This window comes from Streptomyces flavovariabilis (genome assembly GCF_000725785.1).
In the GTDB taxonomy this organism is placed as follows: Bacteria; Actinomycetota; Actinomycetes; order Streptomycetales; family Streptomycetaceae; genus Streptomyces; species Streptomyces hawaiiensis.
Genome location: NZ_JNXD01000034.1, coordinates 1 through 45252, shown reverse-complemented (window position 1 = coordinate 45252; position 45252 = coordinate 1). Strand labels below are relative to the sequence as shown.

Sequence of the window (45252 nt, the reverse complement as noted above, 5' to 3'; positions counted from 1 at the left end):
TCAAGGGCAACGGCGTTCACCAGGCCATGCTCGGCATCGCCCGGCTACACAACCTGGCCCTCGCCCGATAACCCACGCCCCATACGGGACAACCTCTAGCTAGGTGTGGTGTCTCGGGACCTCGGCACGGTCGCAGCGGCCGTTGCACTCTCCGGGAGAAGCTCCTCAAAGCCTCCGCTCACCGGCCGGAGTGTCTCGCATCGGCAGCCTCCTCGGCGACCTCGGACGAGACCGCAGGTCAGGCTCCCGCCGCCGCATCTGTCCGCTGCCCCGTCGACTCAGACGGCCGGCAGCGCGTACAGCCGCTCGGCGTGCATCACGGCCAGCCGCTTGCCCGCCGCGACCACGTACCACTTCTCGCTGTCACCGGTGTTGTCGTTGTACGTCCAGCGCAGCTTCCCGGTTGCCGTGTCGAAGGCGTGCACGCCGCCCTTCTTGTCGTGCTCGGTCGCGCCGTACAACGTGCCGCCCACCTTGGCGAACTGCCACGCCTCCGCAGCCGAACCCACCAGATCCTTGTTGTGCCAGATCTGCTTGCCCGTACCGGGGTCCACCGCCCACATGCCGTACGCGCCGTCGGAGGCGTAGAGCACCCCGTCCAGGACCTGCGGATCGTTGAACCAGGTGAACTCTTCATTCGCCAGCGACCAGCGCTCCGTGCCCGCGGCCAGGGCGAACGCCCGCAGCCGCTCCCCGTCCGGCACGATCACCAGGTCCTCGTGCATGGCGAAGCGGTAGTAGTTGGACCTGCCGATCTTCTTCGTCCAGAGCTGCCGGCCCGTCGCCGCGTCGCGTACGGTCACGTTCTTCCGGTAGTCGGTGTACGCGAGACGCCCGCCGACGACCGCGGCGGTGATGCCGAACTCCTCGGTCCCCTTGTCACGCTGCTCACGCCAGGAGATCTTGCCGGAGGTGGTGTCGATCGCGGCGATCACGTTGGTCGGCGACGAGAGGTCCTCCTCCAGGATCCCGGCGAGGACGTAGACGTGTCGGTCGTCGGCCGCGATGGGGCGCGGCTGCTCGTACTCCTTGCCCAGGCGGCTGCGCCAGGTCTCCTTGCCCGTGGCCGGATCCAGGCCCACGACGTCGCCGTCGTACTCGGCGCTGGCGAGATAGAGCGTCCCGCCGCCGGTGATCAGCTTGGCGCCGGGAATGGTGATGCCAGGCCGTGACCACTTCTCCTTGCCGCTGACGACGTCACGCCCCACCAGCGGGTCACCCGACACCACGACCGTGTCCCCGATGACCGCGAGCGCGTGGATCCCGGCCAGGTTGTCGTTGCCTGTCTCCTGCTGCCACAGCGGCTTGGGCGCGGTACCCGGGGGCGGCGTGCTGAACGTGCCACCACCCTTGTCGGTGTCACCGCCCTGGCCTCCACCGGCAGTTGTGCCGCCGCCCGACGCGCCCGTTTCCTCCGCGGGGCTGCACCCCCATGCCCCTGCCCCCAGTACGGCCAGCCCGATCCCCGTCCCGGCCAGCCTGAGCGCCTGCCTGCGTGACACCGCGTGCTCGTCACGTCTGCCCATGTATGTTCCCCGTTTCCCCATTTTGGCCCGGATGTCGCCGACGCCCGCTCGGACGTCTCGAGCCCGGTCAGGCTAGCTGTCGGATTTCGGCCAGTCGTCGGGCGGTACCCAACCGGGACGCGTCCGTGAAACTCCTGTCACACAAGATCAGCAGCTCCTGGAACTGAGAAGGCGTCATGTTGAGCCCGTCTCACCCTGGGCGGCAAGTCCGTGGAGGTGGCGGACGCGTTTCCCGGCGTCGTGCCCATCCGTGAGAGGAAGGTCCCGCACGGACCTGCCGTGACCTTCAAGGCCGGCTAACACTGGTGGCGTGCTTCCATGCCTGGGCCAGGGCTGCCTCCTGCACCAGCAGCTCGTGGGCCAGGCAGTTCGGGAGTCGTCCAAGTACGGATCGGTTCTCGAACGCCGGCAGTCGGCTGACCTTGACAGCGCTGGGGGGTGTTCAGGAACGGAGTCCAACAACGACCGGCCGACCGCGCGGAGCCGTGGCGGCCATGTTCGGGCGAGTCGTTCGGCCATGAAGTCTCCGCCCCGGCGACTGAGGCCATGAGTGGATCAGGGGCCGAGAGGGCGTACTTCGCGGTTCAGTTGCTAGTAGTGCTTCGTTACGTCGGGTGATCTCGCCTGGTGGTGGGCACCTTCTCTGGTATGAGGCTGGGGGAAGTGGAACGGGTAACTTCCTTCCCGTTCAGGGCCAGGACGTAGGACAGCCCTCGCTCCTCGAGACCGAGCCGGAACGGGGTGCTGACGCCGGCTGTCGTATCCGGTGCGACTCCGACGGGATAATCCACCGCCGGTAGCCGACCAGGTCGGCGAGCTGCGGCATGACCGTGCGGATGCCCCGTCAGCGCAGATGGCGCTCAACGCCGCTTGAACTCCACCGGCCCCGCGTTCATCTCGACGGTGCCGTCCGGGTGGAGGACTGGGCGGCGCTCGGTCATACGGGCGCTGTAGGCCTCGATGTGGTGGATCGCCGCTCCGTCGCCGTCGGTGAAGTCGACGAGGGCGATGGCCACCCAGTAGCGGGTCTTGGTGTTCTCGTAGAGCGGGACGGTGACGGTCGAGCCGCGGCCGTCGGTGACCACGACCTTCGCGCCGAAGCTGCGGAAGGAGCCGAAGCCGTTGCTGACCGCGGAGTAGGCGCACAGGAGGACGTAGCCCTGCTGGTCAGGGCGGGCGATACGGAGTGTCTCCCGGCCGGGGACCCGAGCGTCGCCGTCGAGGCGGATGAAGGGACGGTTCTTCAGGGAGCCGAGACGCTTGTAGTAGACGACGTCGGCACCCTTGCCCTTCTTCGCGGTGTCCGAGTCGGATGCAGGGCGCGACCTCTTGTTAGCGGTGATGAGGGTGCCGGGCGGCCTCTCGCCGCGTAGGGCCACGGAAGCGGGAACGAACAGGGCGTAGAGGTCGAGGTCGGCGCCCTTTCTACGGCGCTGGTCGCTGCCGCCGTCCCACTCCAGGGTCACCGTGACCACCAGCTGGCGGTCCGCCTTGTCCAGGCTCATGGAGACCTGGCTGCCCTTGTCGAGGCTGATCGTGCCGAGCGGGGGTTTGCGCAGGCTCATGGGAGGCGCGGCCGGGGTCGTTTGTGCGTCGGTGGCCTGTGCGGGCTCTTCGGGCTCGCCCGGCTCCTCGGCCACGTCGATACCGAAGTCGGTGGCGAGTCCTGCCAGGCCGTCGGCGTAGCCCTGTCCGATAGCGCGCAGCTTCCAGGTCTCGCCCCTGCGGTACAGCTCCATCAGGAGCACGGCGCGTTCGCCGTCGGTGAGGGAGGGCGGGCGGAACTTGACCGAGTCTGCGCCGAGTTGGGCGGCGCAGACCAGTACGTCCTCGACGTCGCGGAAGGTGCGGCTCGCGTCGTCGGGGTCGCAGCTACCGACCAGGACGACCCTGTCCACGTCCGAGGGGAGCACGGCCGGGTTCATCTCGACGCGCTCATGCCCTGCGGCATCAGCGGCCAGGTGCCGGACCGCACCGGACTCGGCGGACGGCTGGTTGTAGAAGACCAGGTCGTCGTCGGAGCGCACCTTACCGTCCGCCGCCACCAGCAGAGCGCTGAGGTCGACCGTCCCGCCCACGGCGTGCAGTTCGGCGACGATGGTCCCGGGCCCCACCGCAATGTTCTCACCCTTGCCCAGCTCCGGCATGCCGCCCACTCCTTGAACAGTCCCCGTCAATCACGCCACCCTGTCACATCTGGCCCGAATCGGAACCCGCGTTTCCACGGGCCGGGACGGCCTCACGGGCACCGCCGCACCGCTCAAGGGCACGATCATCGCGACCGCTTCGAGGGAGGTCCTGATCAGGCGCGCCGAGCGTGTATTCATCGTGCTGCATGTGCAATGCGCTTTGAGACTGTGCAGTGGAGTCTGACCACGGCACCCGGCCCTCGGGCACACTACGACCGCCGATCCGCTACGAGGGCAAGGGCGGGCCCGAGTACAGGGTGAGGCACTGTCACGTTGGCTGACCGGTGGGATGATCTTCGGGTTGATCAACCTGGGAAGGGTCGTCTGTGGGGAGCGCGTCGCTGTCGTACAAGGGGCACCGCTACCCGGCCGAGGTCATCTCCCACTGTGTGTGGCTGTACTTCCGGTTCCCCCTCAGCTTCCGTGAGGTCGAGGAGCTGATGTTCGAGCGCGGGATCATCGTCTCCTACGAGACCATCCGCCGCTGGTGCGTGAAGTTCGCGCAGCGGTACGCCGAATCGCTGCGCCGCCGCCGGCCACGGTCTGGTGACAAGTGGCACCTGGACGAGGTCTTCATCAAGATCAACGGCGAGCGGAAGTACCTGTGGCGGGCCGTCGACCAGGACGGCATGGTGCTGGACATCCTGGTGCAGAACCGGCGGAACAAGGCCGCGGCCAGACGTTTCTTCCGCAGGCTCCTGAAGAAGACCCGCACGGTGCCCAGGGTGATCGTCACCGACAGACTCCGCTCCTACGGCGCGGCCCACCGCGAGGTCATGCCCTCCGTCGAGCACCGTTCCCACAAGGGCCTGAACAACCGGGCGGAGAACAGCCACCAGCCGACCAGGCAGCGTGAACGGGCGATGAAGGACCGGCCCACCACGGCCTAACCACAGGCCCGGCTCCCAAGCCCACCCTGCCCCGACGCGCCGTCAGGCAGTCACACACCCAACAACGTGACAACGCCCCAACGACACTTCTTGACGATCAACACCAACTCGATGGCCGTCGCCGCCTTCACCCTCCCATCCGGCAACGCCCCTCTGCCCGACCAGGTGACCCTCATCGAATGGGAAGAAGAAGGAGAAGGGGCTGGCCCCGGAGGATCCAACCCCAAGTCAGCCGGAGAACCACCAAGCATCTGAGACGTCCCACCCGTACGCTTCGAAGGCGCCGCATCGCCGACCCCGAGGCCTGCAGCCCACCACCAGCAGTTTTCGTCGACGAGGTCAGCGAGACAGTCCAGCTGGCCCGGACGTCGCGTCGTTTCTTCGATCCGCCCGACAGGGATCAGGCCGTCGAGGACGTCGACGACGAACTGGGACGCGGGGCATGGCTTCGAACTCGTCTCGTGACTCGTCGTTCAGCACCGTGTGCGTATCAGGTGACGGATGCTCAGCGATGGCTGGGCCTGCCGGTCAGTCGATGCCTTCGACGATGCGGAAGTCGCGCTCGAAGCCGTCGGGGAGGGCCACCAGCGCCTTCTGGTATGCCTCGCTCTCGTATGCCGCGACGGCCTGTTCGAAGCTGTCGAACTCGATCAGAACGACGCGTTGCGTGATTCCGGCCTCGTGGGCGACGACTCGACCGCCATGGGACGGGATCCGGGACAGGACGCGCCCGCCCCCAGCCTGGACAGCCGGACCGGCCAGCTTGTCGTAGGCAGTCAGCCCCTCAGGGTCGGAAATGGCGGGGTAGACACTGACCCAGTAGCCCTTAGCCATGGAAACCTCCTGTGTTGGGCCGGACACGTCCGACTTCGAATTGACACTCAGATCGATCGATCCCGGCGACGGGTACTGCCGTCAGTTGAATCGCCGTACGCGCAGGTTAGGGCTTGATGTGCGGTCGAGGGAAAGACCGGTACGGGATAGACTCAGAACGGATCGTTATCAATCGGCAGGGAGGCCACGTGGCGCCGGATACGGTGAGCCTGCGGTACTTCCTGGTTCTGGCCCAGGAGTTGAACTTCACCCGCGCGGCCGCACGGATCGGTATCGCACAGCCCGCACTCAGCGCCCGGATGCGCCGATTGGAGGCAGAACTCGGTACGGCCCTGCTGGTCCGCAACACGCGTAGCGTCGTATTGACCACGGCCGGTGCGGCTTTGGCGGAGTCCGCGCCGCCCGCGCTGGCGGCGCTGGACCGGGCATGGGACACCGCCCGGAGCGCGGCGGCCGGTGAACTGGGCACGCTGCGCATCGGATACAGCCTCAGCACCGGGGCCGAGACGGCACCGGCCCTGGTGGACAGGCTGATTCGCGGCAACAGCGGACTCGAGGTCGGCGCGGTCCCGATGGCGACACCGGAGATCTCCCCCGCGGTCGCCGACGGCCGCATCGATGCCGGGATCACCCGCGGTGAACAGCCGGGCCGTGGCGTGCGCCGGTTCCTGCTGCGGCGTGCGCGCATCGGGGTCCAGCTGGCGCAGCACCATCCGCTGGCCGAACACCCGGAGATCGAGATCGCCGACGCGGCCGCGTATCCGCTGCGACTCCCGGACCGTGCGGCCAACCCCGTGATCCACGATCAGCTGTCCGCACTGTTCCGAGACACCCGACCACACCCCCGATTCCACACGCCCGCAGTCTCTTTCGACATGTCTCAGCGCGACCTGCGCGACGGGGTCACCCTCGCCCCGGCCGGAGAAGCCGCGGCCACGGTACAACCGGCCGGTCTCACCTGGCGACCACTGCGAGGCGCGCCCAGCCTGACGATCCAGCTGGTCCTCCCACGCGAGCAGTCACCACTACACCGCCGCATCCGTGCCGTCGCCAAAACCCTGGCGCACGAGCTGCACTGGCTGCCGGACTGACGCGCAAGAGGACAAGCGAGACGGACGCCTGCGGTGGCGAGACCGAAGACCCTGCGCCCGGCGGACTGCGCGGTGATGACGACGACGGCGGTCTTGCTGAATGTCCGACACGACCTCGCTACGCCGGCGGATCAGCATCCGATGATGGCCCCGGGTCCGGTCCGAGTCGTACACCGCGGCGACGTCCTCGCCCAGCCCGAGATCTCGGCGGATACCGCGCCTTCGCCGACGCCGAACCGGACTAGCACGGGTAACCGGCGGAACTCCTCACCGAGGTCGACACCGGCAGCTTCACCAGGAAGCAGTAGCCGACTGAAGCCCTGCGGCCAGGAGTCCTGCCCCATCCTCGCGGGGAAACAGCCAAGGGTGTGACTCTCCTGCGGATCAGCCCGGATCGGACAGAAAATCCTCGACAGCAGCGGCGAACTGGGCCGGAGCATCGTGGTGCACGACATGACCGGCAGGCAGCTCGGCGCGACGGACCTTGCCAGCGCGACGGGTGATCATTTCGCTGGCATGGGCGGCCGCCAGCTCATCGCTGCGTGTTCCGCGGATCAGCAGAGTGGGGCAGGCCACCGCCGTCCAGTCCTGCCAGTGGTCACCATTGAGTGACTTTTGGGACGCCACCGTGTGCTCGATGTCGAACGAGAATCCCCAGCCGTCCTCCGACCGACGGAAGGAACACTCCAAATACGGAGCCGTCGAGCCCAGCGCGGCCACCAGATCCTGGCGCGACGGCGCATGGCGGGGCAGACGCAAGGTGAATGACCAGTCACTGTCCACCACTGCGCCGATATCCTCGACGATCAGCGCACGCACCCGATCGGGCTGCCGGGCAGCGTACTGGTATGCGTTCACTCCGCCGAGCGAGTGGCCCAGCACCGCCACCGGCCCGATGCCCAGATGCCGATGGAAGGCAGCGACATCAGCGACGTAGTCGTCCCGCTCGTAACGCTGAGCACGATCGGACTCGCCGTGACCGCGTTGATCGAGCGCGATCACCCTCCACTGCGGCGCCAACGCCTCAGCCAAGGGCACGAACGCCGACGCCTCGTTGTAGTGTCCATGCAGGGCGAGGAGCGGAGTACCCGGGCCACCGAAGTCCAGATACGACAGTTTCCGTCCGCCGACTACGAAGAACTCACGCATGACACGGATGCTATGCGGCAACACTGACACCCCATGGCTGACCAGCAGCCGACAGAGGCCAGAGCCGCCTTCCTCTCGGTCAGAACGAGCTACACCCAACGGACATCGCCCCACGAACCGCCCTCTGAGATCCCACACCAGGCTATGAGGGCGGCCTCAGCCGTGCACATGCGAGGGGCCGGAGCTGGGGCACTTCGTTCCGCTGGGGGACCGTCCGGGGCGCGGCCAGGGAGCCGGTGATCGCCCCTCACGGTCGGCTCAGTGGAGCCGGAGGCGTCGATACCCCGCCCGTTCAAGGAACGTCAGGGCCCGAGTCTCGCCTCAGCGACCGATGCGTTACCGGTGAATATGAAGCGGGGGCCAGCAGCGCCATGTCCTTGGCCAGTGCACCGATTGTGAACTCAGCCGTGACAGCGGTCGGCTCGTCGGCGAGGAACGTCCGTTTGCGGGCTACGAGTCCGCCGAGCTGGCCGAGTTCGAGGACGTCCAGCACTTGGGCACGGGGCAGGCCCAGGGCGTCGGCCTGCCGCAGTGAGTCGCGCAGCGCGAGGACGGCGCCGGCCAGACTGCTGTTGGCGATCAGCTTGAGCGCGGCGGCTGTGGTGGCTTCGCCGACACGCCGCACGGTGCCCAGCGTTTCCAGCACCGGCCGGGCTCGGTCGAGCGCGTCTTGGTCGGCGGCGGCGAGGATCTGCAGGGTGCCGGCGGCAGCTGGCACGGAGCCGAGCAGAGGGGCGTGGACGTAGGAGACTGGCCGAGTTGCCGGGCCAGCGTCGACGCTTCGGCGGGGGCGATGGTGCTGGTGTTCAGCACGATCGCGTCCGTTCGCAGCGAGTCACGGACGCGGTCGACAACCTGCCGGCAGGCCGGGCCGTCGAACAACGCCAGAAGAACGATGTCGGCCTTCGCCACGGCGTTGTTCGGGTCGCCGGTCGTCTCGACAGCGCCTGTTGTGTGCCCAGAGCGTGTCCAACCGACGACTTCCCCATGATGGTTGGCGAGTCGTGTCGCGATGGCGGCGCCGATGCGACCCAGGCCGAGGACGGCGATCGTGCGCGGAGCGGTCATGCGTCCCAGCGTGCGGGCACCGCGATGCCCGCGACAAGCGCAGGTCCAGCAGGGCAGCTATGCGGGCCGCGCAGACCGGCAGGCATACTTGCGCCATGGAGCTGGCCGTGCGGCGGACGTTCGTGACGGTGTGTCGGCTGGGGTCGCTGTCGGCGGCGGCCACCGAACTCGGTTACACGCAGTCGGCCGTATCCCGGCAGATCGCCGGGCTTGAGCGCCAACTCGGGGTGCCGCTGGTGCAGCGGCATGTGCGCGGAGTGCGTCCGACGGCTGCCGGCGAGGTGTTCCGTCACCACGCCCTGGTCACGCTCAACGACGCCGATCGCGCTGTGCGTGCCGCACGGGACGTTCGTGACGGGGCGTTCAGCCGGCCTCTGGCGGTCGGCGCGACGCCGTCTCTGGCTGCCGCGATCGTGCCGCGGCGATCCGCCGCCTGCTGGACGAGGCCGCACCCCTCCGGTGGAACATGGTGCCCGGGCTGAGCTCACAACTGCACGACCGCGTGATCGCCGGCGATCTCGACATCGCCGTCGTCACCGATGCACCACCGGGGGGGCTGCCCAACGACCCACGTGTCCAACGACGGTTCCTGGGGATGGACGACATGGTCGTCGTGCTGCCCGTCGACCATCGGCGGGCAGGACACGGCCCGGTGCACATCCGGACGCTGGCCGACCAGACCTGGGTCGAGGACAACGACGGCTCGGCAGCGCTGCTGCGCCAGCACGCCGCCCGCGCCGGAGTGACCGCCCGCATCGACCTCAAGGGCGGCCGATCTGCCCGGCAAGGTGGCCCTGGTCGCAACCGGCCACGCCATCGCGCTCATACCCGGTGTGCTGACGGGCGCGCTGCGGGCCGACGTCACCACAGTGGCCCTCATCGATCCCCCGACCCGGGGCGTCTACGCGATCACCCCGCGTCGCGACCCGAACCCGTCCGCAGCGTCCCTGCTCGACCAGCTCGCGACAGCCTTCGGCCCACGGTGTCCCACCCACGCCGCGCACCAGCCGACTGAGACGAACGTCGACCCCGCCGCGCCGGCACTTCACGACGGCATCACGGAAACACCCGGCTGAAAATCCCTGCCAGCAGGAGCGAATCAGGCATTGCTCGGCGTGTCCGATCCACGGCGTGCTCACCACTGGTGTACTCACCCTCGGCCCCAGGCCACCATCGACGATGTCGTTGCATCGGATGCCGTGCCATCTCGGCCCTGTCGGCAGGAGTCTGTGATGGGGACACCCCCAGCCGGTTATCCCTCATGGCTTGGTCCAGCCGGGCTCGGTTCGTCGACCAGCGAGGGGGACCGAGTCCGGTGCGTCCGGCGGTACGTCACTGGGACGGCGTACGCGGACCGGCCTCCCACGACGGACCCACCCCCGACGGACCTGCCCCCGACGGACGTCGCCGCACGGCGGCGGCCGTCAGTGTGACGAACAGTGCTAGGGCCACCGGGATGGTCAGAGCCCATGCCAGGCCGGTCAGCTCCGCTACGGCGCCGATGAGCAGCGGCCCGGTCAGGAAACCGAGGTAACCGATGCTGGCCACGCGGGCGATCGCGCGGCCGGCGTGCCTCGGGTCACGGCTGCCGGCGGCGGAGAACACCTGTGGCGCGATGCAGGACAGACCGGCGCCGAGACAGCCGAAGCCGACGATGCCTGCCAGCGGGTGGCCGACCAGCAGCGCGGCGCCGAGGCCGACCGCCGCGACGGCACCGCAGCCGCGTACCAGGGCGACCGGGCCGACTCGCGCCGTCAGGCGGTCCCCGACGAGCCGGCCGGCCACCATCATGATCGAGAACGCGGCGTACGCGGCAGCCGCGAACCCGGCTCCGCTACCCAGCGTGTCGCGCAGGTAGACACTGCTCCAGTCAGCCGCCGCGCCCTCTCCGACCAGGCAGCAGAAGACCAGGATCCCGAGGAACAGCACCCCGGCCGGAGCGGCGGCGCTCCGCTGTGGACGGTCGTCTCCGATGGTGGAGCGGTCCTGGCTCACCGGTGGGAGGTAGTCGGCGGGCAACGCCAAGTGTGCTGTCCACAAGGCGGCCGCCACGACGGCGGCGCCGACGGTGAGAAACGTGGTGGCCGCGGCCGAACCGGCATGGGCGGACAGGCCACCGGCCGCCGCCCCGACGAAACCACCGATGCTGTAGATCGCGTGGAAAGACGACATCAGCGGCCTGCCGGCGGCGCGTTCCACATCGACGGCGTTGGCGTTCATGGCGATGTTGAGGGTGCCGTGAACGGTGCCGAACGCGTAGAGGGCGGCGGCGAGGGTCACCACGTCGACCGCTAGGGCGGGCAGGATCAGGAACACTCCCTCGACGAAGACCATCGGGACCAGCACCGTACGACTGCCGTACCGGTCGAGGAGACGACCGACCACCTGCATGCCGGTGATCGCACCGGCGGCGAAGGCGAGCAGCCCGACGGCCAACTGTCCGTCGCCGAGGTCGAGCCGCTGCCTGATTGCGGGGATACGGGAGGTCCAGGCGCCCAACGCGGTCCCGAAGGCCAGGAAGGCCAGCGACGTCGCAACGCGGGCTCGGAGCAGGACTGCCTGATGGTCGCGGACACGGGGCACGAGTACCTCCAGGTGCGCCTCGGCAGCAGAGTCCGGGGCGGGGGCGGTTCGGCACGGAGCCCGAGCCGGGACAGGCGTCGGGGCCTGGTGGGACGGCGGCCCTCGCAGCGGTCAGGGAGCGGGATGTGAGTGCCGTCGGCGCAGTCCCGTCGGCGCGGTGTGTCGTCGGTGCGCGACTTGGTCAGGCGTTGTCGAGGCGGTGCCGCAGTTCGTCGTCCAGTTCCAGGTCCAGCGCGCCGAGGCACTCGTCGAGTTGGCTCACCGAGCTGACGCCGAGTACCGGCAACACCGGCGGGCTGCCGCGGAGCAACCAGGCGAGGACCACCTGGTTCTGTGTCGCACCCAACTCGTTCGCCACGTCGGCCAGCACCTCCAACCGCCGTCTGCTGTTCGCGTGGTCGTACTGCTCGGGCAGCGGCCGGTCGGAGCGGGTGTACGCGCCGGACAGCAGCACCGAGTAGCCGAGCACCGTCAGGTCGGGCTCCTCACGTGCGCAGTCGAGCAACTCGTCGCTGATATGTGGATTCGCGCCGAACTCGGCACCCGGTCGCGGTCGCAGGTAGGTGTGGCGCTGCTGAACGCAGCTGAAACCCGGCAGGCCCGCGGCCCTGGCGATCTCATGGGCTTTGGCGACGCGCCACGCGGCGTGGTTGCTGCACCCCGTGACCCGGGTCAGGCCCTCGGTCACCAGCGACGCGAAGGTGGCCACAGTGTCTTCCAACGATGTGCGACGGTCCTCGATGTGGGCGTAATAGACGTCGAGATGATCGGTGCCCAGGCGGCGCATGCTGGCCACGGCCTGAGCCCGGACCACCTTGTCGGCCAGCCCTTCCGCGTGCTGTGGCCAGGCGGCACCCGGAGGGTCGGGTAGCGCGCCCACCTTGGTGGCCAGCACGACACGGTCGCGGGCCCGCCGGGACGCCAACCACCGGCCCAGTAGTTCCTCGCTCTCCGCACCGGTTCCGCCGGGCACCCAGAACGCGTAGGTGTTGGCGGTGTCGATGAACGTGCCGCCTGCGTCGGTGAACCGGTCGAGGACGGCGAATGCCCGCCGTTCGTCGACCGTCGTACCGAAGTGCATGGTTCCCAGGCACAGCGCGCTCACGCCGAGCCCCGAACCGCCGTTGGACAGCATCCTCTGTTCCACGTCGGCCTCCTGTCGTGATCGCGGTTCACGCTAACGACGGTTGGCAAGGCCGTACGATCCAATCGCATGACCGAATCCCGGACCAATCTCGCGTGGGGCGCGCTGCTCGACCTCCCCGCCACCGGCGCGAAGCACGAGCGGCTGACCCGCGCGCTGCGGGCGGCGGTCCGCTCCGGGCGGCTGCCCACGGGCAGCGCCCTGCCGCCGAGCCGCGTCCTCGCCGCCGACCTGGGCTGTTCCCGCTGGGTCGTGACGCAGGCGTACGCGCAACTGGTTGCTGAGGGATATCTGGACGCACGGGTCGGGTCGGCCACCCGAGTGCGCTGGTCTCCCGACGCGGAGCCCATGCAACCGGACGCCGGCCGACCGCCGACGTCGCCGACGCGGTTCGACCTGACGCCGGGCCTTCCCGACCTACGCGCCTTTCCGCGGTCCCGGTGGGGTGAGGCACTCCGCGACCAGACACGGCGTGTGCCGTTTACTGATCTGGGTTTTCCCGTCCCGGGCGGACACTCGGACCTCCGCCGGGCCCTGGCAGACCACCTGCACCGCTGCCGGGGCGTCGTGGCGGACACCGACGACGTCGTGGTCTCCACGGGCGTCACGGACGGCGCCGCCCGTATGTTCCGCGCCCTGCGAGCGGAGGGGATCGCCCGCGTGGCCGTCGAGGACCCCGGTTGGACCCGCCTGCACCACGTGGCGCGCGAGGCCGGGCTGAGCGTCGTCCCTGTTCCGGTGGACGAACACGGCCTTCGGGTGGAGGAGTTGGACCGTGACCCGTCGGTCCGCGCGGTACTCAGCACTCCGGCCCACCAGTTCCCGACCGGCGTCACGCTCACGGCCGGGCGCCGCGCAGCGCTCGTGGAGTGGGCGCGGCGGGTCGACGGGGTGGTGCTGGAGGACGACTACGACTCCGAGTTCCGCTACGACCACCGGCCGCTGAGCGCGGTCCAGGGGATGTGCCCGCAGCGGGTCGTGCTGTTGGGTTCGGTCAGCAAGACCCTGTCGCCGGCCCTGGGCATCGGCTGGGTGGTCGCGCCCCCGAGGTGGTGCCAGGTGCTGCGGACCAGCGGCACCGCCCGGTCCGGCCCGCCGGTGCTGGACCAACTGGCGTTCGCCCGCCTGCTCCGGACCGGTGGCTATGAGCGGCACCTGCGATCGGTGCGACGGCGTTACCGGGCTCGGCGGGCAGCCCTGCTCGCCGCGCTTCGCAGACGGCTGCCGGCATGCCGGGTCACCGGTACGGCCGCCGGCCTGCATCTGGTGGCGCACCTCGGTGCCGACGTCGACGCGGCCGACGTCGTCACAGCCGCGGCCGCGCGCGGACTTCGGCTGGTGGACCTGCGCACCTACCAGGTGGACCGCAGGGAACCGGCGAACTACCTGGTCCTGGGCTACGGCAATCTCGCCGACGGTGCCATCGACGACGCTGTGGCCGTGCTCGCCGCGGCGGTGGCCGACCAGAGCGCGCGGGACCGTCCGGAAGTGGTCAGCGACCGGTTGTCCACATGAGAGCGAGCTTCTCTCGGACGTGTCCGGTTCGGCTGTCCCGCTTCCCGTACTACATGAACACCTTCGGGATGCACTCCATCCACGGCCGCGCCCCGGCCATCGCCGCCGGCCTGGCCGTCGCTCGTCCCGATCTGTCGGTGTGGGTGGTCACTGGTGACGGGGACGCCCTGTCGATCGGTGGGAATCACCTGATCCACACCCTGCGGCGCAACGTGAACCTCAAGATCCTGCTGTTCAACAACCGCATCTACGGACTCACCAAGGGCCAGTACTCGCCGACCTCGGAGACCGGCAAGGTCACCAAATCCACCCCCATGGGTTCGGTCGACGACCCCTTCGACCCGGTGTCGCTGGCACTGGGCGCCGGTGCCACCTTCGTCGCCCGCGTCCTCGACTCGGACCGCGCAGGACTGACCGACGTGCTCACCGCGGCCGCCGAACACCGGGGTACCGCGCTCGTGGAGATCTACCAGAACTGCCCGATCTTCAACGACGGCTTTCGCACCGGCTCGGCTGCCGAACCGTCATCGAGCGAGGCGACCCGCTCGGCTACCGCACAGTTCAAGATCTTTTGAGGGCGCCGCCGGGACCGACCGAAAGAAGGGGAACCGACGGCGTTGGCAGCGCAGCCGATGAACTCAGCGCTCGTGTACGTCACGTTCAGCTGGTCAGCCCCTGAGAGGTCGTTTTCTCCAATATTTTATCCCGGAATGAGTGTTTGATTCCCATATGTAGAGTTGTGCCAGGAGAGGGCGGCATCGCCGGGCAGGCACACCAGTCCAGGCCGCATCCTCGCTTTCCGGTCCCGGGAACGGTTCTGACTCCCGGCTCATGGCAGATTCCCTGCTGGCCGCCCATCCCTGTAATCAACTCCGTTTGTTTCATTGACATCTCACGCGGAATACCTACCGTTGGGAGCGCTCCCATGGCAGCTTTGCAACTGGAAGGAGTCCCCCCCACATGCCCAAACAGAGTCCGTTAGCCGGGCGTTTGTCGCCCCTCCGCCGGCCTCTCCAGGCGTTCGTCATGCTGTTCGCCGTGGTTGTCGGCGCACTCACCTGGTCGGCCCCCGCCCAGGCTCACGGCACCGTCGTCGGCCCCGCCACCCGCGCGTACCAGTGCTGGAAGACGTGGGGCAACAACCACACGAACCCGGCCATGCAGACCCAAGACCCCATGTGTTGGCAGGCCTTCCAGGCCAACCCCGACACCATGTGGAACTGGATGAGCGCGCTCCGCGACGGCCTCGGTGGCCAGTTCCAGGCACGGACCCCCGACGGGACGCTCTGCAGCAACAACCTCTCGAGGAACGCCAGCCTGAACAAGCCCGGACCGTGGAAGACCACCACCGTCGGCAACAACTTCTCGGTCCACCTGTACGACCAGGCGTCCCACGGTGCCGACTACTTCAAGGTCTACGTGAGCAAGCAGGGCTTCAACCCCAAGACGCAGACCCTGGGCTGGAGCAACCTCGACTTCATCACGCAGACCGGCCGCTTCGCCCCGGCGCAGAACATCACGTTCCCTGTCCAGACTTCCGGCTACACCGGACACCACATCCTGTTCGTGATCTGGCAGGCCTCGCACCTCGACCAAGCCTACATGTGGTGCAGCGACGTGAACTTCGGCTGAGCCGCAGAGCACGCACACGACACCGGCCTCTGCCGGGCGCCGGTAACCCGCCGTCCGGCCGACCGGGCCCCGTCGGGGCAGGGGCCCCATTTGGTCACCCTGCCCCGACGGGGCTTCCTGCGTTCCTCACTTGACTCTGTCGGGTCATTGGATGGTCGGACTCAACTGCCGAGGACCGCCAGGACTTCGACCGGGGAATCTCGTTCTGGTCCAGGAAGGTCTGGAAGGCGGTTGGCGGTCTCGGCGAAGAGGGTTTCTCGTCGCCGAGAGACCGTTTTTTCTCGTTGCTTCATCCCGGTATATGTTGCTGATCCGTTGATGTCGGGTCGCGCCAGGAGATGGTGGCCTCGCCGGTGAGGCGGCGGGCCATCAGGTCGGTCATGGCGAGGTGGATCATGGCTTCGGAGCGGGCGGGCAGGGTTTCGTAGTCGCGGGCCAGGCGGCGGTGGAACATCAGCCACCCGTAGGTCCGCTCCACGGTCCAGCGCTTGGGCAGCGGAGAGAATCCCTTGGTTTGTGCGGCAGTCGGTCAGTCGGTGGCCGGGGCTGGCTTGCGGGCGTCCAGCTGGAGCGGGGGCTCTTGCGGGTCAGGCGTCGGGTCATCACGGTGATGAGTGCCCGCCACAGCAGCACCGGGACGAGCGCCCCCACCCTGCCCGCCATGGACTGGGCCAGCCCTAGACCGTGCTCCTGCGAGGCGCCGTCCTGTGCGTCGTCGTGACTCACGAACGCCTCCCGTCGGCAGGGGACATGAGCGAGATCCTCTCCATTGAGGGGTGTGGGACCCGGCGCCAACTCGCATGTGCCGACGGGCCGTTGGGCCTGCCCTCTCTACCTAAGTGATTCACGGGCCCGATCACTCATGCCGCCCCGCAGAAATCACCGACCGTCCCCGCCCGGCAGCACTGTGCAACATTCAATAAACAGTGCTAGCTACGCAGAGTGGTCCCCTGACCAGGCATAACCCGACCGCACGAGTACTGCGAACACGCCTCCGCATGCCGAACATGTTCCGCGTCACACCCTGTAGTCCACCCGGCGCGCGCCAGCTCTACATCGGCGCGCCCGCAACAGCAGGCGCCCTATCGATCTCCTACGCACCGCCCCGCATGAGCGTGTCGCCGTTGCCTGTCGTGATCGACAGCGGCTCCCCGCGCAATGCGCCCGCGAAGGCCGTGCACGGCCTCACCGCCCTGGACGGCACCCCGCCGCCCGAGATCCTTCGACCGGCCGGGAGCAGGTGCGCCAGTACGGCGGACGCGTCGTCCACGGCGAGGTGGTCTCGGCCGAGTCTGCCGCCCCGTCGGCGGACGGGGATTTGCGGTTCACCGTCAGGAACTCCGCCGCCAGCATCTCGGGCCCGCAGCCTCCGCAGGCCTGCCCGCGGAACTGGACCCGCCCGGCCGCCTGGACGCTCGTCACAGGCCCTTTCCCGAGGCGGGTAGGCCAGGGGGCCCGGAACCGGACCGCCTGTCACGCGGCAGAGGCACCCGGCGTCCGCTGCGGTGCGGGCCCGCTGGCACCGCTGGTGGGCAAGCGCCGACGGCGCCAGGCGGCCGCCACGGACGGGATCACCGAGGAGACCCGCGCCCGGCTCGGGCGTATGCACAACGCCTGTTCGACGCCCGCGACACCGGGGCCAGCGACCAGGAAATGCGTGGACCATTCCGCCGGCCTGAAGCATCGACAACGTCGAGGTCCCCGCCGTGGAAAGGGATCCCCGCATGTCCGTCCCCACGGCCCCGCGCTGCGCGTACCGTGGCGATGAGACCCTGCCTGGAGGAGCCATGAGCGCCCAGTCCGACCACGTGCCCGCCTCGCCGGCCCCGCCCGCTCCGACCGCGGCCGCGCAGCTGCTCGCCCAGCTGCGCGAGGCAACCCGCGCCAGCACCTGGGTGCCCGCCTTCGAGCAGGACTGGGCACGAGCACTTGAGGACTCCCGGCACAGCTACAGCCTCAGCCCGCTCCATGACGTCGTGCGCACGTGGCAGGCCCGCCTCGCCGCGGCCCCGGTCGTGGACACGTTCCTCGCCGGCGGCTGCGACGACTCCGACGGCGTCGACCTGGCCGACGTCCTCGGCACCCGACCGTGAGTGACACACCCTGGCCCGCGCGCCTGTCGCCCAAAGCGCTGTCCGTCCTGGAGGAGTTGCCCAAGCACGCCCAGGAGATGGCCCGCGACGTGCTGGACATCGCCGGCCGAGACCCGTGGTCCTTCCCGCCCTTCGACGCACGGGACCCGGAGGGCGAGGACGTCCGCTCCGCCTCCGTGGGACAACTCACCGCCGTGTACTGGACCAACCGTGCCGCCGGGCGCCTGTACGTCATCGACATCGTCTGGCTCGGCTGACCACTCCCCGAGGGACCGCAGCGGCTCGGCAACGCAACTCGCCACTGCAAGCACCTTTGTCGGCCGGGCTGCGTAGCGCCCCGGCGCCGTCCGCGCTTCGCACGGCGCCGGGGCACGACAGCCTGCCCGATCAGCAGCTGGTGGCCCACTTGTGGGAGCGGAGGGTCTTCGGGGTCGAGTAGGTGTGCTTCAAGCCGTTGGCTGCGCAGCCTTCGTAGGTGCTGTAGTTGGCGTAGCGGTAGTACTTGACGGTGTCGTAGCCTCCCGAGTGGCCGTTGTTGTATACCGACCTGACCGTCGTGGTGCCCGACCACGAGCACGTGATGGCACCGCCCCGCCAGTCGCTGTCGTCGGCGTCCCAGCTGCACATGCTTCCGCTACCGCCGCTGCCGGAGAAGAAGCAGACGTCGCCCTTCACACAGCGGTCGTAACCGCTGGCGGCCTGGGCTGAAGTGGCGGGGACGCCCAGGCCGACGGCCGTCAGGGCGAGTGTGGCGATGGTGACACCTAGTTTGCGCATGTTTGTTCCCCCTTGGTCTGCCTCGATCGAGGCGCATGAAGGTGCGGCCGGGCGTTGTGGGCGACGTTCAGTGATGTCGCTTCCGGTGTGCCACGCCGCTCCCGGTGACGTGTTCACACCATGGCCGACCGGGCCGGGTGCCGGTACCTCGTACATCAGAGGAGTGGCGGTACGCGCCGGCGAAATCCCCGCTCAGGCCGGGCATTCGCCCCGCCACCGCACGGAGTCGATGGTCCGGCCGCCGGAGGCGAAGTTGCCCCGGCCCTCGTCCCAGCCGCGGTGCAGACAGGCGCCGCCGCCCTCCACGAAGGTGACCTGGACGTGGTCGTAGCCCTCCTGAACGTTGCCGTTGTTGAAGAACGACTTGCGCAGACCGCACGCGCTGCTGGGGTCATCGCTGTCGGTCCGGCACACGCTGCCGGTTCCGTCAGTGCCGGAGTAGAAGCACACCGAGCCCGGCGGGCAGTCCTTCCAGGCGGCGGAGTCGCCGCAGTTGGCGCTGGTCACGCTCGGCCACTGCTTGCCGACGCCCGTGTACTCGACGCCGTTGAAGTGGACCGGCTTGCGGTGCCTTTCGTCGGTGAAGTCGCCGGTCGCCAAGTACCGCTGTTCGTAGTGGAGATGGGCCCAATTCGTGCCGCCGGAGGCGCCGATCCGGCCGATGCGCGTCGAGGGCTGGACCTTGTCGCCCTTCTTGACGTAGCGGTCGGGGGCGTCCTTGAGGTGGTAGTACGCCGTGAACCAGCCGCCCGCGTGCTTGACCTGAATGGTGTTCCCCGAGCCGTTGTCCCAGTAGGTCGCGGTGACCGTCCCCGCGGCGGACGCCTGTACGGGCAGGCCGTCGGATCCGGTGTTGCCCTTCACCACGATGTCGAGTGCGGGGTCGTGCCCGGCGTCGTAGGTGTTGAGCTGCCACTGGCTCTGGCAGGAGAACGGCATCTGGAAGGCGGGCTTGCCCGGGGGTGGCGCCTGCGTGACCGATGCCCGGTCGGCGGAGGCGGAACCAGCAGCCGAAGCGGAACCGGAAGCGCCGGACATCGTGGCGGCTCCCAGCGACAGCGCGGCCGCACAGGCGAGCATCGCCGTACGCAGCCGGTGTCCAAGGCGCCGGACTTTCCTCTTGCTCTGCGGCATCGGACCCCTTTCGCAGGGCCGGGCGGCGTGCCCGGCGGAGGTGTGCTCCGCTCACCGTCCCGCCGGAGGGCCGTCACCGCGTACTCGTATCTCAGAGGGTTGGGCCGCCGAAGGGCGCGCATCACTGGCTCGGCACTTCTTCTCCCAGATGTGCGACCGGATCCGCAGCGGCGCGGTGAAGTTCTCCCTGGCGCCCACCTCGACGCAGCCCAGAGGCTCCCGCAGCCGCTTCTGCGCGTAGTAGGCGACATCGACGAACTCCTCGCCCGCGTCGGTGTCGTGGCCGTTGTTGAAGACCGACCGGGCCTTCTTCGGGGCGGCCCAGCCGCAATGGTTCTCGCCTGCTGTCCAGTCGTTGTCGTCGCCGTCCCACGCGCACATCTCGCCCATGCCGTCCCGCTCGGTGAAGAAGCAGACGCTGCCCTTGTCGCACCGGTCATAACCCACGGCGCCCGCGGCGGTCTCGCCCGCCCCCGCCAGGGCGTTGTTCACCCCGAAGCCGAGCGCCGCGAGCCCGGCCGCCGCCATCGCGGCCCAGCGCCACCGCCGAGGCAGCGGGTGCGACCGGGGCGAGCGGGCCGTGCCCGCCGCCGACTCCACCCTGCGCAGCAGTGACGCCGCGTCGTGGACGGCGCGCTCCCGGTGCGTGCGGGCCAGGCAGTCCGCGATGATCTGCTGCCAGGGGGAGGGGAGTTCGGAGGAGAGGCGCAACTCGTCATGGCCCTGCGCGTAGCGCACCGCCGCGTCCCGGCGGGCGGACGGGGTGGAGCCCGGCAGCGGCTGGGAGCCGGTGAGCACGACATGGGCGAGTACGCCGAAGGCCCAGACGTCCGCCGCCGGGCGGATCTGGCGGCCGCGTTCGCCGATCTCGGACCAGAGCAGCTCGGGCGGGGTGTAGTCGGGCGTGGAGAAGGCGGGGGTGTACGCGTGCGTGCCCTCCATCTCGGCGGCCATGTTGAAGTCGGCCAGGCGCACCGAACCGTCCTTCATGAGAAGGACGTTGGGTGGCTTGAGGTCGCCGTGCACCCAGCCCGCGTGGTGCAGCTGGTACAGGCCGGCGCAGATCTGGGCCAGCAGCTCGGGCCCGCCGCGCGGTCTCGGCGTCCGGGAGAGCAGGGCGTCGAGGGACTCCTCGGCCTTCTCCAGTACGAGGACGGTGGCGCCGTCGAGCTCCGGGTGCCCGGGGTCGTCCACCGTCAGCGTCTCGTACAACCGGATGAGGCGTGGCGCCTGCAGCCGGCTCAGCAACTTCACCTCGCGCTCGGCGAGTTCCCGCAGATGGCGCAGCTGGCGTGGGGTGCTGGTGCCGCTGGGCAGGAACTTCAGCGCGGACACGGACGGTGGCTCCCCGGACGGGCCGACGCGTCGGCCCGCGTACACGCTGCCGAAGGCCCCGGCGGCCATGGGCTCGCGGACCTCCCAGCCGCCGACGCGATAGCCCTTGGGGACGTGCACGGAGTACGGATGTCCCGGGCTCGTACGGAACGGGTTCACCGCACCGCCTCGCGGGGGCGGGTGAGCAGGACGAGATCGTCCTCCCGGACAAGGTCGAAGCGGAGCGCGAGCGAGACGAGCGACTCCTTCTTGCCGTTGAGCCGGGGACCGGACTCCGCCGTGTCCGGGGCGGGCTTGAGGCGCAGCTTCACCGCCAGGTAGTCGATGTTCCACTGCACGGCGGCGCGGTTGGTGGTGGGCCAGATCGGTCGCAGCCGCTCGGCCAGCTGCTCGACGGTGGGCAGCTGCGCGTGCGGCGCACCGCGCAGCCGGGGCTCGCACAGCGCGGTCAGCACCGCGAAGTAGCGCTTGGAGCGGTCCAGGGCGAACGCCGGGGCGGTGCTGGCGCCGTTGAGGGACTCCTGGTCCGTCGCCTGGGTGTCGAGGTAGTCGTGGCGTGGCGCCCACACTTCGAAGCTGAGCAGCTCGCCGCCGGCGGGCAGTACGACCCGGGCGAACTCGAAGGGTACCGGGGCGTTGAGGCGGCCCGGTGCGACCTTGATGTGCTCGCCCGCACCCTCCGGGTTCTCCACGACATAGGTCTGGGAGTGGCTGAGGTTGCTCAGTATCCAGAAGGTGTCGTGTGCGGATATCCGGCCGGCGGCCCGGGACACCCCTTCGTGCGCGATGGTGAGGTGAGGGCCTGGCGCCCCCGTGCTCCGGCCGAAGTCGAGCTGCTCCCCGGGCGCGAGGCGGATCTGTTCCCCGGGCCCGCCGTACTCGGGCGGCACCACGATGATGCTGTACATCATTTGTCCCCCTTGTTGTACTAACAAGCCCTAAAGTTAGGGGTGGTTCCCTTCTCAGGAAAAGGGAACGCGTTCCACTGGGGAGAGCGGCGTGCATCGCGGACGCGGTGAGGACCGCCTCAGCAGTGATCGATCCAACGGTGGGACAGCGGGGCGTACGTGCCCGCCAGGTTGCCCTGTTGGCGGACCGCGGTGCAGCCGGTCCGCCGGCTGTGCCGGGTGCGGTCGATGCCCGTGGGGGTGAAGTCGCGGCCCCGGAAGTACTCCACGCGGCGCTGTCACGTTGGCTGATCGGGTGAGATGTTCTTCGGGTGGATCAGGCCGGGAGGGGTCGTCCGTGGACAGCGCGCCGCCGTCTTACAAAGGGCACCGGTACCCGGTCGAGGTGATCTCCCACTGCGTGTGGCTGTACTTCCGCTTCCCGCTGAGCTTCCGTGAAGTCGAGGAACTCATGCCCGAGCGCGGAGTGATCGTCTCCTATGAGACGGTCCGGCGGTGGTGCGACAAGTTCGCGCAGGCCCACGCCGGCGCGCTGCGCCGTCGTCGGCCCCGGCCGGGAGACAAGTGGCACCTGGACGAGGTCTTCATCAAGATCAACGGCGAGTTGAAGTACCTGTGGCGGGCCGTCGACCAGGATGGGATGGTGCTGGACATCCTCGTGCAGGACCGGCGGGACACCGCCGCGGCCCGGCGGTTTTTCCGTCGGCTGCTGAAGAAGACCCGTACGGTGCCGCGGGTGGTCGTCACAGACAAGCTGCGCTCCGGTGCGGCCCACCGAGAGGTCATGCCCTCGGTGGAGCACCGCTGTCACAAGGGCCTGAACAACCGGGCGGAGAATAGCCACCAGCCCACGCGGCAGCGGGAACGCGCGATGAAGGGCTTCCGATCGGTCGGCGCCGCGCAGCGGTTCCTGTCCGCGTTCAGCGGCATCTCACCTCACTTCCGGCCCCACCGCCACCTGATGACCGCCCACGGCTACCGAGCCGAGATGACCATCCGGTTCGCCATCTGGGACCAGATCACTGGCGCCGCCGGCCAGCCCGCCACGGCCTGAACACAGAACCCAACCGCACGCCCACCATGCCCCGACACACCGTCAGGAGCCTGCAAACTCAACAACGTGACAACGCCCTCCAAACGACTCCCCGTGAAAGTGACACAGCCAACCCCCGAAAGCTACCTCGCCGGACCTCACCTGCGTGGCTCGATGATCTGGATCAAAGACCTCACCAGGACCGCTCAGTGATCAAAGCTCGCCTGTTACTCCACCGGTGACCAGGGAGCAGAGCGCAGGTGAGCGACGCTGTGTCGAGCACGGCCCTCCGGCGCCCCGCCGACCGCCTTGCCCACCGCGACCATGGAGACGATCGCCCACCCCGGGTTCGGGTCCAGCTCCTTGGTGAGCCCTTCCAGGTCGAAGGCCCGGAACTGGTGCGCGGCCAGCCCCATAGCCTGGGCCTGAACAGTCATGTGGGCGATGGCTTGGCCGAGGTCGTAGTCCGCGAACTCGGAGTAGAGCAGCTGGGTGTCATCGACGTGCCGGCGCGTCAGGGTGACCACGAGCAGACTCGCGTCCGTCGCCCAGCGGGCCGAGCTCGGCGCAAGGTGAGGGAGAACACGGTCGTGCTCCAACTCACCGGGCCTGCTGGTGAAGAAGCCCCACGGCTGGGAGTTCCCCGCCGACGGTGCCCACCGCACGGCTTCCAACAGCAACCCAAGGGCGTGGTCATCGACGACCGTGGACGGATCGAACCGGTAGGGGCTGAAACGTCCGGCGAGCAGTGGATGTATGCCGCTGGGCGGCTCCTGAGGATGGTGCATGTTCCGCTGCAACCGACCGCGAGTGCGTATTCCGGCTGGCCGCGAGCACCTCCCACGCCAGACCATCTACCGGATCGAAGATCCACGCCCGGGCAAACCTGCAGATCACGACTCGATACGCGCCCTAGCGCACGATCTGACATGGGTGTTCCTCAACCCCCGACCCGAGCCGAGCAGCCAGCGGTAACACCGCCCGTACGATGACCGCGTGACAGCACGCCGCACTCTTGGCTCCGGTCCTCAGGCCGCGCACACCGTCCGCGCCACCCAGGCCGACCTGATGGACGCCCTGCCCGGCGTCCACCTCCCGGACGTTGCCGAGCTGCGCGCCCGGGGCGTACTCGGTGGACACCAGGCAACGCCCCCGGCCCCAAGGCGGACTCTCGGAGCCGGCGGCCCCGCCGACGAGGAGTCGCCGGGCGACGACGGCTGACGCCGCCCGGCCGGCAGGGCGTTCAGTCGCCCAGTGCGACCTTCAGAGGTGCGATAGATCATCTACGGGCGCACGCTTCTTTCATGAACAACGTGTAGTTCCCTCCACCCGTATGCGCTGAAGCCTTGTCCGCGTTGCGCTCCGCCCAACGGCCCCAGGGGCCTTGCGCGGCCCGGCGCCGGCGGGCCGCGCAATCGAAGAGCCGCCGGGCTGACAGCCGTCATCGACGACGACCAGCCGCGATAACGGCTGTCAGGAGCAATCCACCCAACCCTCCTACCGCAGCTGCCGTCTCTCGCAGGGCCGGGTGCTCGTGGAGAACGTAGGCGAGGAAGCCGAGCACCAGCAGACCTGTGACGAGTCGGTGCAGCAGTCGGTGCGGATCGGGATCCGGCGCTCGCGTCGGGGTCGACTGGGCCGTGGTCATTGTGGTTTCCCCTCAGGTCTCAACGGTGGGACAGCGAAGGAGGATGTCCCTCTGCCTCTTTGCGTCGCGGGGGTGCGCTCCGGACAGCACCTCTCTGCCAATAGGAAGCGAGTCGGTTACCAGCGACGGATGGACTGTGCAGCAGGCCGTAGTTAGCCGCGCAAGTCCTCTGGCGGCGCCCCGGAGACCGTCGGAGACGCTGTACCTGATCGAGCGGGCCCACCGGATGTAGCCCACCAGGCGGTCCGCCTCTTCGCCGCTACTCGGCTCCGGACCGCGCGGATGCGGCCCTGCTGACCGTGTACGAGCCGGAGCCGATCAGTCCGCCGGGCCGCCGCGGACTGCTGAACTAGTCTTCCAGCAGCGAATCTCGCCGGCTGCTGCAGGCGAAGGGGGCACCTGTGAACACGGCCATGAGTAACTGGGCCATGAGCGACGACTACGCGGCAATCACCACGTCGATCATGCTCGCTGTCCTGGTTATCGCGACAATGCAGGCCGAGCGCTTGCTTAAAGCGTGGTACGCGCCCCTCGTGGAGGCACGGAAGCGCTGGTGGGCTGTGGAGGACGAAATTGCGGCGCACCTCCGAGCCGGGCGGGAGGTTACTCACGACGACCTCGCGCGCCTCCGTGATGTGAGGGCACAGGCCGCTTGTCGTGCCAACGAGATGGGCGCGCTGAGCAACCTGCTCAAGATCATCTGTGTCGGCGGCCCCTGGTTGCTTCTGTGTCTGCAGATCGTGTCGACCGTCGTCTACGTCTTGAGGTGGGCAGCGACCCCCGATCCTGATCCATCGCCAGCCCTGGCGCGGCTCGCCTTCTACACCACAACAGCCTCGGTGGTCGCGCTTATCGCTTCGCTCACGATCAGCACTTTGGCACGCGGCTTCCTGTCCGGCTTCACTTTCAATAGGCGGAAGAAGGACCATCTCACGCAGGGCACGCAACTCTACGAGCTGTACCAACAGCTCCACGAGTACGAGACGTCTCTAGGTACCGATGACGCCGAGGGCGATCCCCGCCTGCACACCGCGACCGCTGCCCTCAGCGCTGCCGGCGACACCCCCCGCCATCACATCGCAGCATCCCTCGCTCAACAGCACGGCGGGTCAACACGCACCTGGGAACGCCTCCTCAACCAGGCCAGCCAGAACTCCCCGCCCGGCTGATCGGGCTGGGGCACGGGGCCTACTCGGCGAGCGGGGTCCGCCGTTTGTGGCTGGTGACAGTGCTCTTACCTGCATCCAGACTGCGGGGCTCCGCCCCACACCCCGGCCACCCTGCGGAGGGGGTGGGGGGCACGGATCTTGGGTGCGGGTGGTGGGTGGTGGAGATGGTGGTGGGTCGCGGTGCGGCCCCCTCGTCGGACGGCACCCGGAGGGCACCGCGGCCGCCGCGGGGCGCCAGGCCAAGCCGCTTCGCGGTCGGCTCCGCCGAGCCCGGCACCCCGACAACGCCCGCGGTAGGGCTTCGCCTGCCGCCCAACGAGGGAACCACCCCACTCCGCCCGGACCTACGGCGAACCGCCGGAGAGGGCGGACCACTGGCCCCGTGTCAGTGCCCGCAGCTACCGTCGACACCATGGCCAGCAACAGCGACCCGTGGTGCCCCCGCCGGCTCCACCCGCCCATTGACGACCTGCTGCCTCCGGCCGGGAAGACTGGCATCCTCCCCGGGGTAGCGCCGTCCTGGCCTGGCCACGGGCCCACCCCGGTTCCAGCACAGGCCCCGAGCATTCCCGGACTTCCAGAAGGAGTCCGGCGGACGCGGGCGGAGCTGGAAGCGCTCCGGGATGATGCCGCACTGCAGTTCCACGCCGGCGAGCACGCGCGCGTGCAGCTGGACGAGGACGAGGACGAGTACGACGTGCGGCGCCCCGCCTCGTTCGCCCAGGGAGTGTGGGCCGTGGCCGCCTGGCTGTTGGGCGAGCTGCAGAACGCCCCGATCAGCGGGGAGACCCACGACTATCCGTACACCGTCCGCCAGGTGGGGCGGGAGCAGACTCACGCTCGTGACTGCCTGGAAGGCAACGACTGTCCCGACGTCGACCGGGATTACGCCCTGGGTGTCCGCGAGGCGGTCCGGTGGGTGCTCTTCGAGTGGAAGACCCGGCCCGTGCCGCCGGCGGCCGCCTGACGTACGCATGCGAAGAGGCCCGGACCATCGGTCCGGGCCTCTGTCGTTGCCGCGCGCAGGCGATCGAGGCACTACGCCATCAGGTACCGGCGTGCTCGAAGTGCAGGCCAGACACCGTGCGCTGGGCATCGTGGACTAGGCCCTGTCTCTTTGGAGCTCTGACGCCTTGGAAGATGGCCGATTACTCTGTCGTGATGGCCAAGAGGATTGAGTCCGAACTGGTGGTTGACCTGCGAGGTAGGCCGATCGAGACGCTCGATGATTTCTGGGACGCCGTGGCTGAGCCTTGCGGACTGCCGGAGTGGTTCGGCCGGAACACGGAAGCCTGGCGGGACACCATCCAGACGCGGGGCATCTCCGAGGTCATCGATAGCTATGACGTCCTGGTCGTGCACGTGGACAAACGAGGAGTCTTCGCTGCCCGGAACGGTGAGGCCCGAGCCCTGCGAAGCGCCTTCTCGGGGAAGCAGTCCCGCCTGGTCGTGCACGAGCTGCTCTGATCACCGCGTCGAGCGGGACCAGATCAGGATGGCTGCCAAGTGCAAAGCAGCCTCGTAGGCCAGGGCAAGCTTGTCCGTGCGCATTGCCAGACCACGCCATTGCTTCAAGCGGTTGATGCACCGTTCGACGGTGTTGCGCTGCTTGTATGCCTCCGCATCGAAACCTGGCGGCCGGCCTCCGGTCGCCCTCTCCGCAGGCGGTGTCCGACCTGGCCGGCAGGCTGCGGGATGACGGCGCGAATGCCCCGCCGTCGGAGATGGCCGCGGATCGCGCGGGAAGAATACGCGCGGTCCGCGAGGACGGTCTCCGGCCGAGTCCGGGGCCTGCCGAGTCCGCGCCGGGGGACGCGGATCCTGGCCATGACGGCCTCGAATGCCGGAGCATCGCCCGCCTGACCAGCGGTGACGTAGAGGGCCAACGGCCGTGCCCGGTTGTCGCTGGCCAGATGTACCTTCGTACTCAGGCCGCCACGAGAACGTCCGAGTGCGTGGTCGTCGGGTTCTGACCGTCGCGCAGCCCCTTTTTCACGGCCCCAGCCGCGTGCTGATGGGCTCGGCAGATGGTGGAGTCCACCGAGACCGTCCATTCCACGTCGTCATCCGCGTCGGCGGTGGCCAGGACGGCGGCCAGGATCCGTGCCCAGGTGCTGTCGACGGCTCACCTGATGAGGCGTTTGTGGGCCGTCTGGAAGGAGCCGAGTTCCCCCGGCAGGTCCCGCCAGGGCGAACAGGTGCGGTACTTCCACGCAATGGCCTCAAGGGTGCGGCGGTGGTCGGCCCATCGCCGACCGCGGACCGGATCGGCCGGCATCAGCGGCTCGATCCGGTCCCACATCGCATCAGTGATCACTAACCGGATGGACACGTCCGATCAACTGACCAGCCCACCAAAGAGACACGCTCTAGTACTGCAACGGTGCTGGTTCTGAGTGCTGGGCAGTTTTCAGGGGCTGTGTCCGCGTCGTTTGTAGTGACTCAGGCGGGCCTGATATTGGCGTCGTCGGCGCCATGTCGACCATCGCAGAATGTGGTCGATCGGGGTGGGTCGGCGGTTGGTGAGGCGGTGGATCAGGCGTCGGATTTCGGCGAGGCTGAGGTGGATGAGCTGGGAGGATCCGTTTCTGCTTTGTCCGTGTCCAGCTGGCGGGCGCGCAGGACGGTCAGGCAGGCGTGGGTGGCCAGGGTCATGTGGCGGTGCCAGCCGGGGTAGCGGCGGACCTGGTAGTCGTCCAGGCCGCATTCCTGCTTGGCGGTCTGGAAGCATTCCTCGACTGCCCATCGGCTGCCGGCGATGCGGATCAGCTCGTCCAGCCTCGTGTCGGCGGGACAGTAGGCGATGTAGTAGGAGATGTCCTCGGGCCTGCTCACGCTGCGGCGGGCGAGAACCCAGTGCCTGCGGTCCTCGCGGTGCCAGGGCCTCGCTTCGACGCGGGCCCAGTCGAAGATCCGCCGGCCGTGGGCTCCTTCACCGCAGGAGCGGCGCTTCCATTTCTGCCGCGGCAGGCCGGGAAACAGGTCATGGACGGGGTGGTCGATGGACCAGCGGGTGACGACGGTGTCGTGCCGGGTGGTGGCCATGATGTGGAAGACGTCGGCCTGCTCCAGCTCGAACCGCCAGCCCTTGCTGTAGCCGTAAGCGGCGTCCGCCGTGACCCAACTGAACGGGACCTTGTCGGCGACGGCCCGGCGGACCATCGCCTTGGCCATGGCCACCTTCGTCTCGAAGGCGACACTGTCGTCGATGCCCGCCCGCCGGCAGCGGTCCCGGTCGTCGGTCCAGGAGGTGGGCAGATACAGACGGCGGTCGATCAGAGTGCGTCCGCGGGCGGTGGCGTAGGCGAGGAACACACCGATCTGGCAGTTCTCGGTGCGGCCAGCGGTTCCGGAGTACTGCCTTTGCACCCCGGCCGAACGGACGCCCTTCTTCAGAAACCCGGTGTCATCGACGATCAGAACGGCGTCCCGGTCACCGAGGTGTTCCACCACGTAGTCGCGTACGTCATCCAGGACCTCGTCGGCATCCCACTCGATCCGGTTCAGCAGCCGCTGGATGCGATCGGGGCCCGCGTGACCGGCCTCCTCCGCCAGCGTCCAGCCGTTCTTCCGCTCCAGCGGCGCAACCAGCCCCCGCATATAAGCCAGCGCCGACCGGCGCGGCTCCTCCCGGTTGAACCGGTGCACGAACCGCTCATGCAGCACATCCAGCTCTCCGGCCCACAACCTGACATCAGCAAGGTCCCCACCCATAACCACACCAACGAACGAACTGGCCAACAGCCACGGCAAGCACCGTTGCAGTACTAACCACAGGCCCGGCTCCCAAGCCCACCCTGCCCCGACGCGCCGTCAGGCAGTCACACACCCAACAACGTGACAACGCCCTTCCGGCCCCGCCGCCATCTGATGCCCGCACACGACTACCGAGCCGAGATGACCGTCCGCTTCGCAATCTGGGAGCAGATCACCGGAGTCGCCGGCGTCGCTGCCACGGCCTGAGCACAACCCGGAACCGGGCTCCACCACACCACGACGCACCATCAGACACCTACCCGCCCCACAACGTGACAGCGCCTAGGAGCGGCCTTGATGCCTGTCCAAGAGTGTTTACGCATTGTGTGATGCCGCTTCGGTATCAGTCTTCTCGCCGGCGCGGGGCGAAATCACCGGCCCGCTCGGGTGCTCCCGCGGGGGCAGGTCCTCAAGCGCGGCCAGCACCTGCGCGAGGGCGGGATTGCGCGAATGCCGCGGCCACAGCAGATGCAGCTCCACCGGGCGGGGCACATGCGTGGCCAGCGGGATGAACGCGACATGGGGAATGCGCAGCAAGGTGGCGGAGGCGGGCACGAAGGCGACTCCCCGCCCGGCGGAGACCAGCCACAGCATGGTGAGGATCTGGCTCACGCTGTGCACGACCCGTTCCGGGGCCAGCGGGACCATGCTGACCATCAGGTCGTAGAAGTACCGGGCCTTGCGCTGCGAGTGGAAGATCAGCGGTTCGCCGGTCAGGTCGTCGGCGCAAGCGGGCCGGTCCAGGCTGGCCAGCCGGTGCCCGGCGGTCACCGCCAGCAACAGCGCCTCCTGCTGGATCAGGCGCGAGTCGAAGAGTTCGGAGTCGAACGGCGGGCGGGCGAGCCCGAGATCGATGTCCTCGCCGGCAAGGGCGTCGATCTGCTCGCGCGTCACCATCTCGAACAGCTCGATGCGGACCTCCGGCAGGCTCTGCTCGAGCCGGTTGAGGATGCGGCCAAGCGTGCCGAAGGTCGACGCGGCGGTGAAGCCGAGTCGCACCACGCCACGGGAACCTGAGTGGATGCGGCGGGCCAGGTCCGGGGCGGCCTCGGCGATCGCCAGGATGCGCCTGGCCTCCACCAAGAACGCCTCACCGGCCGGCGTGAGAGCCACATGCTGCTTGTCCCGCTCGAGGAGCTGCACGTCAACGGCGGCTTCGAGCTTCTGGATCTGACGGCTCAGCGGCGGCTGGGTCATGTGCAGTCGTGCCGCCGCCCGGCCGAAGTGAAGTTCCTCGGCAACAGCGACTAATCCACGCAATTGCTCCAAGGTATACGTCATGCAAGAAAGGTATCACCCCATGCGGTAACGGAGTTGGACAGGCATGACAGGCGGTCATAGGCTGCGCGGCACCGTGGATCGAGACCTGTATCACATCTCCACCCAACTCGCTTGAGGGAGACGCTCATGCACACCAGGCTTGGGCTTCGTCGCCGCTTAGCCGCGGTCGCTGTGTTCGCCGCCGTGACCGCGCTGCCCGGCTGCGGTGGCAACGTCGGGGATGAAGGATCCAAGGACGAAGCCTCGTTCCCCGACAGAGCCATCACCCTGCTCGTCGGACAGGACCCCGGCGGCAGCACCGACCTCACCGCCCGAGCGGCCGCCGAACCTGCCGGCGCCGACCTCAAAGAGACCATCACGGTGGTCAACAAGCCCGGCGCCAACGGCGCCGTCGCCGCCAAGGAACTGGCCGGCGCCAAGGCCGACGGCCACACCATCATGCTCTTCGTGGGCTCGCTGGCCTACATCACGCCCTTGGCCGTATCCGCCGACGAAGCCGTCGACATCAACAACTACGAAGTCATCACCGGCCTGTCCCAGGACGACTACGTCCTGGTCGCCAGCCCCAAGTCCGGTTTCAAGACGGTCAAGGACATCGTCGACGCCGACCGCTCGATCAAATACGGTACGACCGGCGTCGGCACGGGCAGCCACCTCAGCCAGGCGCTGCTGTTCTCCCAGGCGAAGGTGACGGCGACCGCCGTGCCGTTCGACGGCGGAGCCCCCGCACTCACCGCCATCCTGGGCGGTCAGGTCGACGTCGCCTCGATCCAGCTCGGTGAGGCCCAGCCCCAGATCAAGGCCGGGAAGATCACCCCTCTCGTCACCTTCGCCGAGAAGCGGCCCACGTACATGGCCAACATCCCCACCGCGGTCGAGGCCGGCTACGACGTCCCGGTGCAGCAGTCGCGTGCCGTCGTCGCCCCGAAGGGCACTCCCAAGGAGGTTGTCGACCGGCTGCGGACGGCGTTCCGCACAGCTTTCGAGGGCAAGAAGTACCAGGACTTCAACACTCAGCGGCTGCTCACACCCAACGAGGTCGAGGGCGCCGAACTGCTCAAGCAGTGGACCGGTTCGCTGGAGAAATACCGTGCCCTCGCCGACGAGTACCAGATCGACATGAGCGGAAACTGAGCGGCATGTCCACCGAGAACCCGTCGACCGCCGACGAACTTTCCGACGACACCCGGCCGCCGGCAGCGGGCACGGTGACCAACCTCGTCACGGCCGCGGTCGTCGTGGTTCTCGGTGGGGCGGCGCTCGCCGGGGCATTGAGCCTGGGCATAGGCAGCCCCTCGAAACCCGGGCCCGGCACCTGGCCGGCCCTGGTGAGCGCAACACTGATCATTCTCGGCGTGCTCCTGGCTGCCGCTGCCCGGCGCATGGACGACGCCGAGCAGTTCACCCGCACCAGCTTCCTGGTGATCGTGGCGGTCGGGACCATGGTGGCCTACGTAGCGGTCATCGGCGTGATCGGCTTCGAGATCCCCACAGCCCTCCTGGCCTTCTTCTGGCTACGGATCCTGGGCCGGGAGAGCTGGCGTACCTCCATCGTCGTCAGCCTCGGCGCCACCTGCGCGTTCTACGCCCTGTTCGTCGGCGCGCTGAAGGTCACCATCCCGCACCTGTTCTGACCGCACATCACCACACGTTTGGGAGGATCGTTGGAGGTGTCCCCCGTGCTCGACGGCTTTGCCGTCGTCCTCGAGCCGACCAACCTGTTGTACTGCCTTGTCGGTGTCGTCATCGGCATGCTGGTTGGTGTCCTGCCCGGTCTGGGACCAGCCGCCACCATAGCCATTCTGCTTCCGATCACCCTGGGCCTCGAAGCCGTCACCGCGATCATCATGGTGGCAGGCATCTTCTACGGAGCCCAATACGGCGGCACCATCACCTCCGTACTGCTGCGCCTACCCGGTGAAGCATCCTCCGTCGTCACGGTCTTCGACGGCCACGCCCTCGCCCGCCAAGGCAAGGCCGGCACCGCCCTGGGCATCGCCGCCATCGGCTCCTTCGTCGGCGGCACCCTCGCCATCATCGCCCTCAGCGTGGTCGCCCCCATGGTCGCCGAATTCGCCCTGGACTTCGGCCCACCCGAATACACGATGCTGGCGCTGCTCGGCATCCTGCTGGTAGCCACCGTCTCCAACGGCGGCATGCTCAAAGCCCTCATCGCCGCCGCCGTCGGCCTGCTGCTCGCCACCGTCGGCCGAGACGGCTTCACCAGCGCCGAACGGTTCACCTTCGACAGCCTGTCACTCGCAGACGGCCTGGACTTCGTCCCCATCGCCATGGGTCTCTTCGGCCTGGGTGAGATCCTCTACACCCTGGAAGAACGCCATCGCGCGGCCCACGCCCCCACCAAGGTCGCCAACGTCTGGCCCAGCCGCTCCGATCTGCGCCAGTCCTCCGGAGCGATCGGCAGAGGCGGCGTCATCGGCTTCATCCTCGGCATCCTCCCCGGCGGCGGCGCGGTCCTCGCCTCACTCGCCGCCTATGCCCTGGAAAAACGCCGATCACGCACCCCGGAGCGCTTCGGCCGCGGCGCCGTCGAAGGTGTCGCCGCACCCGAGACCGCCAACAACGCCGCCGCCACATCCTCGTTCATCCCGCTGCTGTCCCTCGGCATACCCGCCAACGCCACCATGGCGGTCATCTTCGGCGCCCTCCTGATCCAGGGCATCACCCCCGGCCCCCAGCTCGTCACCGAGCACCCCGAGCTGTTCTGGGGCGTGGTGAACTCGATGTACATCGGGAACATCCTTCTGCTCATCATGAGCATCCCGCTCGTAGGACTGTTCGTACGCATCCTGCGCATACGCCCGACCATCCTCGCCCCCATCACCGTCCTCATCACTCTCATCGGCGCCTACACCGTCAACAACAGCGTCTTCGACATCGGACTCGTGGTCTTCTTCGGCGTCCTCGGATACCTCATGAAGAAACTCGGATTCGACCCCGGCCCACTCGTCCTCGCCTTCGTCCTCGGATCACTCCTGGAAAGCTCACTCCGCCGCTCACTGCTGCTCTTCGAAGGCAACCCAGGAGGCTTCCTCACCCGCCCGATCTCGGGAACGCTGTTCGCGCTCTTCCTCGCCGTCGCGCTGGTGCCGACCGCCCGGGCGATCTGGCGCAACCGCAGAAGCGACCCCCAACGCAGCAAGGAACCGGTATGACCGTCCTCGTCGGCTACCTGCCCACCCCCGAAGGGAACGCCGCGTTCACGGCCGCCCTGGACGAAGCGGCACGACGACGCGAGGCCCTCGTCGTCCTGAGCAGCCCCCGGGACGGCGCCCTCGTCAGCACCGAACTGCCCTCGCCAGATGACACCGAAACGCTCCAAGCCCAGGCACAACAGGCAGGCGTATCCATGGACCTCCGAACGACCCCACACCGCGGCGAACTCCCCGACCTGCTCATCGAAACCGCCGAAGAAATCAACGCCTCGGTAATCGTCATCGGGCTGCGCAGACGCACCGCCATCGGGGAACTCTTCCTCGGCAGTACCGCCCAGCAGATTCTGCTGGGAGCCGAACGCCCTGTACTGGCAGTAAAAGCCCGCCGCTAGAGGGCGTCTGAAAAGCCTGTCAACGGGCTGATCTTGCGAGGCGGCGCACGAGGAGCATGGCCATGGAGAGGTAGATGGCGTTCTCCGAGCAGACGCGCAGGTACTCGTAGTCCTTCGACAGGCGGCGCGAACGCATCAGCCGGCGCTGTCACGTTGGTTGACCGGGTGGGATGATCTTCTGGTTGATCGTGCCGGAGGGGGCTGTTCGTGGGGGCCGGGTCGCTGTCGTGCAAGGGGCACCGGTACCCGGTCGAGGTGATCTCCCACTGCGTGTGGCTGTACCACCGATTCCCGCTCAGCTTCCGTGAGGTCGAGGAGCTGATGCTCGAGCGCGGCGTCATCGTCTCCTACGAAACCATCCGCCGCTGGTGCGCCAAGTTCGGCCAGGCCTACGCGAACGGACTACGCCGTCGCCGGCCCCGGACCGGCGACAAGTGGCACCTTGACGAGGTCTTCATCAAGATCAACGGTGAGCTGAAGTACTTTGTGGCGGGCCGTCGACCAGGACGGCAACGTACTCGACATCCTCGTACAGAACCGGCGGGACAAGGCCGCCGCCAGGCGCTTCTTCCGCCGCCTGATGAAGAAGACCCGCACGGTGCCGCGGGTGATCGTCACCGACAAGCTCCGCTCCTACGGCGCGGCCCACCGCGAGGTCATGCCCTGCGTCGAGCACCGGCAGTCGAAGTACCTGAACAACCGAGCGGAGAACAGCCACCAGCCAACGTGGCAGCGCGAACGGGCGATGAAAGGCTTCCGCTCCGTGGGCGGCGCACAGCGTTTTCTGTCCGCGTTCAGCGGCATCTCACCCCACTTCCGACCCGGCCGCCATGTGATCCCCGCATCCGACTATCGAGCCGAGATGACCGTCCGCTTCGCGATCTGGGAGCAGATCACCGGCGTCGCCGGCCTACCCACCGCGCCGTGAGCACACAGCCCGAACCCGACTCCACCACGCCCCTGCACGCCGTCAGACACTCCCACCCAACAACGTGACAACGCCGCGGGCGGCGGCCGTCGAGTACGGCGAGGGGCATGACGGTGAGTTTCGAGGGGGTCCGCGTTCGCCCTTTCGTCTACTGCGATCGCAGTAGACGAAAGTGTCTGCGAACGGCCAACGACGAGAGGCCGGAGAACTGCGAGCGTGAGGGCAGGCCGTGATCGTCGGCCCGACCTCATGGCATTTCCTGGAAAGGCGCGTCGATGTCCCCTCTCGCCCGCTGGTGCCACCGGCACCGGCTCGCTGTCGTCCTGGCCTGGGTGGGCCTGTTGCTCGCCCTCGGCGCCGGAGTCGGCGCCGTCGGCAACGGCTTCGGAAACAGCCCGACCTCCCAGAACACCGACTCGGCCAAGGCCACGGCCCTGCTTCAGCAGGCCTCGAACAGCGCCGCGGGCAAGAGCGGCCGGGTCGTCTGGCAGCTGAAGGACGGCAAGGTGTCCGAGCCGGTGGCCGAGCGGGCGATGACCGAGGCGCTGCGGCACATCGCCGACGCGCCGGGGGTCGCCGCAGTGACCAGCCCCTACGCACCCGAGGGCAAGGGGCAGGTCAGCAAGGACGGCGGCACGGCCTACGCCACGGTCGCGTTCGACGAGAACGTCTCCGACCCGCAGATCGACCATGTGAAGGAACTCGCGACCGCTCCGGAGTCGGGGAGCCTGCACATCGCGCTCAACGGGCAGGCGTTCACCGTCAACCCGAAGCCGAACGCCGTCGCGGACGCGATGGGCATCGTCCTCGCCTTCATCGTGTTGCTGTTCGTCTTCCGGGCGGTGTGGGTGGCGGCGCTGCCCATCATCACGGCCGTCGTGGGTGTCGGCACGTCCGCGGTCGCGGTGATGCTGCTCAGCCATGCCATCACACTCTCCGACACCACGCTGACCCTGGGTTCGCTGATCGGTCTGGGCGTGGGCATCGACTACGCCCTGTTCATCGTCAACCGGCAGCGCGCCAACCTGATGGCGGGCATGGGCGTGGCCGAGTCGACGACCAAGGCCCTCAACACCTCCGGCCGGGCCGTGCTCTTCGCCGGACTGACCGTCGTCGTCGCGCTGCTGGGCATGCTCACCCTCAATGTCGGGATCATCAACGGCATAGCCATCGGTGCGGCCGTCACCGTCGTCCTCACCGTGCTCGCCGCGATCACCCTGCTGCCGGCGCTGCTCGGCATGATCGGCACCCGGATCCTCAGCCGCGCCGAGCGCCGTGAGCAGGCCGGTCAGGCGGTACGGCCGTCCACGGACCGCCCCGGCCTGTGGGGACGATGGGCCGCCCGGGTCCAGGCCCATCCCAAAGCCCTCGGCCTGGTGGCCATGGCCGTTCTGACGGCGCTCGCGTTCCCGACACTGTCGCTGCGCCTGGGTGCCTCCGACGACGGCAACCTGCCCACCACCTCGACGAACCGCCAGGCTTACGACATGATCGCCGACGGGTTCGGCCCCGGCTTCAACGGCCCGCTCGTCCTCGCCGTGCAGGCCCCCAGCGCCGCCGACCAGGCGGCGAGGACCAAGCTGGTCGCCGCTCTGGAGCAGGTCGACGGTGTGGCCAGTGCCACCGCGTCACCGATGGGGGAGGGACAGACGGTAGGGGTTATCTCCGTCGTCCCGACGACCTCACCCCAGTCGGCCGACACCTCCGACCTGATCCACCACCTGCGTGACGACGTGATCCCCGGGGCGGAGCAGGGCACGTCGATGAAGGTGTACGTGGGCGGTCTCACCGCGAGCAACGACGACTTCGCCTCGGTCCTGATGAGCAAGCTGCCGCTGTTCGTGCTCGTGATCGCCGCCCTCGGGTTCCTGCTGCTGACCGTCGCCTTCCGCAGTCTGCTCATCCCCGCGGTCGGCGCGTTGCTCAACATCCTCAGCATCGGGGTGGCCTTCGGCGCGATCGTGGTCGTCTTCCAGTACGGCTTCGGCGCTGGACTGCTCGGGCTCGGCGCGGCCGGTCCCATCGAGTCGTTCGTGCCGATCCTGGTCGTCGGCATCATGTTCGGCCTGTCCATGGACTACCAGGTCTTCCTGGTCAGCCGGATGCGCGAGGAATGGGCCCACACCGGCGACAGCCGCCGGGCGATCCGGGTCGGGCAGGCGGAGACCGGCAAGGTGATCGCCGTCGCCGCCACCATCATGGTCTGCGTCTTCGGCTCCTTCGTCTTCGGCGGCATGCGGGTCATCTCCGAGTTCGGCGTCAGCCTCGCTGTAGCTGTAGCTGTGGATGCCCTGCTGATCCGCATGGTCGTCGTGCCGGCGCTCATGCACCTGTGCGGACGGGCCAACTGGTGGCTGCCCCGCAGCCTGGACAAGGCACTGCCCCACGTGTCCGTGGAAGGCCCCGTGGACGAACCGGCGCAGCCGCACCCTGCGGTGCGGGAGCCGGAGACCGTCGGCGTGGCCGACCGGGTCCGGTAGCACGACGTAACGACACCCACGCGTGGGCTGGCCAGTCGGGAATCACCCGGCCTTCCGCCGGCCCGCGCTGCTTACAGTGAGGAAATGCAGGTGAGAATGGTGTGGCGGCAGTGGCTGACCCGTCATGACCGGGTCAGAGACGTGCTCCCGGCGGTGCCCCTGGTCGTGGTCGCCGCGGCGGCCACCGCAGTCGGCACGTCCGACTGGCACGAGCCGCGTTGGGACGAAACGGCGTGGACGGCTCTGTCCTGCCTGCCCCTGGCCGTCCGCAGCCGCTGGCCACTGTGGGTCGCCCTGTTCACGCTGGCGGGCGACCTCACGTTGATGGCCTTCGCCACGCACAGTTCCCTGGCCCCGGCGTCGAGCCTTGTCGCCCTGTACACGCTCGCCGTTCTCGGCAGCCGCCGCAGCGCATGGGCCGTCGGAGCGGCCGCCGCCGTGGCGATCACGGGTGTCTATGCCGCCACCCACGTGGAGTCGCTGGTGGGCGGGTCGAGCCTGCTGCGGTTCGACTTCGCGATCGCGGCCACCGCGCTGGGCCGTGCCGTCCGCAGCCGCCGCGACAACCTGGTGAAGGCCAGAGAACGTGCGGTGCGCGCCGAGCGCACGCAGGAAGAGGAAGCCCGGCGCCGGGTCACCGAGGAACGCGTGCGTATCGCGCGCGATCTGCACGACGTCGTCGCCCACCACATCACCCTCGTCAACGCCCAGGCAGGGGTGGCTCACCATCTCATGCGCGCCAACCCCGACCAGGCCTACGAGGCACTGGCCCACATCAAGGAGACCAGCCGCGCGGCGCTGGACGAACTGCGGGCCACGGTCGGTCTGCTGCGCCAGCCCGACGACGCGCCGGGCTCACGTGCCCCCATCCCCCGCCTGGCCGATCTCGACGCCCTCGCCGGTGGGTTTCGTGCCAGCGGGTTGTCCGTGCGGGTGGCCCGCACCGGCGCTCCTGTTCCACTGGCGCCCGCCACCGAGCTGACCGCCTACCGCATCATCCAGGAAGCCCTCACCAACACCCGCAAGCACGCCTCCGCGACCCGGACCGAGGTGATCCTGGACTACGGTCCGAACTCGCTCCGGGTCACCGTGACGGACGACGGACCCCCCGGCGCGCCCAAGGGCGCGGGCACTGGTCAAGGACTGATAGGCATGCGCGAGCGGGCCGACGCCATCGGCGGGAGGGTCACGGCCCGCCCGCAGCCGGAAGGCGGCTTCCAGGTCGTCGCCGAACTGCCGATCTCGCTCGGCCCGCCACCGACTGACACCCTGTGAGGAAGTCTCTCCCATGCCGATTCGCGTCCTGCTCGCCGACGATCAAGCGCTGCTCCGGGGCACCTTCCGGCTGCTCATCGACGCGCAGCCGGACCTGGAGGTCGTCGGGGAGGCCGCCAACGGAGGGGAGGCGGCTCGGCTGGCCCGGTCCGAGCGTGCCGACGTCGTGGTCATGGACATCCGAATGCCCGAGGTCGACGGCATCGAGGCCACCCGTCTGATTGCTCAGGACGAGGACCTGGCAGGCGTCAAGGTCCTCGTCCTGACCACGTTCGAGGAGGACGAGCTCGTCATCGAGGCGCTGCGGGCCGGCGCGAGCGGCTTCCTCGGCAAGGGCGTCGAACCGGCGCAGCTTCTCGACGCCGTCCGCCTCGTCGCCTCCGGCGAGGCGCTGCTCTCTCCCGCGGCCACCAGGGGCCTCATCAGCCGCGTCCTCGCCCAGCCCGCCCCCAGCGACCTCGTCGACCCCCACCGGCTGGCCACGCTGACTCCCCGGGAACGCGAGGTGATGACCCTCGTGGCCGGGGGCCTGTCGAACGACGAGATCGCCGAACGCCTCTTCGTCACCCCCGTCACCGTCAAGACCCACGCCAACCGGGCCATGACCAAACTCGGCGCCCGCGACCGCGCCCAGCTCGTCGTCATCGCCTACGAGTCCGGCCTGGTCCGCGCCGGAGGACAGCGGGACTGACCGGGCTGCGGGCCCGGTCAGCCGGCGACTACGGGCGCGCGCCGCCCGTCGTCTGTGCCGCGGCGAGCGCCGCTTCGGCCTTCCTGCGGTACACGGCGAGTTTCTCGGCCGGGGCGACGATCTGGTGGCTGCGGGGCTGACGGAGACGTCGTGGTCCCCCGCGGCCCTGCGCAGGGCGCCCACGGTGGCGTGTTCGCGGGGGACGTGAGCGAACGGGTCGAAGGAGTACCAGCGCATCGCGTTCTCGTGCGTCATCTTGTTGATCTCGTCGTCCGGCACGGAATTCGCGGTCAGTACTTCGTGGAGTTCCTCGGGGGCGTTCGGCCACATCGAGTCGCTGTGCGGGTAGTCGGCCTCCCAGCAGATGTTGTCGACGCCGATGTCGTGGCGGAGCTTCACCCCGATGGGATCGCTGATGAAGCAGGTCAGGAAGTGCTCGCGGAAGATTTCGGAGGGCTGCTTCCCGCCGAAGTCCTGGAGTGTCCAGGTGGCGTGCATCTCGTAGGTGCGGTCCAGACGGTCCAGGAAGTAGGGGACCCAGCCGGTGCCGCCCTCCGACAGCCCGATCCTGATGGTCGTGTATTCCTTGAGGACGCGTGACCACATCAGATCGGCCGCCGCCTGGACGAGGTTGATGGGCTGCAGGGTGATCATCACGTCCGGCGGGGCGTCGGGCGCGGTGATGACGAGACGGCCGGAGGAGCCGATGTGCAGGTTCATCACCGTGCCGCAGTCGGTCAGCGCCCGCCATACCGGGTCCCAGTACTCGGAATGGAAGCTCGGGTAGCCGAGCGGCACCGGGTTCTCCGGGAAGGTGAGGGCGTGACAGCCCTTCTCGGCCACGCGCCGGATCTCCTGGGCGCACAGCTCGGCGTCCCAGATGGCCGCCAGCGCCATGGGGATGAAGGGGCCGGGGTGGGCGGCGCACCACTCGTCGATGTGCCAGTCGTTGTAGGCGCGCACCAGGGCCAGGGAGAAGTCGGAGTCCTCGGTGGCGAACAGCCGGGCGGAGAAGCCAGGGAAGGAGGGGAAGTTCATCGGGGCGAGGACGCCGCCCGCGTTCATGTCGGCGACGCGTTCGTCGACGTCGTAGCAGCCGGGCCTGATCTCGTCCAGGCCCTGCGGCTCCATGCCGTACTCCTCCTTGGTCCGTCCGGCGACCGCGTTGAGCGCGACGTTGCCGACGGAGTTGTCCCGGAATTGCCATACGTCGCTGCCGTCCTCGCGGTGGACCAGGCGCGGCGCGTCCTTCTTGTAGCGGGCTGGCAGGTGGTTCGCGAACAGGTCTGGCGGCTCGATGATGTGGTCGTCGACGCTGATGAGGATCATGTCATCGCGCTCCATGGGACTCCTTGTGGCGCTGGGTGGATCAGTCCGAGGCGGGCAGGGCCTTGGGCGCCTTGATCGCCAGGGGGTTCCTCCGTACGTGAGGTGGCCGGTGCCGGAGGCGGTGCAGAGGAGTTCGAGGGTGTCGGCGGGGTCGACGTAGCGCTTGCCGATGAGGGTGTCGGGTGCCTCGCCGGGCGGCTGGGCGGTGGGGGCTTCCTGGGCGGGGACCATCGGGCTGCCGCCGCACTCGACGGGGCCGGCGGCCTCCTGAGGGGCGCGGATCACGATGACGCGGGTGGTGGAGGTGGCGGAGGCGAGTTGGTCACCTGGGCGCGGGGTCGGTGCGGGGGAGCCCATTGCGCGGTTCTCCTTCGGGTGCGGGTGCGGGTGCGGGTGCCGGTGCGGTGAGCCGCTCCCCCAGCCACTAACCCTCCACAGACGTGCCTCGGTTACGGGAACCACGCCCAGTCACGATCGCTTTTCTGCCATGCGGGGCCGCTGGCATGCGCCTACGCCCAGCGCATCCCGATCGCGGACAGCTGCTCCATCCGCTCCGGCGTCAGCGTCGCGGCCCTGCTGCGCTGGTTCCCGATCCAGGCACCGAGCCGGTGCTCCCGCTCCTCCTGGTCCTCGCCGACGATCCGCTCGATGTGTTTCCTCGGCACCCGAAGATGCCCCTCGCGCTCGTAGAACTGCTTGGCGGCGGTGTAGTTGAGGGCCCATTTGTCTGCCTGGCTCGTGCGGGGCTTGGGTTTTTCGTCGTCGGTGGCGGGTTGGATGGCGAGGATGTGTTCGCACATCCACTGCTGCACGGTCGTGAGCTTGTTCCAGCCCAGTCGGACCGACCGCACCCACCGGCCGAGGTCCTCGCCCTGGTGTACGACGGTGCCTGGCTCCATCGGCAGCTCGCCGCCGGCTTCTAGATGCTGTCGGGTGAGGTGGAAGGCGCGTTGCCATTCCACGGGCCAGGTCGGGCACCACGATGGGTCGATCTCCTCCAGCTGCTCGCGCCGCTCCTGCGACAGCGCGCCTACCGCCGACTGAACCGGCAGGCCCTCGGCACGGCACTGTTCGATCTCGGCGGCCTTCCGAGCTGCGGCGCGTGCGTTCTTCAGCCAGATGCCCACCTTGTACCCCTTGTACGTGGCGTCCAGCGGGGCCAGGAGGTGGCCCGCCTCGGCTGCCCACCCGCGTGCCGCTGCGAGTCCTTCTTCCCAGGCGACGTCGAAGTGGCTCCAGATCATGCCGAGCTTCTCCAGCTGTTCGACACGGTCGGCATCCATGTCCCCACGGGCATAGAAACGCCTGGCGTCGGCGATCCATTGCCCAAGTGGAAAACCGGCGAGCGCGGCCGGCCACCCCTCGGCTTCGGCCTCTTGGTGGTCCTTGGCGGGCACGCGGTATGTGAACGGCACGCGCAGGTCGCCTTGGAGTCGGTGGTAGATGGCGGCGGCTTCGATGCCGCGTCGCCAGTGGGCGTGTTCGGGGTTGAGGACCCGCAGGTTGATGAACGCGGCCAGCTGCGCGGGGTCGCGCGGTGTGCTGAACTTCAGCAGCTCTCTGGCCGGCCCCGAGAGTCGGTCGCTTCGGTCGCTCTCGGCTCCCTCGCCCTCCTGGACTGCATTACGGCTCTGCACGCCCCGGGAACGGCTTGGTGCCTGGGGCTCGGCGAGCTGCTCCACGATGCGGGTGTCGTGAGCTCTGAGCGCCTCCAAGAGCTTCGCCAGGCCGCCGTACGCCCGGCTGGTGAGCATGTTGTCGGCTGTCTCTCCGGGCCCGAGCAGGACGGGCACGACCAAAGAGGCGATCTTGCCCTCGTCGGGCTGCATGCGTAGCGCGCGGCCGACGGCCTGGACGAGGTCGGGCATGGAGCCGCGTACGTCAGCGAAGTACACGGAGTCACAGTGGGATGTATCGACGCCTTCGCCGAGCACCCGAACGGATCCGAGGAATGTCTTCTCCACCACGGTGCCGTCAGCGGCGATGCCCCTGGAGAACTCGTCCAGGACGCGGCGCCGATGGAGCGGCTTGTGCTCGCCGCACAGCCAGTTGGCCCAGATCGTGGCCGGGTACAGCTTGGGGTCGGTGGCGTGCAGCCGCTTGGCGACGTCGCCAAGGCCGGCCGCGAAAGCCTCGGCCTCCTTCACGACGTGGTGGAAGACGAGTGTCCTGCGGAAGCCTTCCTCGGCCGATGCCTTCACCAGGGCGGCCTGCAGTGCGGCGAGCCGGGCCCCGCGCACCTGCTCGGAGCGCGCGTCTTCGCCCAGGAGCTGGGCGGCCTGGAGCTGGGCGTCGGTGATGTCCACGCACACCACCTGGTACGGCGCACAAATTCCCCTGTCGATCGCCTCCGACAGCGTCAACGTGAACGCCCTGCTGCCGAACGGCCCATCCGGGTTGTCCTCCATACTCGCCACCAGCTCACCTGGCGCGCCCTGCTCGGAGTCCTCGTCCAGCTGCCACAGCCGCGGCGTGGCGGTCATGTAGAGGCGGCGCAAGGACGGGATGCGGGCGTTGTCGTGGACGACCGCCCACGGCCTGCCAATCCGGCCCGAAACCCGGTGTGCCTCGTCCACGACGATCAGCGACCATCCCGGAAGGCCGGCGGCGTGCCCGCGTTCCAGTGTGCCGAGCCCGAGCGAGGCGTACGTGGCGAAGACGGTGACCTTGTCGAGCGGTCGCACCCAGTCGACCAGCTCGCCCACGTCCGTGGTGTTCGGGAAGGACGCCTCCCCACCGCGCAGGGACGAGACCCCGATCATCGGGCCTGTGCGGCCGCCCTCGCGCCACGCGGCCTCGGTCTGGGCGAGCAGGTCCAGCGAGGGCACGAGGACGAGCACCCGGCCCGCGTGTAGTTCCTCCGCACTGCGGACAGCGACGAGGCTCTTGCCCGATCCGGTCGCCATGATCACCTGAGTGCGCAGCCCCCGCTCGGGCACAGTAGACCTTGCAGGCAATTCGAGTGCCTGGAGTACCGCGTCCACGGCTTCCCGCTGGTGGGGACGGAGTTTCTTCATCACCATTCCGGTCTGCCTTCTCATGCAAGCTGGACGAAGGGCTGCACCCCGCATGACGCCAGAATGCCCTTGCAGGCCCCGCAAGATGAACCAAGGCCCCTGCGCCGAGATCCCGGATCTACATTCCTGATCCAGAACGTAAGATCACACGCGGAGAGCTCCTGATGCCTGTAGACCTGGACCCATCTGATTCCAGAGTCTATCGCACTACAAAAACGAAGCACCCCTCCTCCGCAATCATGCATCAACACTGGCGAATCAGCGCTGAGCAGATGGGTACTCCGTTCTTTTCATTGCCTGCCTACCTTGGAGCGTCATGACACAGAAGACTGAAGACGAGATGGGTAACCGGTTCTGCAAAGCGTGCGGTACGCCGGCCGAAGACGGGAGGCTGTGCAAGGACTGCGGCACCGTTTTGGACCTTCCTGACGAGGAGGGTCTAGTGGAAGACCAAGGTGCGGGGGTGCGACGTGACTCCGAGGGACGGACCGGGGCGCGAGACCAAGGATGACCCGGACCAGCCGGTACGCATGCCGTGCGCCCCCCTGGCCGCTTCACCGACCCCTTCTCGCCACCGGCTTCGGACAACGCGAAGCGCGAGCTGCGCCCCCGCCCATGTCTGTGGGGGCGGAGGCGGGGCATACGGGCTTCACCCCTACGAGAGGAGCGGGCTCATGCTCGGCATAGTCGCGGCGGTGTTGTTCTTCGTAGCGTTCTTGATCAATGCGGCCGACCTCAGCACTAACGATGTGTTCTCCTCGACAAACGTCATGCTGCTGGGGCTGATGGCGCTGGCACTGCATGTGGCCGGAGTCGGTACTGGCTTGGCCCGGAGACGTTGACCTCTGGCCCCGGCAGGCCTCATGACAGTTCGTCACCAGGCCTGCCGGGGCCGGCCCGAGCAAGGCATGTTGCCCCTGCAGCCAGCCTGGCTCACGCTAGCGGGCCGCAAGCCGGTCCTGGAGGCGGAGCCGGAAGGACCGCCAGTGGCGGGGGAGCGCAGCGGACCCGCCGGCTCGGGCTGGAGCAAAGCGGAAGCCCGATAGCGGGACGAAGTCCCGCCGCTCCGGGAGCGTAGCGAACGGAGCGTCAACCAGACTGCGCAGCAGTCTGGTTGGAGGGATGCGCAGCATCCCTCCAACGCTCCCGCGGAGCGGGAGCGTAACCACCGCGCGCAGCGCGGTGGTTCGCTTGCATATCGCGCAGCGA

The 45252-nt window shown here is 68.6% G+C and carries 35 protein-coding genes and 10 pseudogenes; 26 read left to right on the top strand and 19 right to left on the bottom strand.

Translation table 11 applies throughout. The annotated features are described in order from the left end of the window. Positions 1–278: 278 nt before the first annotated feature. Positions 279–1526 (bottom strand): PQQ-binding-like beta-propeller repeat protein, encoded by a 1248-nt coding sequence (locus IO24_RS0137675; protein WP_031143988.1) that lies wholly within the window; start codon positions 1524–1526, stop codon positions 279–281. Between the two features lie 860 nt (positions 1527–2386). After that, complete coding sequence (locus tag IO24_RS41395) at positions 2387–3673, bottom strand: TerD family protein (RefSeq protein WP_051906010.1); 1287 nt, start codon at positions 3671–3673, stop codon at positions 2387–2389. Positions 3674–4041: 368 nt separating this feature from the next. On the opposite strand from IO24_RS41395, the pseudogene IO24_RS0137660 reads away from it, so the two are divergent. Further along, a pseudogene (locus IO24_RS0137660) lies at positions 4042–4584 on the top strand (IS6 family transposase); the annotation flags it as partial. A 549-nt stretch (positions 4585–5133) separates the two neighbouring features. Here the strand turns inward: IO24_RS0137660 and IO24_RS0137655 are convergent. Then, positions 5134–5439 (bottom strand): DUF1330 domain-containing protein, encoded by a 306-nt coding sequence (locus IO24_RS0137655; protein ID WP_031143982.1) that lies wholly within the window; start codon positions 5437–5439, stop codon positions 5134–5136. Between the two features lie 188 nt (positions 5440–5627). Between IO24_RS0137655 and IO24_RS0137650 the strand changes: the two genes are divergently transcribed. Further along, positions 5628–6530 carry a LysR family transcriptional regulator gene (locus IO24_RS0137650; RefSeq protein WP_031143981.1) on the top strand — a complete coding sequence of 301 codons (903 nt, stop codon included), beginning with the start codon at positions 5628–5630 and terminating at the stop codon, positions 6528–6530. Positions 6531–6914: 384 nt separating this feature from the next. On the opposite strand, the gene IO24_RS0137645 is transcribed toward IO24_RS0137650, so the two are convergent. Both IO24_RS0137645 and IO24_RS41390 read right to left on the bottom strand, forming a co-directional pair. Beyond that, entirely contained in the window at positions 6915–7679 is a 765-nt protein-coding gene (locus tag IO24_RS0137645) for an alpha/beta fold hydrolase (protein ID WP_037669555.1), read from the bottom strand. Between the two features lie 313 nt (positions 7680–7992). Then, positions 7993–8747 (bottom strand): annotated as a pseudogene (locus tag IO24_RS41390) (NAD(P)-dependent oxidoreductase); the annotation flags it as partial. Between the two features lie 95 nt (positions 8748–8842). Between IO24_RS41390 and IO24_RS47495 the strand changes: the two are divergent. The 3 genes and pseudogenes from IO24_RS47495 to IO24_RS47485 all read left to right on the top strand — a co-directional run bounded on the left by IO24_RS47495 (position 8843) and on the right by IO24_RS47485 (position 9823). Beyond that, on the top strand, positions 8843–9229 hold the full coding sequence (locus tag IO24_RS47495; protein ID WP_338055615.1) for a LysR family transcriptional regulator: 387 nt from the start codon (positions 8843–8845) through the stop codon (positions 9227–9229). Next, positions 9214–9459, top strand: a pseudogene (locus IO24_RS47490) (LysR substrate-binding domain-containing protein); the annotation flags it as partial. The gene IO24_RS47495 and the pseudogene IO24_RS47490, both read left to right, overlap by 16 nt. Before the next feature lie 76 nt (positions 9460–9535). Next, entirely contained in the window at positions 9536–9823 is a 288-nt protein-coding gene (locus tag IO24_RS47485; protein ID WP_338055616.1) for a type 2 periplasmic-binding domain-containing protein, read from the top strand. A 256-nt stretch (positions 9824–10079) separates the two neighbouring features. On the opposite strand, the gene IO24_RS0137630 is transcribed toward IO24_RS47485, so the two are convergent. Beyond that, positions 10080–11330 carry an MFS transporter gene (locus IO24_RS0137630; protein WP_078899538.1) on the bottom strand — a complete coding sequence of 417 codons (1251 nt, stop codon included), beginning with the start codon at positions 11328–11330 and terminating at the stop codon, positions 10080–10082. A gap of 181 nt (positions 11331–11511) precedes the next feature. Further along, the gene (locus IO24_RS0137625; protein ID WP_031143978.1) at positions 11512–12465 is read right to left on the bottom strand and encodes an aldo/keto reductase; all 954 of its coding nucleotides are present in this window, start codon (positions 12463–12465) and stop codon (positions 11512–11514) included. A gap of 78 nt (positions 12466–12543) precedes the next feature. Between IO24_RS0137625 and pdxR the strand changes: the two genes are divergently transcribed. From pdxR to IO24_RS0137610, 3 genes and pseudogenes are all read left to right on the top strand, one after another. Continuing rightward, positions 12544–13989 carry a MocR-like pyridoxine biosynthesis transcription factor PdxR gene (pdxR, locus tag IO24_RS0137620; protein ID WP_037669553.1) on the top strand — a complete coding sequence of 482 codons (1446 nt, stop codon included), beginning with the start codon at positions 12544–12546 and terminating at the stop codon, positions 13987–13989. A 35-nt stretch (positions 13990–14024) separates the two neighbouring features. Further along, a pseudogene (locus IO24_RS0137615) lies at positions 14025–14486 on the top strand (thiamine pyrophosphate-dependent enzyme); the annotation flags it as partial. 463 nt (positions 14487–14949) lie between these two features. After that, complete coding sequence (locus IO24_RS0137610; RefSeq protein WP_476718221.1) at positions 14950–15621, top strand: lytic polysaccharide monooxygenase auxiliary activity family 9 protein; 672 nt, start codon at positions 14950–14952, stop codon at positions 15619–15621. Positions 15622–15910: 289 nt separating this feature from the next. On the opposite strand, the pseudogene IO24_RS41380 reads toward IO24_RS0137610, so the two are convergent. After that, a pseudogene (locus IO24_RS41380) lies at positions 15911–16108 on the bottom strand (transposase); the annotation flags it as partial. 520 nt (positions 16109–16628) lie between these two features. On the opposite strand from IO24_RS41380, the pseudogene IO24_RS47740 reads away from it, so the two are divergent. The 3 genes and pseudogenes from IO24_RS47740 to IO24_RS44830 form a co-directional block, all read left to right on the top strand. Then, positions 16629–16954, top strand: a pseudogene (locus IO24_RS47740) (hypothetical protein); the annotation flags it as partial. A gap of 454 nt (positions 16955–17408) precedes the next feature. Next, a complete protein-coding gene (locus tag IO24_RS0137595; protein WP_031143969.1) occupies positions 17409–17714 on the top strand; it encodes a DUF6247 family protein in 306 nt (101 codons plus the stop codon). Next, entirely contained in the window at positions 17711–17971 is a 261-nt protein-coding gene (locus IO24_RS44830) for a hypothetical protein (RefSeq protein ID WP_031143967.1), read from the top strand. The genes IO24_RS0137595 and IO24_RS44830 overlap by 4 nt, the downstream gene beginning before the upstream one ends. Positions 17972–18101: 130 nt before the next feature. Here the strand turns inward: IO24_RS44830 and IO24_RS0137585 are convergent, their stop codons facing one another. The 5 genes from IO24_RS0137585 to IO24_RS45395 form a co-directional block, all read right to left on the bottom strand. Beyond that, positions 18102–18491, bottom strand: coding sequence for a peptidase inhibitor family I36 protein (locus IO24_RS0137585; protein WP_031143964.1), 390 nt, complete (start codon positions 18489–18491; stop codon positions 18102–18104). A gap of 192 nt (positions 18492–18683) precedes the next feature. Then, positions 18684–19625 (bottom strand): peptidoglycan DD-metalloendopeptidase family protein, encoded by a 942-nt coding sequence (locus tag IO24_RS42290; RefSeq protein WP_078899540.1) that lies wholly within the window; start codon positions 19623–19625, stop codon positions 18684–18686. 51 nt (positions 19626–19676) lie between these two features. Continuing rightward, positions 19677–21029, bottom strand: coding sequence for a protein kinase domain-containing protein (locus tag IO24_RS46095; RefSeq protein WP_199808901.1), 1353 nt, complete (start codon positions 21027–21029; stop codon positions 19677–19679). Positions 21030–21115: 86 nt separating this feature from the next. After that, entirely contained in the window at positions 21116–21868 is a 753-nt protein-coding gene (locus IO24_RS46090) for a hypothetical protein (RefSeq protein ID WP_037669562.1), read from the bottom strand. Between the two features lie 119 nt (positions 21869–21987). Next, a complete protein-coding gene (locus IO24_RS45395; protein WP_157851327.1) occupies positions 21988–22137 on the bottom strand; it encodes a hypothetical protein in 150 nt (49 codons plus the stop codon). A gap of 68 nt (positions 22138–22205) precedes the next feature. On the opposite strand from IO24_RS45395, the gene IO24_RS0137560 reads away from it, so the two are divergent. Continuing rightward, on the top strand, positions 22206–22922 hold the full coding sequence (locus IO24_RS0137560) for an IS6 family transposase (RefSeq protein ID WP_031143960.1): 717 nt from the start codon (positions 22206–22208) through the stop codon (positions 22920–22922). 206 nt (positions 22923–23128) lie between these two features. On the opposite strand, the gene IO24_RS0137555 is transcribed toward IO24_RS0137560, so the two are convergent. Continuing rightward, complete coding sequence (locus tag IO24_RS0137555) at positions 23129–23689, bottom strand: nitroreductase family protein (RefSeq protein ID WP_031143957.1); 561 nt, start codon at positions 23687–23689, stop codon at positions 23129–23131. 208 nt (positions 23690–23897) lie between these two features. On the opposite strand from IO24_RS0137555, the gene IO24_RS45390 reads away from it, so the two are divergent. From IO24_RS45390 to IO24_RS0137540, 4 genes are all read left to right on the top strand, one after another. Then, on the top strand, positions 23898–24122 hold the full coding sequence (locus IO24_RS45390; protein WP_157851326.1) for a hypothetical protein: 225 nt from the start codon (positions 23898–23900) through the stop codon (positions 24120–24122). Between the two features lie 855 nt (positions 24123–24977). Beyond that, complete coding sequence (locus IO24_RS46890; RefSeq protein WP_031143955.1) at positions 24978–25718, top strand: hypothetical protein; 741 nt, start codon at positions 24978–24980, stop codon at positions 25716–25718. 664 nt (positions 25719–26382) lie between these two features. Next, entirely contained in the window at positions 26383–26685 is a 303-nt protein-coding gene (locus tag IO24_RS0137545; protein WP_031143953.1) for a hypothetical protein, read from the top strand. Positions 26686–26879: 194 nt separating this feature from the next. Further along, complete coding sequence (locus tag IO24_RS0137540) at positions 26880–27185, top strand: barstar family protein (protein ID WP_030040616.1); 306 nt, start codon at positions 26880–26882, stop codon at positions 27183–27185. Here IO24_RS0137540 and IO24_RS43835 read toward each other — a convergent pair. Both IO24_RS43835 and IO24_RS0137525 read right to left on the bottom strand, forming a co-directional pair. Then, positions 27186–28050, bottom strand: a pseudogene (locus IO24_RS43835) (IS5 family transposase). It lies immediately after the preceding gene. 203 nt (positions 28051–28253) lie between these two features. After that, entirely contained in the window at positions 28254–29432 is a 1179-nt protein-coding gene (locus tag IO24_RS0137525) for an IS701 family transposase (RefSeq protein WP_037669546.1), read from the bottom strand. A 132-nt stretch (positions 29433–29564) separates the two neighbouring features. Between IO24_RS0137525 and IO24_RS44825 the strand changes: the two are divergent. Continuing rightward, positions 29565–29681, top strand: a pseudogene (locus IO24_RS44825) (IS6 family transposase); the annotation flags it as partial. A 108-nt stretch (positions 29682–29789) separates the two neighbouring features. Here IO24_RS44825 and IO24_RS0137515 read toward each other — a convergent pair. Beyond that, entirely contained in the window at positions 29790–30755 is a 966-nt protein-coding gene (locus IO24_RS0137515; protein WP_078899541.1) for a LysR family transcriptional regulator, read from the bottom strand. A 126-nt stretch (positions 30756–30881) separates the two neighbouring features. On the opposite strand from IO24_RS0137515, the gene IO24_RS0137510 reads away from it, so the two are divergent. The 8 genes and pseudogenes from IO24_RS0137510 to IO24_RS0137470 all read left to right on the top strand — a co-directional run bounded on the left by IO24_RS0137510 (position 30882) and on the right by IO24_RS0137470 (position 39697). Next, entirely contained in the window at positions 30882–31889 is a 1008-nt protein-coding gene (locus IO24_RS0137510) for a tripartite tricarboxylate transporter substrate binding protein (RefSeq protein ID WP_031143946.1), read from the top strand. Positions 31890–31894: 5 nt separating this feature from the next. Then, on the top strand, positions 31895–32389 hold the full coding sequence (locus tag IO24_RS0137505) for a tripartite tricarboxylate transporter TctB family protein (protein ID WP_031143944.1): 495 nt from the start codon (positions 31895–31897) through the stop codon (positions 32387–32389). Positions 32390–32434: 45 nt separating this feature from the next. After that, positions 32435–33931 (top strand): tripartite tricarboxylate transporter permease, encoded by a 1497-nt coding sequence (locus IO24_RS0137500; RefSeq protein WP_199808900.1) that lies wholly within the window; start codon positions 32435–32437, stop codon positions 33929–33931. Further along, entirely contained in the window at positions 33928–34323 is a 396-nt protein-coding gene (locus IO24_RS0137495; protein WP_031143940.1) for a universal stress protein, read from the top strand. The genes IO24_RS0137500 and IO24_RS0137495 overlap by 4 nt, the downstream gene beginning before the upstream one ends. A 207-nt stretch (positions 34324–34530) precedes the next feature. Continuing rightward, positions 34531–35251, top strand: a pseudogene (locus tag IO24_RS41355) (IS6 family transposase). Between the two features lie 275 nt (positions 35252–35526). Beyond that, the gene (locus IO24_RS0137480; RefSeq protein ID WP_031143938.1) at positions 35527–37731 is read left to right on the top strand and encodes an MMPL family transporter; all 2205 of its coding nucleotides are present in this window, start codon (positions 35527–35529) and stop codon (positions 37729–37731) included. Between the two features lie 84 nt (positions 37732–37815). Further along, a complete protein-coding gene (locus IO24_RS0137475) occupies positions 37816–39006 on the top strand; it encodes a sensor histidine kinase (protein WP_031143935.1) in 1191 nt (396 codons plus the stop codon). Positions 39007–39019: 13 nt separating this feature from the next. After that, entirely contained in the window at positions 39020–39697 is a 678-nt protein-coding gene (locus IO24_RS0137470; protein ID WP_031143933.1) for a response regulator, read from the top strand. A gap of 279 nt (positions 39698–39976) precedes the next feature. On the opposite strand, the pseudogene IO24_RS46885 reads toward IO24_RS0137470, so the two are convergent. Both IO24_RS46885 and IO24_RS0137460 read right to left on the bottom strand, forming a co-directional pair. Then, positions 39977–40735, bottom strand: a pseudogene (locus tag IO24_RS46885) (amidohydrolase family protein); the annotation flags it as partial. Between the two features lie 800 nt (positions 40736–41535). Further along, positions 41536–44049 carry a DEAD/DEAH box helicase gene (locus IO24_RS0137460; RefSeq protein WP_031143931.1) on the bottom strand — a complete coding sequence of 838 codons (2514 nt, stop codon included), beginning with the start codon at positions 44047–44049 and terminating at the stop codon, positions 41536–41538. 668 nt (positions 44050–44717) lie between these two features. Between IO24_RS0137460 and IO24_RS45845 the strand changes: the two genes are divergently transcribed. Then, positions 44718–44885, top strand: coding sequence for a hypothetical protein (locus IO24_RS45845; RefSeq protein ID WP_167551655.1), 168 nt, complete (start codon positions 44718–44720; stop codon positions 44883–44885). Positions 44886–45252: the final 367 nt, after the last annotated feature.

Bases quoted from the DNA above. Each gene is read 5' to 3' on its own strand.
- IO24_RS0137675 (WP_031143988.1), bottom strand. From the start codon at position 1,526: ATGGGCAGACGTGACGAGCACGCGGTGTCACGCAGGCAGGCGCTCAGG.
- IO24_RS41395 (WP_051906010.1), bottom strand. From the start codon at position 3,673: ATGCCGGAGCTGGGCAAGGGTGAGAACATTGCGGTGGGGCCCGGGACC.
- IO24_RS0137655 (WP_031143982.1), bottom strand. From the start codon at position 5,439: ATGGCTAAGGGCTACTGGGTCAGTGTCTACCCCGCCATTTCCGACCCT.
- IO24_RS0137645 (WP_037669555.1), bottom strand. From the start codon at position 7,679: ATGCGTGAGTTCTTCGTAGTCGGCGGACGGAAACTGTCGTATCTGGAC.
- IO24_RS47495 (WP_338055615.1), top strand. From the start codon at position 8,843: ATGGAGCTGGCCGTGCGGCGGACGTTCGTGACGGTGTGTCGGCTGGGG.
- IO24_RS0137625 (WP_031143978.1), bottom strand. From the start codon at position 12,465: ATGCTGTCCAACGGCGGTTCGGGGCTCGGCGTGAGCGCGCTGTGCCTG.
- pdxR (WP_037669553.1), top strand. From the start codon at position 12,544: ATGACCGAATCCCGGACCAATCTCGCGTGGGGCGCGCTGCTCGACCTC.
- IO24_RS0137610 (WP_476718221.1), top strand. From the start codon at position 14,950: ATGCCCAAACAGAGTCCGTTAGCCGGGCGTTTGTCGCCCCTCCGCCGG.
- IO24_RS0137595 (WP_031143969.1), top strand. From the start codon at position 17,409: ATGAGCGCCCAGTCCGACCACGTGCCCGCCTCGCCGGCCCCGCCCGCT.
- IO24_RS0137585 (WP_031143964.1), bottom strand. From the start codon at position 18,491: ATGCGCAAACTAGGTGTCACCATCGCCACACTCGCCCTGACGGCCGTC.
- IO24_RS42290 (WP_078899540.1), bottom strand. From the start codon at position 19,625: ATGCCGCAGAGCAAGAGGAAAGTCCGGCGCCTTGGACACCGGCTGCGT.
- IO24_RS46095 (WP_199808901.1), bottom strand. From the start codon at position 21,029: ATGGCCGCCGGGGCCTTCGGCAGCGTGTACGCGGGCCGACGCGTCGGC.
- IO24_RS46090 (WP_037669562.1), bottom strand. From the start codon at position 21,868: ATGTACAGCATCATCGTGGTGCCGCCCGAGTACGGCGGGCCCGGGGAA.
- IO24_RS0137555 (WP_031143957.1), bottom strand. From the start codon at position 23,689: ATGCACCATCCTCAGGAGCCGCCCAGCGGCATACATCCACTGCTCGCC.
- IO24_RS46890 (WP_031143955.1), top strand. From the start codon at position 24,978: ATGAGCGACGACTACGCGGCAATCACCACGTCGATCATGCTCGCTGTC.
- IO24_RS0137540 (WP_030040616.1), top strand. From the start codon at position 26,880: ATGGCCAAGAGGATTGAGTCCGAACTGGTGGTTGACCTGCGAGGTAGG.
- IO24_RS0137525 (WP_037669546.1), bottom strand. From the start codon at position 29,432: ATGGGTGGGGACCTTGCTGATGTCAGGTTGTGGGCCGGAGAGCTGGAT.
- IO24_RS0137515 (WP_078899541.1), bottom strand. From the start codon at position 30,755: ATGACGTATACCTTGGAGCAATTGCGTGGATTAGTCGCTGTTGCCGAG.
- IO24_RS0137510 (WP_031143946.1), top strand. From the start codon at position 30,882: ATGCACACCAGGCTTGGGCTTCGTCGCCGCTTAGCCGCGGTCGCTGTG.
- IO24_RS0137505 (WP_031143944.1), top strand. From the start codon at position 31,895: ATGTCCACCGAGAACCCGTCGACCGCCGACGAACTTTCCGACGACACC.
- IO24_RS0137495 (WP_031143940.1), top strand. From the start codon at position 33,928: ATGACCGTCCTCGTCGGCTACCTGCCCACCCCCGAAGGGAACGCCGCG.
- IO24_RS0137480 (WP_031143938.1), top strand. From the start codon at position 35,527: ATGTCCCCTCTCGCCCGCTGGTGCCACCGGCACCGGCTCGCTGTCGTC.
- IO24_RS0137475 (WP_031143935.1), top strand. From the start codon at position 37,816: ATGCAGGTGAGAATGGTGTGGCGGCAGTGGCTGACCCGTCATGACCGG.
- IO24_RS0137470 (WP_031143933.1), top strand. From the start codon at position 39,020: ATGCCGATTCGCGTCCTGCTCGCCGACGATCAAGCGCTGCTCCGGGGC.
- IO24_RS0137460 (WP_031143931.1), bottom strand. From the start codon at position 44,049: ATGGTGATGAAGAAACTCCGTCCCCACCAGCGGGAAGCCGTGGACGCG.
- IO24_RS45845 (WP_167551655.1), top strand. From the start codon at position 44,718: ATGCTCGGCATAGTCGCGGCGGTGTTGTTCTTCGTAGCGTTCTTGATC.